General features: G+C 75.1%; 47 protein-coding genes (1 of these 47 running past the window's edge). 24 read left to right on the top strand and 23 right to left on the bottom strand.

Annotated features, from left to right (window positions below; all coding sequences use genetic code 11):
- Positions 1-149: 149 nt before the first annotated feature.
- Complete coding sequence (gene gyrA / locus ACI798_RS08175) at positions 150-2,618, bottom strand: DNA gyrase subunit A (RefSeq protein WP_456940434.1); 2,469 nt, start codon at positions 2,616-2,618, stop codon at positions 150-152.
- Positions 2,619-2,735: 117 nt separating this feature from the next.
- Positions 2,736-4,769 (bottom strand): DNA topoisomerase (ATP-hydrolyzing) subunit B, encoded by a 2,034-nt coding sequence (gyrB, locus tag ACI798_RS08170; protein WP_456940435.1) that lies wholly within the window; start codon positions 4,767-4,769, stop codon positions 2,736-2,738.
- A gap of 282 nt (positions 4,770-5,051) precedes the next feature.
- On the opposite strand from gyrB, the gene ACI798_RS08165 reads away from it, so the two are divergent.
- Entirely contained in the window at positions 5,052-6,566 is a 1,515-nt protein-coding gene (locus ACI798_RS08165; RefSeq protein WP_457047662.1) for an SDR family oxidoreductase, read from the top strand.
- A gap of 193 nt (positions 6,567-6,759) precedes the next feature.
- Here the strand turns inward: ACI798_RS08165 and ACI798_RS08160 are convergent, their stop codons facing one another.
- The 7 genes from ACI798_RS08160 to dnaA form a co-directional block, all read right to left on the bottom strand.
- A complete protein-coding gene (locus tag ACI798_RS08160) occupies positions 6,760-8,514 on the bottom strand; it encodes an ABC transporter ATP-binding protein (RefSeq protein ID WP_457047661.1) in 1,755 nt (584 codons plus the stop codon).
- Positions 8,515-8,531: 17 nt separating this feature from the next.
- Complete coding sequence (locus ACI798_RS08155) at positions 8,532-9,308, bottom strand: hypothetical protein (protein ID WP_456940438.1); 777 nt, start codon at positions 9,306-9,308, stop codon at positions 8,532-8,534.
- 13 nt (positions 9,309-9,321) lie between these two features.
- Entirely contained in the window at positions 9,322-9,822 is a 501-nt protein-coding gene (locus ACI798_RS08150) for a DUF721 domain-containing protein (protein ID WP_456940439.1), read from the bottom strand.
- A complete protein-coding gene (recF, locus tag ACI798_RS08145) occupies positions 9,815-10,993 on the bottom strand; it encodes a DNA replication/repair protein RecF (RefSeq protein WP_456940440.1) in 1,179 nt (392 codons plus the stop codon). The genes ACI798_RS08150 and recF overlap by 8 nt, the downstream gene beginning before the upstream one ends.
- Before the next feature lie 93 nt (positions 10,994-11,086).
- Complete coding sequence (gene gnd / locus ACI798_RS08140) at positions 11,087-12,019, bottom strand: phosphogluconate dehydrogenase (NAD(+)-dependent, decarboxylating) (RefSeq protein ID WP_456940441.1); 933 nt, start codon at positions 12,017-12,019, stop codon at positions 11,087-11,089.
- A 109-nt stretch (positions 12,020-12,128) separates the two neighbouring features.
- Positions 12,129-13,316, bottom strand: a complete 1,188-nt coding sequence (gene dnaN / locus ACI798_RS08135; RefSeq protein ID WP_456940442.1) for a DNA polymerase III subunit beta — start codon at positions 13,314-13,316, stop codon at positions 12,129-12,131.
- A gap of 817 nt (positions 13,317-14,133) precedes the next feature.
- Complete coding sequence (gene dnaA, locus ACI798_RS08130; protein WP_456940443.1) at positions 14,134-15,996, bottom strand: chromosomal replication initiator protein DnaA; 1,863 nt, start codon at positions 15,994-15,996, stop codon at positions 14,134-14,136.
- 726 nt (positions 15,997-16,722) lie between these two features.
- On the opposite strand from dnaA, the gene rpmH reads away from it, so the two are divergent.
- From rpmH to ACI798_RS08090, 8 genes are all read left to right on the top strand, one after another.
- On the top strand, positions 16,723-16,860 hold the full coding sequence (rpmH, locus tag ACI798_RS08125) for a 50S ribosomal protein L34 (RefSeq protein WP_040338882.1): 138 nt from the start codon (positions 16,723-16,725) through the stop codon (positions 16,858-16,860).
- 1 nt (position 16,861) lies between these two features.
- A complete protein-coding gene (gene rnpA / locus ACI798_RS08120; RefSeq protein ID WP_456940444.1) occupies positions 16,862-17,281 on the top strand; it encodes a ribonuclease P protein component in 420 nt (139 codons plus the stop codon).
- Positions 17,278-17,694, top strand: coding sequence for a membrane protein insertion efficiency factor YidD (gene yidD, locus ACI798_RS08115; protein WP_456940445.1), 417 nt, complete (start codon positions 17,278-17,280; stop codon positions 17,692-17,694). Before rnpA ends, yidD begins: the two co-directional genes overlap by 4 nt.
- Positions 17,687-18,883 (top strand): membrane protein insertase YidC, encoded by a 1,197-nt coding sequence (gene yidC, locus ACI798_RS08110; protein WP_457047660.1) that lies wholly within the window; start codon positions 17,687-17,689, stop codon positions 18,881-18,883. The genes yidD and yidC overlap by 8 nt, the downstream gene beginning before the upstream one ends.
- A gap of 132 nt (positions 18,884-19,015) precedes the next feature.
- The gene (locus tag ACI798_RS08105) at positions 19,016-19,618 is read left to right on the top strand and encodes a Jag family protein (RefSeq protein ID WP_456940447.1); all 603 of its coding nucleotides are present in this window, start codon (positions 19,016-19,018) and stop codon (positions 19,616-19,618) included.
- Positions 19,619-19,668: 50 nt separating this feature from the next.
- Positions 19,669-20,271, top strand: coding sequence for a 16S rRNA (guanine(527)-N(7))-methyltransferase RsmG (gene rsmG, locus ACI798_RS08100; protein ID WP_456940448.1), 603 nt, complete (start codon positions 19,669-19,671; stop codon positions 20,269-20,271).
- A gap of 91 nt (positions 20,272-20,362) precedes the next feature.
- Entirely contained in the window at positions 20,363-21,475 is a 1,113-nt protein-coding gene (locus ACI798_RS08095; protein ID WP_456940449.1) for a ParA family protein, read from the top strand.
- A complete protein-coding gene (locus ACI798_RS08090) occupies positions 21,472-22,533 on the top strand; it encodes a ParB/RepB/Spo0J family partition protein (RefSeq protein WP_457047659.1) in 1,062 nt (353 codons plus the stop codon). Before ACI798_RS08095 ends, ACI798_RS08090 begins: the two co-directional genes overlap by 4 nt.
- Positions 22,534-22,595: 62 nt before the next feature.
- On the opposite strand, the gene ACI798_RS08085 is transcribed toward ACI798_RS08090, so the two are convergent.
- From ACI798_RS08085 to ACI798_RS08045, 9 genes are all read right to left on the bottom strand, one after another.
- Positions 22,596-23,597: a D-alanine--D-alanine ligase family protein gene (locus ACI798_RS08085; RefSeq protein ID WP_456940451.1), complete on the bottom strand. Its 1,002-nt coding sequence runs from the start codon at positions 23,595-23,597 to the stop codon at positions 22,596-22,598.
- Between the two features lies 1 nt (position 23,598).
- Positions 23,599-25,002, bottom strand: a complete 1,404-nt coding sequence (locus ACI798_RS08080; RefSeq protein ID WP_457047658.1) for an aminotransferase-like domain-containing protein — start codon at positions 25,000-25,002, stop codon at positions 23,599-23,601.
- Between the two features lie 104 nt (positions 25,003-25,106).
- Entirely contained in the window at positions 25,107-26,249 is a 1,143-nt protein-coding gene (locus ACI798_RS08075; protein ID WP_457047657.1) for an N-acetylmuramoyl-L-alanine amidase, read from the bottom strand.
- 182 nt (positions 26,250-26,431) lie between these two features.
- Positions 26,432-26,758 carry a thioredoxin gene (trxA, locus tag ACI798_RS08070; RefSeq protein WP_387988625.1) on the bottom strand — a complete coding sequence of 109 codons (327 nt, stop codon included), beginning with the start codon at positions 26,756-26,758 and terminating at the stop codon, positions 26,432-26,434.
- 156 nt (positions 26,759-26,914) lie between these two features.
- Complete coding sequence (gene trxB, locus ACI798_RS08065; protein ID WP_457047656.1) at positions 26,915-27,934, bottom strand: thioredoxin-disulfide reductase; 1,020 nt, start codon at positions 27,932-27,934, stop codon at positions 26,915-26,917.
- Between the two features lie 51 nt (positions 27,935-27,985).
- On the bottom strand, positions 27,986-29,599 hold the full coding sequence (locus ACI798_RS08060; RefSeq protein ID WP_457047655.1) for a hypothetical protein: 1,614 nt from the start codon (positions 29,597-29,599) through the stop codon (positions 27,986-27,988).
- A gap of 79 nt (positions 29,600-29,678) precedes the next feature.
- Complete coding sequence (murJ, locus tag ACI798_RS08055; RefSeq protein ID WP_457047654.1) at positions 29,679-31,511, bottom strand: murein biosynthesis integral membrane protein MurJ; 1,833 nt, start codon at positions 31,509-31,511, stop codon at positions 29,679-29,681.
- A 293-nt stretch (positions 31,512-31,804) separates the two neighbouring features.
- Positions 31,805-34,051, bottom strand: a complete 2,247-nt coding sequence (locus ACI798_RS08050; RefSeq protein ID WP_457047653.1) for a DUF6049 family protein — start codon at positions 34,049-34,051, stop codon at positions 31,805-31,807.
- 67 nt (positions 34,052-34,118) lie between these two features.
- On the bottom strand, positions 34,119-34,595 hold the full coding sequence (locus tag ACI798_RS08045; protein ID WP_387988621.1) for an NUDIX hydrolase: 477 nt from the start codon (positions 34,593-34,595) through the stop codon (positions 34,119-34,121).
- A gap of 42 nt (positions 34,596-34,637) precedes the next feature.
- On the opposite strand from ACI798_RS08045, the gene ACI798_RS08040 reads away from it, so the two are divergent.
- Complete coding sequence (locus ACI798_RS08040) at positions 34,638-36,140, top strand: CCA tRNA nucleotidyltransferase (protein ID WP_457047652.1); 1,503 nt, start codon at positions 34,638-34,640, stop codon at positions 36,138-36,140.
- A 106-nt stretch (positions 36,141-36,246) separates the two neighbouring features.
- Positions 36,247-37,233 (top strand): matrixin family metalloprotease, encoded by a 987-nt coding sequence (locus ACI798_RS08035; RefSeq protein WP_457047651.1) that lies wholly within the window; start codon positions 36,247-36,249, stop codon positions 37,231-37,233.
- Here ACI798_RS08035 and ACI798_RS08030 read toward each other — a convergent pair.
- Entirely contained in the window at positions 37,230-38,516 is a 1,287-nt protein-coding gene (locus ACI798_RS08030) for an MFS transporter (RefSeq protein ID WP_457047650.1), read from the bottom strand. The genes ACI798_RS08035 and ACI798_RS08030 overlap by 4 nt on opposite strands.
- A 63-nt stretch (positions 38,517-38,579) precedes the next feature.
- On the opposite strand from ACI798_RS08030, the gene ACI798_RS08025 reads away from it, so the two are divergent.
- Positions 38,580-39,242, top strand: coding sequence for a YqgE/AlgH family protein (locus ACI798_RS08025; protein ID WP_456940461.1), 663 nt, complete (start codon positions 38,580-38,582; stop codon positions 39,240-39,242).
- A 207-nt stretch (positions 39,243-39,449) separates the two neighbouring features.
- Here the strand turns inward: ACI798_RS08025 and ACI798_RS08020 are convergent, their stop codons facing one another.
- The 3 genes from ACI798_RS08020 to ACI798_RS08010 form a co-directional block, all read right to left on the bottom strand.
- Positions 39,450-40,208, bottom strand: coding sequence for a hypothetical protein (locus ACI798_RS08020; RefSeq protein ID WP_457047649.1), 759 nt, complete (start codon positions 40,206-40,208; stop codon positions 39,450-39,452).
- Positions 40,209-40,314: 106 nt separating this feature from the next.
- Positions 40,315-41,394, bottom strand: a complete 1,080-nt coding sequence (locus ACI798_RS08015) for an inositol-3-phosphate synthase (protein ID WP_456940463.1) — start codon at positions 41,392-41,394, stop codon at positions 40,315-40,317.
- Between the two features lie 137 nt (positions 41,395-41,531).
- Positions 41,532-42,128, bottom strand: a complete 597-nt coding sequence (locus ACI798_RS08010) for a PadR family transcriptional regulator (RefSeq protein ID WP_456940464.1) — start codon at positions 42,126-42,128, stop codon at positions 41,532-41,534.
- Between the two features lie 155 nt (positions 42,129-42,283).
- On the opposite strand from ACI798_RS08010, the gene ACI798_RS08005 reads away from it, so the two are divergent.
- The 3 genes from ACI798_RS08005 to ACI798_RS07995 all read left to right on the top strand — a co-directional run bounded on the left by ACI798_RS08005 (position 42,284) and on the right by ACI798_RS07995 (position 46,825).
- On the top strand, positions 42,284-42,694 hold the full coding sequence (locus tag ACI798_RS08005; protein ID WP_456940465.1) for a DUF5318 family protein: 411 nt from the start codon (positions 42,284-42,286) through the stop codon (positions 42,692-42,694).
- A gap of 156 nt (positions 42,695-42,850) precedes the next feature.
- Positions 42,851-45,283: a transglycosylase domain-containing protein gene (locus ACI798_RS08000; RefSeq protein ID WP_457047648.1), complete on the top strand. Its 2,433-nt coding sequence runs from the start codon at positions 42,851-42,853 to the stop codon at positions 45,281-45,283.
- A gap of 138 nt (positions 45,284-45,421) precedes the next feature.
- Positions 45,422-46,825, top strand: a complete 1,404-nt coding sequence (locus tag ACI798_RS07995; protein WP_457047647.1) for a glycosyltransferase family 87 protein — start codon at positions 45,422-45,424, stop codon at positions 46,823-46,825.
- A gap of 45 nt (positions 46,826-46,870) precedes the next feature.
- Here the strand turns inward: ACI798_RS07995 and ACI798_RS07990 are convergent, their stop codons facing one another.
- On the bottom strand, positions 46,871-47,689 hold the full coding sequence (locus ACI798_RS07990) for a deoxyribonuclease IV (RefSeq protein WP_457047646.1): 819 nt from the start codon (positions 47,687-47,689) through the stop codon (positions 46,871-46,873).
- Positions 47,690-47,830: 141 nt separating this feature from the next.
- Between ACI798_RS07990 and ACI798_RS07985 the strand changes: the two genes are divergently transcribed.
- The 9 genes from ACI798_RS07985 to ACI798_RS07945 form a co-directional block, all read left to right on the top strand.
- The gene (locus ACI798_RS07985; RefSeq protein ID WP_457047645.1) at positions 47,831-48,919 is read left to right on the top strand and encodes a hypothetical protein; all 1,089 of its coding nucleotides are present in this window, start codon (positions 47,831-47,833) and stop codon (positions 48,917-48,919) included.
- Between the two features lie 147 nt (positions 48,920-49,066).
- Positions 49,067-49,354 (top strand): 30S ribosomal protein S6, encoded by a 288-nt coding sequence (gene rpsF, locus ACI798_RS07980; RefSeq protein WP_456940470.1) that lies wholly within the window; start codon positions 49,067-49,069, stop codon positions 49,352-49,354.
- A 2-nt stretch (positions 49,355-49,356) separates the two neighbouring features.
- On the top strand, positions 49,357-49,839 hold the full coding sequence (locus ACI798_RS07975; protein WP_456940471.1) for a single-stranded DNA-binding protein: 483 nt from the start codon (positions 49,357-49,359) through the stop codon (positions 49,837-49,839).
- Between the two features lie 102 nt (positions 49,840-49,941).
- A complete protein-coding gene (gene rpsR / locus ACI798_RS07970) occupies positions 49,942-50,178 on the top strand; it encodes a 30S ribosomal protein S18 (RefSeq protein WP_073422051.1) in 237 nt (78 codons plus the stop codon).
- An 11-nt stretch (positions 50,179-50,189) separates the two neighbouring features.
- Positions 50,190-50,636, top strand: coding sequence for a 50S ribosomal protein L9 (gene rplI / locus ACI798_RS07965; protein ID WP_456940472.1), 447 nt, complete (start codon positions 50,190-50,192; stop codon positions 50,634-50,636).
- A 589-nt stretch (positions 50,637-51,225) separates the two neighbouring features.
- Positions 51,226-52,590 (top strand): replicative DNA helicase, encoded by a 1,365-nt coding sequence (gene dnaB / locus ACI798_RS07960; protein ID WP_456940473.1) that lies wholly within the window; start codon positions 51,226-51,228, stop codon positions 52,588-52,590.
- A gap of 250 nt (positions 52,591-52,840) precedes the next feature.
- Complete coding sequence (locus tag ACI798_RS07955; protein ID WP_457047644.1) at positions 52,841-55,084, top strand: molybdopterin cofactor-binding domain-containing protein; 2,244 nt, start codon at positions 52,841-52,843, stop codon at positions 55,082-55,084.
- Between the two features lie 10 nt (positions 55,085-55,094).
- Positions 55,095-55,550, top strand: a complete 456-nt coding sequence (locus ACI798_RS07950) for a (2Fe-2S)-binding protein (RefSeq protein ID WP_456940475.1) — start codon at positions 55,095-55,097, stop codon at positions 55,548-55,550.
- A gap of 146 nt (positions 55,551-55,696) precedes the next feature.
- Positions 55,697-56,656 carry the 5' portion of an Ig-like domain-containing protein gene (locus ACI798_RS07945; protein WP_456940476.1) on the top strand. The gene runs 921 nt beyond the window's last position, so the window shows 960 of its 1,881 coding nt (coding positions 1-960); the start codon lies at positions 55,697-55,699; its stop codon lies off the right edge, out of view.

Below are 56,656 nucleotides of genomic sequence, written 5' to 3'. Positions count from 1 at the left end.
GCCGATGCCCGCCTCGCCGACGACGAGGAAGCCCGGGTCGACGGCCGCCCCGCCGTCCCGCCGCACCTCCTCCCACGCCGCGAGCAGCCGGGCGCGGGGGGGGGGGGGGGCGGCGCGCCCCCCCCCCCACGCCTGCTCCCGGTTCCACCCTAGGCGGCGGGCTCGTCGTTGTCCGTCGTGCGCGCGATCGCCACGATCGACACGTCCTCGGGCAAGTTCATGAGCTTGACACCCATGGTGGCCCGGTCCTTGTTGTGGCGCACGCCGTTGACCGGCGTCCGGATCACGCCGCCGCCGGAGGTGATGGCGTACAGCTCGTCGCCGAGCCGGACCGCCAGCGCCCCGACCAGGGCCCCCTTGCGCGCCTTCGGGTCGGCGGTGAGCACGCCCTTCCCACCGCGGCCCTGCGGCGGGTAGTTCTCGATGCCGGTCCGCTTGGCGAAGCCGCGCTCGGTGGCGACCAGGACGTCGACGCCCTCCTCCACGACCATCATCGACAGCAGCCGGTCACCGGGCGACAGCGAGATGCCGCGCACGCCCTCGGTGGCCCGCCCCATCGGCCGCAGCGTGGCGTCGTCGGCCTTGAACCGGATCGACATCGCGGAGCGGGTGACCAGGAGCAGGTCCTGCTCGGGGTCGATGAGCGCCGCACCGACCAGCTCGTCGCCCTCGCGCAGGTTGATCGCGATGACGCCGCCGCTGCGCGGGGAGTCGAAGTCCGACAGCCGGGTCTTCTTCACCTGCCCGTTGGCGGTGGCCAGGACCAGGTACGGCGCGACGCCGTAGTCCTTGATCTGCATGACCTGGGCGATCCGCTCGTCGGGCTGGAACGCCAGGAGGTTGGCCACGTGCTGGCCGCGGGCGGTCCGGTTGGCCTCGGGCAGCTCGTAGGCCTTGGCCCGGTAGACCCGGCCCTTGGTGGTGAAGAACAGGATCCAGTCGTGGGTGGAGCCCACGAAGAAGTGGTCGACGATGTCGTCCTGCTTGAGCTGGGCGCCCATCACGCCCTTGCCGCCCCGCCGCTGCGAGCGGTAGAGGTCGCTCTTGGTCCGCTTGGCGTAGCCGGTGCGGGTGATGGTGACGACGACCTCCTCCTCCGCGATGAGGTCCTCCATCGTCACGTCGCCGTCGTTGGCCACGAACTTGCTGCGGCGGTCGTCGCCGTACTTCTCGACGATCTCCTCCAGCTCGGAGCGGACCAGCTGCCGCTGCCGCTCCGGGGAGTCGAGGATCGCCTGCAGGTCGGCGATGCGGGCCTCGATCTCGGCCAGCTCGTCGAGGATCCGCTGCCGCTCCAGCGCCGCCAGCCGGCGCAGCTGCAGGTCGAGGATGGCGGTCGCCTGGACCTCGTCGACGTCGAGCAGCTGCATGAGGCCGGTGCGGGCGGCCTCGGCGGACTCGCTGTTGCGGATGAGCGCGATGACCGCGTCGAGCTGGTCGAGGGCCTTGGCGTAGCCGCGCAGGATGTGCGCGCGCTCCTCGGCCTTGCGCAGCCGGTAGCGGGTGCGCCGGACGATGACCTCGATCTGGTGGTGGACCCAGTTGCGGACCAGCTCGTCCAGACGCAGCGTCCGCGGGACGCCGTCGACGATCGAGAGCATGTTGCAGCCGAACGAGGTCTGCAGCTGCGTGTGCTTGTACAGGTTGTTCAGCACGACCTTGGCCACCGCGTCGCGGCGCAGGGTGATGACCAGCCGGCGGCCGACGCGGTCGCTGGACTCGTCGGCGATCTCGCTGATGCCCTGCAGCCGGCCGTCCTTGACCGCCTCGGCGATCGCCTCGGCCAGGTTGTCCGGGTTGACCTGGTACGGCAGCTCGGTGACGACGAGCTGCACGCGGCCGCGGCTGTCCTCCTCGACCGTGACGACGGCGCGCATCTTCACCGAGCCGCGGCCGGTGCGGTAGGCGTCCTCGATGCCCTCGCGCCCGACGATCAGGCCGTGGGTCGGGAAGTCGGGGCCCGGGATCGCCTTCATGCAGGCGTTCAGGGCCTCCTCCGGCTCCGCGTCCGGGTTGTCGAGCATCCAGTAGGCGGCCTCGGCGACCTCGCGCAGGTTGTGCGGCGGCATGTTGGTGGCCATGCCGACGGCGATCCCCGCCGAGCCGTTGATCAGCAGGTTGGGGATCCGCGAGGGCAGGACCAGCGGCTCCTGCGTGCGGCCGTCGTAGTTCGCCTGGAAGTCGACGGTCTCCTCGTCGATGCCGGCCAGCATCTCCATGGCCAGCGGCGTGAGGCGGCACTCGGTGTACCGCATGGCGGCCGGCGGGTCGTTGCCCGGCGAGCCGAAGTTGCCCTGGCCGTCGATGAGCGGGTAGCGCATCGACCACGGCTGGGCGAGCCGCACGAGGGCGTCGTAGATCGCCGAGTCACCGTGCGGGTGGTAGTTGCCCATGACCTCGGCGACCGGCCGGGCGCACTTGACGTAGCCGCGGTCGGGGCGGAAGCCCTGGTCGTACATGGCGAAGAGGACGCGGCGGTGCACCGGCTTGAGGCCGTCGCGCACCTCCGGCAGCGCGCGGCCCACGATGACGCTCATCGCGTAGTCGATGTAGCTGCGCTGCATCTCCTGCTGCAGGTCGACCGGCTCGACGCGGTCGCGGGCAGGGGTCTCGGTCACTGGTCAGTTCTCCACGGATCGGTGCACGGTGAGTGGACGCCACTGGTGTCGACGGGTGGCCCCCTCGCAGGGGCCCACTGCGAGCTCGCGAGCAGTGGGGGGCGAGGGGGTCCTTCCTCAGACGTCCAGGAAGCGGACGTCCTTGGCGTTGCGGGTGATGAAGCTGCGGCGGGCCTCGACGTCCTCGCCCATGAGCACGCTGAACAGCTCGTCGGCCGTCGCGGCGTCCTCGAGGGTGACCTGGCCCAGCAGGCGGGTCTCCGGGTTCATCGTGGTCTCCCACAGCTCGCTGGCGTTCATCTCGCCGAGGCCCTTGTACCGCTGGATCATCTCCTCGCGGACTTTGCGGCCCTCCTCCTTGCCGGCGGCGAGCAGGGCGTCGCGCTCCCGGTCGGAGTAGGCGTACTCGTCACCCCACTTGCCGCCCCACTTGATCTTGTACAGCGGCGGCCGGGCCAGGTAGACGTGCCCGGCCTCGACCAGCGGCCGCATGAAGCGGAACAGCAGGGTCAGCAGCAGGGTGCAGATGTGCTGGCCGTCGACGTCGGCGTCGGCCATCAGCACGATCTTGTGGTACCGGAGCTTCGACAGGTCGAACTCGTCGTGGATGCCGGTGCCGAAGGCGGTGATCATCGACTGGACCTCGGTGTTCTTGAGGACCCGGTCGATGCGCGCCTTCTCGACGTTGATGATCTTGCCGCGGATCGGCAGGATCGCCTGGAACATCGAGTCGCGGCCGGACTTGGCCGAGCCGCCGGCCGAGTCGCCCTCGACGATGTAGATCTCGGAGTTGCGCGGGTCGGTCGAGCGGCAGTCGGCGAGCTTGCCCGGGAGCGAGTTGTTGCTCAGCAGGTTCTTGCGGGCGAGCTTGCGGGCGTCCTGCGCGGCGCGGCGGGCGCGGGCGGCCGAGGCGGCTTTGGTGATGATGGTCTTGGCCTCGGTCGGGTTGGCCTCGAACCAGTGCGTGATCTGGTCGTTGCAGACCTTCTGCACGAAGCCCTTGACCTCGGTGTTGCCGAGCTTGGTCTTCGTCTGGCCCTCGAACTGCGGGTCGCCGATCTTGACCGAGACGATCGCGGCCAGACCCTCGCGGATGTCCTCGCCGGTGAGCTTCTCGTCCTTCTCCTTGAGCAGCTTCTTGTCGACGGCGTAGCGGTTGACGATCGAGGTCAGCGCCGCGCGGAAGCCCTCCTCGTGGGTGCCGCCCTCGTGCGTGTTGATGACGTTGGCGAAGGTGTAGACCGACTCGGAGTACGCGTCGGACCACTGCATCGCGACGTCGACCGACATGCGCATGTCGTTCTTGCCGGTGCCCTCGGCGCCGAAGCTGATGACCGAGCGGTGGATCGGCGTCCGCTTGGCGTTGATGTGGCCGACGTAGTCGATGAGGCCGCCCTCGTAGTGGTAGGTGACCTCGGTGGCCTCGAAGGCCTCCTCCTCGGCACCGGGCTGCAGGGCCGCCTCGGCCACCGACACCTCGTCGGCCACGCCGGTCTCGGCCTTGCCCTGGCCAGGCCGCTCGTCGCGCAGGACGATCTTCAGGCCCTTGTTGAGGAAGGCCATCTCCTGCAGCCGGCGGCTGATGGTGTCGAACGAGTAGGTCGTCGTCTCGAAGATGCCGCCGTCGGCCCAGAAGGTGATCTGGGTGCCCTGCTTGGAGGTCGGGCCGACCTCCTCCAGCTTGCCGGGCTTGGCGAACTCGTAGGCCTGGTGCCACTCGCGGCCGTCCCGCCAGATGCGGACGTCGAGCGCGGTGGACAGCGCGTTGACGACGGTGACGCCGACGCCGTGCAGACCGCCGGAGACGCCGTAGCTCTTGCCGTCGAACTTGCCGCCCGCGTGCAGGACGGTCATGACGACCTCGACGGTCGGCCGCTTCTCCACGGGGTGCACGTCCACCGGGATGCCGCGGCCGTTGTCCTCGACGCGGACGCCGCCGTCGGCCAGCAGGGTGACGCGGACGGTGTCGCAGAAGCCGGCCAGCGCCTCGTCCACGGCGTTGTCGACGACCTCCCACACCATGTGGTGGAGGCCGCGCTCACCGGTGGAGCCGATGTACATGCCGGGCCGCTTGCGGACCGCCTCGAGCCCCTCGAGGACGGTGATGGAGCTGCCGGAGTAGGAGTTCTCGGTCTTCGGTCGAGCGACCACGTGGGGCCCTTCTGTCGCGCTCCCGGCATGCGGGCACCTCTCCTCCGAGAGGGGCCCGGGGGCGCACAGCGCCGCTCAGCCGGATGCTGGGGATTCCTGTCCTCCATGTTACCGGGTCCACCGACAGAAACCGCGCCGCGCGGCCCCTGAGGCCGTCCCTGCGCCACTCGCGGCTCGCGGCGTACCACCGGTGTTGCCCCGGGGGTCGACACGCCCGCCCAGGGGCCGCTGGACGGGTCGATCGGACGGCACCGTCCGCCGGCGACTCCCAGACTGGTCGACATGCAGCCAGCAGCGCGCCCACTCACCTGCCTGGTCACCGGTGCGACCGGTTACGTCGGCGGCCGGCTCGTCCCGGAACTGCTGGCCGCCGGCCACCGGGTCCGGGTGCTCAGCCGCTCACCGCGCAAGCTGCGCGACCTCCCCTGGCGCGACCGCGTCGAGGTCGCCGAGGGGGACGCCGCCGACCCCGGTGCCGTCCGCCGCGCCTGCGAGGGCGCCGACGTCGCCTACTACCTGATCCACTCGCTGGCGATCGGCCGCGAGTTCGAGGAGCGCGACCGGCACACCGCGCAGGTCATGGCCGACGCGGTGCGGGAGGCCGGCGTCGGGCGGCTGGTGTACCTGGGCGGGCTCGAGCCGCAGGACGAGGAGCTGTCCCCGCACCTGCGCTCGCGCGCGGAGGTGGCCCGCATCCTGCTCGACTCCGGCGTGCCCACCGTCGTGCTGCGGGCCGCGGTCATCCTCGGCTCGGGCTCGGCGTCGTTCGAGATGCTGCGCTACCTCACCGAGCGGCTGCCGGTCATGGTCACGCCCCGCTGGGTGCACAGCCGCATCCAGCCGATCGCCATCCGCGACGTGCTGCGCTACCTGGTCGGCTGCGCCACGCTGTCGCCGGACGTGCACCGCTGCTTCGACATCGGCGGCCCCGACGTCATGGACTACGCGCACATGATGCAGCGGTACGCCGAGGTGGCCGGGCTGCCGCGGCGGCGGATCCTGCCGGTCCCGTTCTTCACGCCGTCGCTGTCGAGCCACTGGGTCGGGGTCATCACCCCGGTGCCGGCGTCCATCGCACGGCCGCTGGTGGAGTCGCTGCGCAACACCGTCGTCGTCACCGAGCACGACGTCGCCCGCTACGTGCCCGACCCGCCGGAGGGGCTGCTGCCCTTCGACGAGGCGGTGCGGCTGGCGATCCAGAAGGTGCGCAACCGCGCGGTCGACACCCGGTGGACCGGGGCCTCGGTGCCCGGTGCGCCGTCGGACCCGTTGCCCACCGACCCGGACTGGGCCGGCGGCAGCCTGTTCCTCGACGAGCGGACGCGGGAGACCGACGCCTCGCCGGAGGCGCTGTGGCGGGTGGTCGAGGGCATCGGCGGGGAGACCGGCTGGTACAGCTTCCCGCTGGCCTGGGAGGTCCGCGGCTGGCTGGACCGGGCGGTCGGTGGGGTGGGCCTGCGGCGCGGCCGGCGCGACCCGTCGGACCTCTACGTCGGGGACGCGCTGGACTGGTGGCGGGTCGAGGAGCTCGACGAGGGGTCGCTGCTGCGGCTGCGCGCGGAGATGCGGGTGCCCGGCCTCGCCTGGCTCGAGTTCCACGTGGAACGTGCCGACGACGGGCGCACCCGGCTGCGGCAGAAGGCGACCTTCCACCCGTTCGGCCTGCTCGGGCAGCTCTACTGGTGGGGCATCTCGCCGTTCCACGGCGTCGTCTTCGGCAGCATGATCCGCAACCTCTGCAAGGCCGCGGAGGCGCAGGACGGCAGGGGCGCGACGGCGGCCTCGCGCGCGGCCTGAGCTGTGCCATCGGTCGGCCTGCCGGCCGACACCGCGGCCAGGTGCCGTCCCCCAGCTGCGTCGAGCCCACCCCGGCGCTCGATCGCGGGACCCTCCGGGCCCCACTCCTCCCGCCGCCCCGCCTCGCGCTGCCGGGTGAGGTCGGGCACCGCCGGGTGAGGGCCGAGACGGAGCCCGGGGACCCGGCGGGTGGTCAGACCAGGAGCTGGGCGGAGGCGAGCTCGCGGTAGAGGGGGCTGGTCTCCACCAGCTCGGCGTGCGTGCCGCGGGCGACGACCCGGCCGCCGTCGAGGACGACGATCTGGTCGCTGTCGAGCACGGTGGACAGCCGGTGGGCGACGACGAGCAGCGCCCGGTCGGCGGCCGCGGCGGCCAGCGTCTCGCGCAGCAGGTTCTCGTTGCGGGCGTCGAGGCTGGCGGTCGGCTCGTCGAGCAGCAGCAGCGCCGGGCGGGCCAGCAGCGAGCGCGCGATCGCCAGCCGCTGGCGCTCGCCGCCGGACAGCAGCACGCCCTCGTCGCCGACCGGCACGTCCAGCCCGCGGGCCGAGCGCTGCACCACGCCGGTCAGGCCGACGTCGGCGAGCACCGCCCACAGCTCGTCGTCCCCGGCGTGCGGTGCGGCCAGCAGCAGGTTCTCCCGCACCGTCCCGGCCAGGACCGGCGCCTCCTGCTCCACGTAGCCCAGCTGCGCGCGCAGCGCCGCCCGCGGCAGCTCGCGGGCGTCGGTGCCGGCCCACCGGATCGCCCCGCCGGTCAGCGGGTAGAAGCCCTCGACCAGCGCGAGCACCGTGGACTTGCCCGCGCCCGACGGCCCGACCAGCGCCACCCGGCTCCCGGCCGGCACGGTGAGCGACACCCCGCGCAGCACCTCCGTGCCGTCGGGATAGGCGAACGAGACGTCGTCGAGCTCGAGCAGCGGGACGCCGGGAGCCGGCGCGCGCGGGGCGGCCGTCGCGCCGCCCACCTCGGCGACGGCGTCCCGCTCGGGCTCGAGGACCAGCACCTCCTGGATGCGGGCCAGTGCGCCGAGCCCGGTCTGCAGCTGGGTCCACGCCGAGACCGCCTGGCCCAGCGGCATGACCAGCAGGAACAGGTAGAGGATGAACGCGACCAGGTCGGCGACGGCGATCGAGCCGGTGGCCACCCGGTACCCGCCGAGCCCCAGGACGGCGAGGAACGCGCCCTGCACGGCGATCGACCCGGCCGGCGCGACCAGCGCCTGCACCCGCGCCACCGAGACCCCCGCCCGGTAGGCCCGCGCCGCGCTCTCCCCCACCGCGTCGACCTCCCGCGCGGTGGCGCCGCTGGCCCGGATGGTGCGCACCGCCGACAACGCCCGCTCGACGGCCGCCGTCATCGCGCCGACCTCCTCCTGCGCCCGGCGCGAGAGCCGGCGCACCCGCCGGCTGGAGCTCACGACCACCGCCATGCCGATCGCGACCGCGGCGAGGGTGACCAGCAGCAGCCAGACGTCGACCAGCGCCATGGCCACCAGCGCGCCGACCCCGACCACCGCGGACCCCGCCACCTCCACGACGCCGGAGGTGACGGTGGCGCGCAGCAGGGTGGTGTCGGCGCCCACCCGGGACATGAGGTCGCCGGTGCGGCGCCGGTCGTACTCGGCGACGGGCAGCCGCAGCAGCCGGTCGGCCACGGTGCGGCGGGTGGTGAGGACGACGCCCTCACCGGTGCGCTGCAGCAGGTACGACTGCCCCGCGTCGAGCACCGCCCCCGCGACCAGGACCAGGACCAGCGCGGCGACGGCGGGCAGCAGCGGCCGGCCGGCGCCGACGGCGGCGATCACGCGGCCGGTGAGCGCGGGCTGGGCCAGTGCCGCGGCCGCGCCGACCAGCGACAGCCCGGCGGCCAGCAGCAGCGGCCGCCGGTGCGGGCGGAGCAGGGGCAGCAGGTCCCGCAGCCCCGCCGTCGGTGCGGCCGCGGGGCCCACGGCGGCCTCGGCGTCGCTCAGGAGACGCCGGCCAGGGCGGAGACCATCGCGCCCAGCAGGCGGGCGTGGTGCTCGATCAGCTCGGGCCGCTGCCCGTCCGGGCGGACGGCGGCGAGGTGGCCGGCGGCCGACCAGAACTCGTCGCCGTCGTCGGAGCCCATCAGCAGCCCGCGCACGGTGTGGTCGCCGACCAGGCGGCGGACCGCCTCGCCGTCCTCGGCGGTGAGCAGCACCCAGCGGGCGTCGAAGGCCTCGTCGCCGCTGGGCACGTGCAGCAGGCCGCCGGTGCGGTGCCGCCAGAACCGGGCCGGGGACAGCCGCAGGCCGGGCAGCGGGAGCAGCACCGGCGCCGCGGTGACCGCCCACTCGGGCACGGTGTACCGCTTGTCGGTGAAGACGACGTCGAAGGCGACCAGCTCGAGGGTCCCGGCGCGCCCCCGCATCACCCCCGCCGGCCGGTGGTCCTTGGTGGCACGGACCGGGGCGGTGGCCACCAGTTCGGCGAGGACGGCGTCCTGGGGCGCGGTCCCGTCGGAGATCTCCCAGCCGTGCTGCAGCGCCCACCCCTGCGCCCCGACGGTGTCGCCCTGGTAGCGGAACACCTGCTCGACGACGCCGGGCGTGCGCTGCCGCGAGGCGGGCGGGGCCCAGGAGACGACCGGCCCGGGGCGGGCCGGCTCCGGCTCCCGGTCACCGTCGCCCGTCCCGCCCTCGCCGAGGTGGGCCGGCTCCTGCCAGCCGTCCCGGTCGCGCGGGTCGTCGTCGCGGGGCCTGTCGTCGTGCGGGCTGCTCATCGGGGCACCGTCCTCATCCGTACGTGTCGCGGGGCCCCCGCCCGCGGACCGACCGCGGGCCCTTCTTCCAGCTGGGGGCCGTCGGACCGACAACGCGCAGCCGGGTCACCACGTCCCCGCCGACCTGGGCGCGCAGCCTGGCGAGGATCGTCGGCGCGAGCAGCCGCAGCTGGGTGGCCCAGGCGGTGGACTCCGCGACGACGAGCAGCTCGCCCTCGGTCAGCGTCTCCGGGCGGCAGTGGGAGGCGATGTCGGGGCCGACCAGCGCCGACCAGCGGCCGAACACCGCGCCGACCCGGGTCTGCTCCGACCAGTCCTGGGTGCTGACGAGCGAGTCGACCAGCCGGGCGAGCGGCTGCGGGTCGTCGTCGCCGGGGCGCGGGCCGGTCCACCGCCGCCGCGGGCCGGCCACCCGGCGGCGGGTGGGCGCCGGGCGGGCCGCCGACGCCGCGCGGGCCGCCTCCAGCGCGGCGCGGGCGATGTCGCTGGGCCGGGCCGGCCGCTCGTCAGCCACCGTGGACCTCCTCGCCGCCGGCGGCCGCCTCGACCAGCGTCGCCGTCCCCTCGCCCACCTCGACCCGGGCGCCGCGGAGCTCGTCGGGCACGTCGTCGAGGACGGCGGCCGTGATGAGCGTCTGCTCGGCCCCGCGGGCGACCTCGGCCAGCGCCGCCCGGCGGCCGGCGTCCAGCGTGGCGAAGACGTCGTCGAGCACCAGGATCGGCTCCTCCCCGTCGGCGCGCAGCAGGCCGAAGCAGCCCAGCTTGAGCGCGAGCGCCAGCGACCAGGACTCGCCGTGGCTGGCGAAGCCCTTGGCCGGGGCGGGGCCCAGGTGCAGGACGAGGTCGTCGCGGTGCGGGCCGACCAGCGTCATCCCGCGGTCCACCTCGTCGCGGCGCCGCTCGGCGACCCGCTCGCGCAGCGCCCCCGACAGCTCGGCCGCCGACGGCGTCGCGGTCCCGGGGGGCAGCGGGGCGCCGTCGCCGGCCAGCGGGACGGTGCTCGCGTAGCCCAGGCCCGCGGCCGCGGCGCCCGCGCCGGCCACGGTGGCGTAGGCGCGGGCCACGTGGGGCGCGAGGTCGGCGACCAGCGCCAGGCGGGCGGCCAACAGCTGCCCGCCGAGCTCGACGAGGTGGGTGTCCCAGACGTCGAGGGTGGCCAGGGCGTCGCCGCGGGCCATCCGCGCGGTCTTGAGCAGGGCGTTGCGCTGCTTGAGCACCCGCTCGTAGTCGCTGCGCACCCCGGCCAGCCGCGGCGTGCGGCTGACCAGCAGGTCGTCGAGGAACCGGCGTCGCTCGGCCGGGTCGCCGCGCACCAGCGCGAGGTCCTCGGGGGCGAACAGCACGCTCTTCACCAGCCCGAGGAGCTCGCGCGGGCGCGGCAGCGCGGCCCGGTTCACCCGGACCCGGTTGGCCCGGCCCGGGTTGACCTCCACCTCGACGAGCAGCTCGCGGTCCTCCCGGCGCAGCGCCGCCCGGACCACGGCCTGCCCCGCGCCGTGGCGCACCAGCGGCGCGTCGGCGGACACCCGGTGGCTGCTCATGGTCGCGAGGTAGCCGACCGCCTCGACGAGGTTGGTCTTGCCCTCGCCGTTGCGGCCGACGAACACCGTCGGGCCGGGCCGCAGCGCCAGGTCGACCTTCTCCCAGCTGCGGAAGTCGACCAGCTGGAGGTGCCGGACGTACACCTCAGCGCACGCCCGCTGGTGAGGTGCTGGAACGGCCCCCCTGCAGGGCCCCGCCGCGAGCCTGCGAGTGGTGGGGGGCAGGGGGGTCCTTCCTCATGCGGGGCGCTCGACCTCCTGCGCCTTGACGGCGTGCACCGCGTGCCCGCCGAACTGCTGGCGCAGCGCGGCGACCGCCTTCATCGTGGGCGAGTCGTCCTGCCGCGAGACGAACCGGGCGAACAGCGACGCCGCGATCGTGGGCATGGGGACGGCGTGGTCGATGGCCTCCTGCACCGTCCACCGGCCCTCCCCGGAGTCCTCGGCGTAGCCGCTGATCTTCTCCAGCTGCGGGTCCTCCTGCAGCGCGCGGACCAGCAGGTCCAGCAGCCACGAGCGGATGACGGTGCCCTGGGTCCAGCTGGCGACGACGCCCGGCACGTCCTCGATCAGGTCGACGGCGGCCAGCAGCTCGTAGCCCTCGCCGTAGGCCTGCATCAGCGCGTACTCGATGCCGTTGTGGACCATCTTCGCGTAGTGGCCCGCCCCCACCGGGCCGGCGTGCACGAAGCCCGCGCCCGGGATCTCCTCCCCCGACGCGTCGGTCGGCGACGGCGGCTTCAGCGCGTCGAACACCGGCTGCACCTTGGCGACGTCGTCCTTCGACCCGCCGACCATCAGCGCGTAGCCGTTCTCCAGGCCCCAGACGCCGCCGGAGACGCCGACGTCGACGTAGCCGACGCCCTTCTCGCCGAGCATCTCGGCGTGCACCTTGTCGTCGGTGAACCGGGAGTTCCCGCCGTCGACGACGACGTCGCCCGGCTCGAGCAGCTCACCGAGCTGGCGCACCGTCTCCCGGGTCGGCTCGCCGGCCGGGACCATCACCCACACCACGCGCGGCGCCGACAGCGCGCCGACGAGCGCCTCGAGGCTGTCGACGTCGCGCTTGTCCGGGTGGTGGTCGAAGCCGACCACCTCGTGACCGGCGCGGCGCAGCCGCTCGGCCATGTTGCCGCCCATCTTGCCCAACCCGATCAGCCCCAGCTGCACGGCTCAGTCCTTCCCTCGCGGTCGTCATGGCACGGGCGCACGCGACGGTGCGGGTGCCCGCGGTGTGCGGTGCCCTCCCCGGCTGCCCGGGACACCTCGTCCGCCGACGTCAGCCCGGCAGACGCACCGGCATGATCAGGTAGCGGTAGCTGCCGGGACGCTCCACCGGGCGCTCGCCGCCGTCCTCGTCGTCGGTCGCCGGGTCCTCGACGCCGGAGAGCACCGCGGGCTTGAGCGGGCTGGTGAAGTCCATCCGCGCCCGGCCGGTGTGCACCGCGGCCAGCCCGTCGAGCAGGAACGTCGGGTTGAAGCCGATGGTCAGCGGGTCGCCCTCGAACTCGACGTCGCAGCGCTCCTCGGCCTGGCCCTCGTCGTCGCTGCCGCCGGCGCGCAGCGTGACCTGGCCCGGGGTGAACTCGCAGCGCAGCGGGGTGCCGCGCTCGGCGACCAGCGCGACGCGCTTGGCGGCGTCGGTGAACTGCACGACCGGCAGCGTGGCGTGCGCGGCGGACTCGCTCGGCATGATCGCGCGGTACTTGACGAACTCGGCGTCCAGCAGCCGGGTCGTGGTCTGCCGGTCCTTGCCCGACAGGCCCAGGATGCCCTCGCCCGACCCGCTGGAGGACAGCGAGATCACGATCTCGGGGCCGCTGGTCAGCGTCCGGGCGGCGTCGGCGAGCGTGCGCGCCGGGACCAGCACCGCGGCCGAGGTGCCCGGGGTCTCCGGGCGCCAGGCGAACTCGCGCACGGCCAGCCGGTAGCGGTCGGTGGCGGCGAGGGTCACCCGGTCGTCGTCGATCTCCAGCCGGACGCCGGTGAGCATGGGCAGCGTGTCGTCGCGGCCGGCGGCGACGGCGACCTGGCCGACCGCCTCGGCGAACACGTCGCTGTCGACCACGCCGGCCGACGACGGCATCGCCGGCAGCGACGGGTAGTCCTCGACCGGCAGCGTGGGCAGGCTGAACCGCGCGTTGCCGCAGGTGATCGCCAGCCGCGGGCCCTCGGCGCGGACGTCGACCGGCTGCGGCGGCAGCGCGCGGGTGATCTCGGCGAGCAACCGGCCGGGCACCAGCACGCGGCCGCTCTCCCCCGCCTGCACGTCGACCTCCGCGCGCGCGGAGACCTCGTAGTCGAAGCCGGAGACCGACAGCTGGCTGCCGTCGACCTCGAGCAGGATGCCGGCGAGGACCGGCACCGACGGCCGCGGCGGGAGGCTGCGTGCCGTCCACGCGACGGCATCCGCGAGCACCTCGCGTGTCACCCGGAACTCCATGACCGACCCACCCCAGCTCTGCACGGCCCACTGCTGTCGTCTGCGCACCCCGGTCCCCGGCGTCCGTGCGGACCGGGAACGGGGCTCGGTGTCTGTTGCGTCGTTCATCGTGCCCGTCGGGGTGTGGATGGGGGAACCCGGGACCCGATCAGGTGGCCGGCCCTGCTCCCTGCTGCTGTTCCGCTGCGGCCCCGGAGCCCCTCCGGGCCGCAGCGTCCCCACCCCTACTGGGGTTCGAGAAAACCTCGATCTATCTCCCTCATCTCCGTCATCACCGGTGTGGAAGCTGGGGATCGAGGCCCTTCCCGCAGGTCAGCGCCATTGTCGACATGTTGGCTCGCTGTGGGGAACTCACGTGTCGTTGTTGTCGACACGTGGACATCTCGACGGCGGTGCACAGGCACCGCCGTCTCTCCACGCCCCGTCCCCGCTGCACCCACGTCCTGTCCCCAGTCCGTGCCCAGGCCCCCGGCGGCCGCGCCGGCCGGCGACGGTCGGAGGTGGGGACGACGGGCCGCCGGCGGCGTGAACGCGCAGCTCACCACGGCGGAACGTCGCTGGATGCACACACTGGGGAACCACCTGGGGACGACACCCGGTGCCACGGCTCCCCGGGCGGTCCGGTCACGCCGGGATCACGATCTCCCCAGGGTGTGCACATCCCTGGGGACAACTCGTCGGGATGTCGACACCACGGGAGCCGGTGACCGCCCGGCAGCCGCGGGACGACGGGCGACGACCGGTCCCCGCCGGTGTCCCCCGGTTGTGGACAGCCGGCCCGGCGTCTCCACCGTCCGGGCGGAGGACGGCCGCCGAGGGGCCGCCCGGCGGGCCGCCGGGGCTACTGGCGGGCGCGGCTCTTGATGCGGGCGGTCAGCTCGGTGACCTGGGTGTAGGTCGCCCGGCGCTCGCTCATCAGGTTGGTGATCTTCTTGACCGCGTGCATGACCGTGGTGTGGTCCTTGCCGCCGAAGGACGCCCCGATCCGCGGCAGGGACAGCTCGGTGAGCTCCCGGCACAGGTACATGGCGATCTGGCGGGCGTTGACCAGCGTGCGGCTGCGGTTGGAGCCCTGCAGCTCCTCCATCGTCACGGAGAAGTACTCCGCGGTCGCGGCCATGATGATCGCCGCGGTGATCTGCGGGCCCTGCTCGTCGCTGATGAGGTCCTTGAGCACCAGCTCGGCCAGCGGCAGGTCCACCTGCTGCTTGTTGAGGCTGGCGAACGCGGTGACGCGGATGAGCGCGCCCTCGAGCTCGCGGATGTTGGTCTGCACCTTGCTGGCGATGAACTCCAGCACCGGGTCGGGCACCTGCAGCCGCTCGCCGTAGGCCTTCTTCCGCAGGATCGCGATGCGGGTCTCCAGGTCCGGCGCCTGGACGTCGGTGATGAGGCCCCACTCGAAGCGGGTCCGCAGCCGGTCCTCGAGCGTCGTCAGCTTCTTCGGCGCCCGGTCGGAGGTGATGACGATCTGCTTGCTCGCGTTGTGGAGCGTGTTGAAGGTGTGGAAGAACTCCTCCTGCGTCCGCTCGGCGCGCTCCAGGAACTGGATGTCGTCGATGAGCAGGAAGTCGATGTCCCGGTAGCGGCGGCGGAAGTCCTCGGCCCGGCCGGAGTGCACCAGGTTGATGAACTCGTTGGTGAACTCCTCGGTGCTGACGTAGCGCACCCGCACGTTGGGGAACATCCGCGCCGCGTAGTGCCCGATGGCGTGCAGCAGGTGCGTCTTGCCCAGCCCGGAGTCGCCGTAGACGAACAGCGGGTTGTAGGCCCGGGCCGGCGCCTCGGCGACGGCGACCGCCGCGGCGTGGGCGAACCGGTTGCTGTTGCCGATGACGAAGCTGTCGAAGACGTACTTGGGGTTCAGCCCCGGGTCCAGGCCGGCCGGCGGACGGCGGTCACCGAACAGCGGCACCGCGGTGCCGGAGGTGCGGCCGGGGGACCCGCCGCGCTGGGGCGCGGGCTCGTCGGCGCCGTCGGGCGCGGCGTCGCCGAGGTCGAAGGGCAGCACCTCGGCGCCCTCCCCGACGCGCGGGCCGCGGCGGCGGCCGGTGCGCCCGCGGCTCGCGGGGCTCCAGTCCGAGCCGCCCCACTCCCCCACGCCGTCACCGGGCGGCGCCGGCGCGTCGGCGGGGGACGACGCCTCGCGGCGCGCGGTGTCCCGGCGGGCCGCGTCGGGACGGCCGGCGTCGTAGGGCTCGAAGGGGCCGGCCTCGTACGGGGCCGGGTCGTAGGACGCCGGGTCGAACGGCGAGGGCTCGTAGGGGCCCGGCTCGAACGGCGAGGGCTCGAAGCCGCCGCGGTCGAGCGGACGCGCGTCGCTGCGCACCCCGAAGGCGCTGCGGCCGTCGTCGGCCCGCTCGCGGTCCTCGTCGGTGGGGCCGGTGTCGACCGGGGTCCACGGCCGGCGGGTCGGCTGCTCCTCGGGCGCCGGTGCCGAGGCGGGGGCGTCCTCGAGCTGGATGGCGACGCCGATGTCCCGGCCGAGCTGCTCGGACAGCGCCTCGGCCAGCACCCGGCGCATCCGCGACTCGAGCACGGTCTGGGTGAACTCGTTGGGCGCGGCGAGCACGGCGGTGCCGCCGACCAGGCCGACCGGCCGGGTCAGGTTGAGCATCGCGTTCTGCTGCCGGGTCAGGCTGGTGGCCAGCCGCTCGCGGACCGAGTCCCAGACCTCCGCCAGGTCCACCGCGGCATCGGCCATGACCGTGTCCTCCCCTTGCAGTTCGTCCCCGCTGTCCGACCTCCGGCGTCCCCGGGAGCCGGCGTCCCCGGTGCCGCGGCTGCCCGGGAAGTGGACATCCGGGACACCCGGGTTCCACACGAGTGTCCACAGGCTGTGCACGACCGGCGACAAGGCGCCGTGTCGACCTGTGGACGTCAGGTCGCAGCGGCGTCGTCGCTGGTCGGGAGGGAGGTCGTGATACGGCTCGAGACGGACTGCGGTCAGGTCGACCGGGTGGTCGGCCCCCGTGCCGGGCGGTCTGCCCGGACCGGAGCGACGGCGACGCTAACAGCCCCGTCCACAGCCCGGCAACGACGTCCGGGAACGCCTGGGACGGCCGGTGCGCGTGTCGTTCGGCGTGTCGTCCCCGGGCGGTCGGCGTGCCGACACCGACCGTCCGCCCGGAGGGTGCAGCCTGGCGGGTCGCCGTCCGGCGGGGGTCGCGTGACCGGGACCGCGGGAACGGCGTCCTCGGGCGCCGCCGTCCTCGGTTATGCTGGTCGGAGTCTGTGGACCGGCACCGGTGCGCGGACGCGGTCGTCCGCCGGTCCCCGGCGCCGGCCGTGTCCCGGGCCGCCGGGACCGGGGCCCACAGCGCCAGCCTCGCGGGGTCCCGCGGAGTGGCCCCGCCGCCTCTCCCGGAGCCCCGCCGCGCGCCTGCCCACCGGCCGGCCGCACCACCGATGTCCTGCCGTAGGAGTACCCGTGAGCAAGCGCACCTTCCAGCCGAACAACCGCCGCCGGTCCAAGACCCACGGCTTCCGGCTGCGGATGCGCACCCGCGCAGGCCGCGCGATCCTCGCCGGCCGCCGCCGCAAGGGTCGCGAGAAGCTCTCCGCCTGAGGTGCTGCCCGCGCAGGCCCGCCTGCGCCGGCGTCCGGAGTTCACCGCGGTCGTCCGGTCGGGCCGGCGTGCCGGTCGGCCGACCATGGTGCTCCACTACCTCCCCGTCCGACCCCCGGCCCGCACGGCCGGGGGTCTCGGTGTGCCCCGGGACGGGACGCCCGCCGGGCCCCGCGCCGGGTTCGTGGTCGGCAAGGCGGTCGGCAACTCCGTGGTCCGGCACCGCGTGACCCGGCAGCTGCGCGCCGCCGTGCGCGAGGAGCTCGGCCGGCTGCCCGCCGGCGCCGACCTGGTCGTCCGGGCCCGTCCCGACGCCGCGACGGCGACCTCCGCGCAGCTGCGCCGCGACCTGGCCGCCGGCCTGGACCGGGTGCTCGCCGAGCGGCCCCGGCCGGCGGGCGAGCGGACGCGGTCCTCGTGAGCGCCCCCGTGTCCCGGCGTCCCGGGCCCGTGGCGCGCGCGCTGCTGGCCGCCGTCGGCTTCTACTCCCGCGCCATCAGCCCCGCGCTGCCCCCGCGCTGCCGCTTCGCGCCCACCTGCAGCGCCTACGCCGCCGAGGCGGTCGCCGTCCACGGCGCCGCCCGCGGGTCGTGGCTGGCGCTGCGGCGGCTGCTCAAGTGCGCACCGTGGCACCCCGGCGGCTACGACCCGGTCCCCGCTCCGCGCGCGGGCCGGGTGAGCCCCGGAACCGGCGGCGACGGCCGCACGTCGATGACAGCGGCACCCGCGGCGCCCGCCGCCGGCGTGCCCGCCGCCGACGGTGCCCGTCGCCCCGCCCCCGAGACCCCGCCGGCGTCCCGCCGGGCCCCGCAGGAGGAGTCCTCCGTTGCTTGACTGGCTCTACACCGCCATCGCCTTCGTCATGAAGACGTGGCACTCGGTGTTCTCCACGTTCCTCGACCCGGCCGCCGGCCTCACCTGGGCGCTGTCGATCGTGTTCCTGGTCGTCACCGTCCGGCTCATCCTCTTCCCGCTGTTCGTCAAGCAGATCAAGAGCCAGCGGGCGATGCAGGAGATCCAGCCGGAGATCCAGAAGCTGCGCAAGCAGTACGGCGCGGACCGCCAGGGCTTCAGCCAGGCGATGATGGCGCTGCAGAAGGAGCGCGGGGTCAACCCGCTGGCCGGCTGTCTGCCGATCCTCCCGCAGATCCCGGTCTTCCTCGCGCTGTTCCACGTGCTGCGCCGCCTGCAGCCCGGCGCCCAGGGCCTCTACAGCTGGAGCTACGACCTCACCCAGCAGGCGGCCACGGCGAAGCTGTTCGGGATCGCGCCCATCTCCGCGTCGTTCACCATGTCGGGGCCCAAGGCCGAGGCCGTCCTGGCGCTGCCCGGCGTCACCCAGGGCGGCATCCGCACGGTCGCGCTGATCCTCATGGTGGTCATGTGCGTGACCACCTACGTCACGCAGAAGCAGATCATGAAGCGCTCCGGCCCGGTCGAGGGCCAGGCCGCGATGGTGCAGAAGCTGCTGCTCTACGGCATGCCGATCAGCCTCTTCGTCACCGGCTTCTTCTTCCCCATCGGCGTCCTCCTGTACTGGATGACGAACAACCTGTGGACCCTGGGCCAGCAGTTCTTCATCCTGCGCAAGATGCCCCCGCCCGGCAGCCCCGCCGCCAAGGCGAAGGCCGCGGCCGAGAAGCCCGCGATCGACCCGAAGACGCTCGCTCCCAAGCCCGGCGCCAAGCCGGTGCGCGGCAAGGGCGGCCGGCCCGCGGGCGCCGGCGTCGAGCTGACCAAGGGCGGTGCCGACGGCACCGCGGCGGACGGCACCCCCGCCGGCGGGAACGGTGCCGGCGCTCCGGGCACCGGCGCGAACACCGCCGGGAGCAATGCCGCCGGGAGTAATGCCGCCGGGAGTCATGCCGCCGGGAGCAACGGCTCCGGTACGTCCGGCACGGGCAGCGGGGCGACCGCCGCGGGCGGCAGCGCCTCCGGCGGCGGGAACCGCTCCTCCCGGCCCGCCAACCGCGGCCCGCACGGCCGGCCCGCCGGCACCGGCGGCAAGCGCAAGCGCCGCTAGACCCGGGTCCGCGGCGACGGCGTCCCCGACGCCGTTCGCCGCGGACCCGCCGGGAGGAGCAGCGACCCCGCGCCCTCCGGCCTCCGACCTCCGGGCCCGCCCCGGCTGCCCGCACCGACTGGAGGTACCTCCGTGAGCGTCCCGAACCACACCGCACCGGCCGAGACCCCCGACCTCCCCGACGCCGACGACGACAGCACCGACGCCGTCCTCGAGCCCGCCGACGAGGTCGCGCCCGCCCCCTCGGGGAACGGCCGCGCCGCCGCCACCGGCACCGACCTGCTCGTCCGCGAGGGCGACGTCGCCGGGGACTACCTCGAACGGCTGCTCGACATCCTCGACGTCGACGGGGACATCGACCTCGACGTCGAGGGCGACCGGGCCTCGGTCGCCATCGTCGGCGGCGACCTCGACGACCTCGTCGGCTCCGACGGCTCCGTGCTGGAGGCGCTGCAGGAGCTCACCCGGCTGGCCGTCGCCCAGGCGACCGGCGTCCGCAGCCGGCTGATGCTCGACATCGGCGGCTACCGGGCCCGGCGGCGCGCGGACCTCACCTCCATGGCCGCCGAGGCCGCCCGCCGGGTCGCCGGCAGCGGGCAGCCCGAGCGGCTGGCGCCGATGAACCCGTTCGAGCGCAAGGTCGTCCACGACGTCATCGCCGGCGTCAGCGGAGTGCGCAGCGAGTCGGAGGGCGAGGAGCCCCACCGCCGCGTCGTGGTCCTGCCGGAGCGGTGAGCGACACTCCCGTCCCGTCCGTCCCACCCGCCCCGGGAGTCGCCGCCTCCGTGTTCGGGGCGGGGCTGCCCGGGGCCGAGCGCTACGTCGCGCGGCTCGCCTCCGACGGCGTCACCCGCGGGCTGATCGGCCCGCGGGAGGTCCCGCGGCTGTGGGAGCGGCACGTGCTCAACAGTGCCGCCGTCGCCGAGGCGGTGCCCGAGGGGGCCCGGGTGGTCGACGTCGGCAGCGGCGCCGGCCTCCCGGGGATCCCGCTGGCGCTGGCCCGGCCGGACCTGCGGATGACCCTGGTGGAGCCGATGGCCCGCCGGGTGGAGTTCCTCGAGGAGGTCGTCGCCGAGCTCGGCGCCCCGTGGCGGGTGGTCCGCGGCCGCGCCGAGGAGCGCTCGGTGGTGTCCGCGGTCGGCCCGGTCGACGTCGTCACCGCCCGGGCGGTCGCCGCGCTGCCCCGGCTGGTGGGCTGGAGCCGCGGTCTGCTGCGGCCCGGCGCCCAGCTGGTGGCCCTCGTCGGCGCCCGCGCGGTGGAGGAACTGCCCACCCTCCTCCCCGAGCTGGAGGCCGCGGGCATGCGTGACGTCCACGTCCGGGCTGTCGGCGCCGGGCTGGGGGACGCTGCCACTACCGTGGTGGTGATGACGCGGGGCCGACGGTGAGGCCCCGCGGGACGACGACGGCGTTCCACGTGGAACGCGCCCAGGTACCCGTCCCGTTCCACGTGAAACGGGTCGGCAGGAAGGACCCGCGATGACCGACCCGGGCCAGCGACTGCGCAGCAGCCTCGCGGCCGACTCGGCGGCCCACTCCGGCGGGGACTTCGACAGTCCCATCGCGATGGAGGCGCTGCGGGCCACCCGGGTGCTGCACGCCGCCGACCAGGAACCGTTCCCGGCACCCGGGCGCATCCGGGTCATCACCGTCGCCAACCAGAAGGGCGGCGTCGGGAAGACCACCTCGACGGTCAACCTGGGCGTGGCACTGGCGCTCTACGGCCTGCGGGCGCTGGTCATCGACCTCGACCCGCAGGGCAACACCAGCACCGCCCTCGGCGTGGACCACACGGTGGGGACGCCGTCGATCTACGACGCGCTCGTCGGGGACAGCTCGCTGGCCGACGTCGTCCACCCGACGACGGCGAGCCCGAACCTGCGCTGCGTCCCGGCGACGATCGACCTGGCCGGCGCGGAGATCGAGCTGGTCTCCGTCGTCGCCCGCGAGTACCGGCTGCGCCGCGCGATCGAGGGCTACATCCACGGCCTGCCCGAGGACCAGCGCCCGCACTACGTGCTCATCGACTGCCCGCCGTCGCTGGGCCTGCTGACGCTCAACGCGCTCGTGGCCGGCGACGAGGTGCTCATCCCGATCCAGTGCGAGTACTACGCGCTGGAGGGCCTGGGGCAGCTGCTCAACAACATCGAGCTGGTGCGCGCGCACCTCAACCCGGGGATCGCCGTCCGCACCATCCTGCTGACGATGTACGACGGCCGGACCAAGCTCGCCGACCAGGTGGCCGAGGAGGTCCGCAGCCACTTCGGGGACCTGGTGCTGGCGACGGTCATCCCGCGCAACGTCCGGGTGTCCGAGGCGCCGGGGTACGGCCAGTCCGTGCTCACCTACGACCCGGGCTCGCGCGGCTCGACCAGCTACGTCGAGGCCGCCCGCGAGCTCGCCGAGCGCGGCGTGGGCCTGGCGCCGATCGACGTCCGGCCGATGGGTCCCCCGCCGCCGCCTCCCGCGCCGGCGACCGCGCCGATGCCTGCCGTCCGCCCGGGCGCCGCCCGGCACGCCGACCCCGCGTTCGCCGGCACCGACGCCGCCGTCCTGCCCGTTCCCGCCTCCGTCGACGAGGAGACCCGATGAGCAAGCGTGGCGGCCTCGGCCGGGGTCTCGCGGCGCTGATCCCCACCGCCCCGCCGGTCGAGCAGCCGACGCTGCCCGAGACCGACGGCCCGGTCCCCGCCGCCCCCGAGACGGCCGGGACGCCCGGGACGGGTGGGGCGCCGGCACCGGTCACCCTGCTGCCGCCGGCGGCGCAGGCGGCGGCCACGGTGGCCGCGCAGGCCGAGGCGGCGGTCGGCGTCCCCGGCGCGCAGCTGCGCGAGGTCGCCGTCAGCGACGTCCTCCCCAACCCCCGCCAGCCGCGGCAGGTCTTCGACGACGAGGCGCTCGAGGAGCTCACCCACTCGGTGCGCGAGTTCGGCCTGCTGCAGCCGATCGTCGTGCGCGAGCGCACCGACGGCGACGGCGGCGCGCCCTACGAGCTCATCATGGGCGAGCGCCGGCTGCGGGCCGCGCGCGCGGCCGAGCTGGAGACGGTGCCGGCCATCGTCCGGGACACCGAGGACGACGCCCTCCTCCGCGACGCCCTGCTGGAGAACATCCACCGCGTCCAGCTCAACCCGCTGGAGGAGGCGGCGGCCTACCAGCAGCTGCTGGAGGAGTTCGGCGCCACCCACGAGGAACTGGCGCAGCGGATCGGCCGCAGCCGCTCGCAGGTCACCAACACCATCCGGCTGCTCAAGCTGCCGGTGAAGGTGCAGACCCGGGTCGCCGCCGGCGTCATCTCCGCCGGGCACGCGCGGGCGCTGCTCGGGCTCGACGACGCCGAGGCGCAGGAGGCCCTGGCCGCCCGGATCGTCGCCGAGGGGCTGTCGGTGCGGGCCACCGAGGAGGCGGTCGCGCTCGCCGTGGCCGAGCAGCCGGCCTCCCGCCGCCGCGCCCGCCGGATCAGCGCGCCGGGCGTGGAGGACCTCGCCGGCCGGCTGTCCGACGTCTTCGAGACCAAGGTGAAGATCCAGATCGGCCGGGCCAAGGGCCGCATCGTCGTCGAGTTCGGCTCGGTCGACGACCTGCAGCGCATCATCGGCCAGATGGCGCCGGACCTGACCGGCCGCCGCGAGGAGCCGGAAGGCGCCTGATCAGCGAGAAGGCCGGGTTCCGTCACGGACGGAACCCGGCCTTCCTGCAGGGCGGTCCTCGCTCAGCGGGGGCTCTGGGCCCGGCGGGTGAGCAGCTGCGAGAGGACCTCGCCCAGGTCGTGCCCGGCGGCCTCGACCGCCATGGGGAACATCGACGTCTCGGTCAGCCCCGGGGAGACGTTCACCTCGAGGAAGTGCACCTCGCCGTCGGGCGAGACGATCGCGTCGGTGCGGGACAGGTCCGCGAGGCCCAGTGCCCGGTGCACCCGCACCGCGACGTCGGCCGCGTGGGCCGCGACGTCGTCGGAGACGCGGGCCGGCGCGTGGTACTCGGTGAGCCCGGGCGTGTAGCGGGCGGTGTAGTCGAAGACGCCGGACTCCGGGGCGATCTCCACCGCTGGCAGCGCCTGCGGCCCCTCCCCCAGGTCGACCACCGACAGGGCCAGCTCCACGCCGTCGACGAACCGCTCGACGAGCACGGTGTCGCCGTAGGCGAAGCAGCTGACCATCGCCGCGGGCAGGTCCTCGACGCGGGTGACCTTCTGCGCGCCCAGCGCCGAGCCGCCCGAGGCCGGCTTGACCATGAGCGGCAGCCCGAGCCGGGCGACGATGAGGTCGAGGACGGCGCCGGCGCCGAGCTCGCGGAACGTGCTGTGCGGCAGCGCCACCCAGTCCGGCGTCGTCACCCCCGCCGTGCGCACGACCGACTTGGCCGCGGGCTTGTCCCAGGCGAGCCGGCAGGCCGCGGCCGGGGAGCCGACGTAGGGGACGCCGGCCAGGTCGAGGACTGCGCGCAGGGCGCCGTCCTCGCCGGTGGCGCCGTGCAGGGCGATGAACACCGCGTCGGCGGGGGAGGCGGCCAGGCCGGGCAGCAGCTCGGCGTCGGCGTCGCGCAGCTCGGCGTCGACACCGACGCGGGCCAGCTCCTCCACCACCTGGGTGCCCGAGGACAGGCTGACCTCGCGCTCGAAGGTCAGGCCACCGGCCAGGACGACGGCGCGCAGCGGGGTCTCCTCCACGTCGGGGGCGGCCGGTGCGGCCGGGTCGGTCACGGGTTCGGTCACGTCAGTCCTCGATCCGGTCGCTGCTGGCGGGGCCGACGATGGTCTCGGCGGTGTCGGTCCCGGGCCGGCCGACGGCGCGGAAGGTGCCGGTGTCGACGGCGTCGAAGGTGGAGTGCAGGTCCAGCTCGGCCTCGATGACCCGGGCCAGCCGGCGCACGCCCTCCCGGATCTGGTCCGGCTCGGGGTAGCAGTAGGACAGCCGCATGTACTCGCGGCCCGACCCGTCGGCGTAGAAGCCGATGCCCGGGACGTAGGCGACGTGCGCGCCCACCGCCCGCGGCTGCATGAGCTTGGCGTCCAGGCCGTGGGGGAGCTTCAGCCACACGTAGAAGCCGCCGTCGGGACGGGTCCAGGTGGTGCCCGGGGGCATCAGCGCGTCGAGCGACTCCAGGGTGGCGTCCCGCCGCTCACGGTAGAGCTCGGTGAACAGCTTGATCTGCTCCCGCCAGGGCTGGGTGTCCAGGTACCGGGCGACGGCGTACTGGGTGAGCGAGGGCGGGCACAGCACCTGCGCCTCGGTGGCCAGCACCAGCTTCTCGCGGACGGCGAGCGGCGCGAGCACCCAGCCCACCCGCAGGCCCGGGGAGAAGGTCTTGGAGAACGAGCCGAGGTAGATGACCCGCTGCGCGTTGCGGGCCCGCAGCGCGCGCATCGGCTCGTGGTCGAAGCCGAGCAGGCCGTAGGGGTTGTCCTCGATGACCAGCAGGTCGTAGCGGTCGGCGATGTCGACGATCGCCTGGCGGCGCGGCTCCGACAGCGTCACGCCGGCCGGGTTGTGGAAGTTGGGCACCGTGTAGAGGAACTTGACCCGGTCGCCGTTGGCGCGGCACTCGAGCAGCGCCTGCTCCAGCGCCTCCGGGACCAGCCCGTCGTCGTCCATGGCGACGTGCTTCACGCGGGCCTCGGCGGCCTGGAAGACCCCGAGCGCGCCGACGTAGGAGGGGCCTTCGGCGAGGATGACGTCGCCCGGGTCGCAGAAGACGCGGGTCACGAGGTCCAGGGCCTGCTGCGAGCCGACGGTCACCACGACCTCGCTGGGCGAGGCGTCGGTGATGCCCTCGAGCGCCATGACGTCGCAGATGCGCTCGCGCAGCCGCGGGTCGCCCTGGCCGGAGCCGTACTGCAGGGTCTGCGCGCCCATCCCGCTGACCAGCTCGCCGATCATCGAGCCGACGGCGTCCAGCGGCAGCGCGGTGACGGCGGGCATGCCGCCGGCCAGCGAGACCACCTCGGGCCGGCTGACGACGGAGAAGAGTGCCCGGATCTCCGAGCTCTTCATGCCGTGCGTGCGGGCTGCGTACCGGTCGGCCAGCGGGTCCAGCCGCGGGTGGCGGGGCACCACGTGCCCGTGCTGCTGCGGCGGCGTGCGGTGCGGCTGGCCGTGCGACGGCGGGAGAGAGGCCACGGACCGAGTGTAGGGAGGCGGCCGGGAGCACCCGGCCGACACGGCGGGTGAGACGGACCCGTCACACCTGGGGCGCCAGGCGCCCCAGCCGTCACACCTCTCGATCAGACCCTCTGGGGCAGGACGAACGTGCCGGTGGGCGGGTCGGCCTCCGCGGGCAGGAACAGCCGCTGGACGGCGGCCAGCACGGCCGAGGCCACGGTGCCGCGGAGCCGGGCGTCGAGCAGCAGCAGCCGGTCGACCGGGTGCGACAGGTACCCGACGTCGAGCCGGACGGCGGGCATCCGGGTCATCCGCAGCAGGTCCCAGGTCTTGGGGTGCCCGCCGAGGTCGAGCATGCCGGTGCGGGCCACCACCTCGCGGCGGGCCAGGTCGGCGAAGCGCTCCCCCACCGTCGACGACGTCCCCGAGCCGGTGCCGTAGTAGAAGCTGGCCACCCCGCGCGCGTGCGGGGAGTCGTAGGCGTCCATGTGCAGGGAGACGAACAGGTCGGCGCGGGCGTCGTTGGCGAACGCGGTGCGCTCGGCCGGCGTCGGGTTCTGGTCGCGGCCGCGGGTGAGGTAGACGGTGGCGCCGGCCGCGGCCAGCCGGCCCTCGATCCGGCTGGCGAGGTCCAGCACGAGGTCGGCCTCGGTGGTCTCACCGGCGGCGAAGCCGGTGTCCTCGCCGCCGTGGCCGGGGTCGACGACGATGCGCCGGCCGATCAGGTGCGGCCCGCTCTCGACGAACTCGGCGCTCTGCCGCAGCAGCTGGGGGCGGCCGCCGGTCACCTTGCGGCCCAGCTGGCGCAGCGCCCGCAGCGTCGCGGGCCCGCAGGTGCCGTCGGCGGTCAGCCCGTAGTCGCGCTGGAAGGCCTGCAGGCCGGACTCGGTCTCGCGACCGAAGATGCCGTCGGCGCGGCCGGCGTCGTAGCCCAGCTCGAGCAGCCGCTCCTGCAGGTTGGTGACGTCGTCGCCGCGCACCGGCCGGACGGGGTCGTGGTGCAGCAGCCGGTCGCCCAGCGACCAGCGCGCCTCCGACAGCGCCCGGTAGGTCTCCTCGCCGACCCGGCCGTCCACCGACAGCCCGCGGACCTGCTGGAAGTGGCGGACGGCGAGCGCGGTCGCCTCGTCGTAGACGCCGTCGGAGGACCCGGCGCCCCCGGTGGGCTGGAGCAGACCCAGGCTGCGCAGTGCGGCCTGTACGTCTGCGACGGCGGCTCCGTGGCTGCCCGGACCCAGCGGCTGCATGTCGCTCTCGCTACCCATCGTGCCCACGATTGTCGCCTCCGCGACCCCTCCCGGCCCACCCGGGGGCCGGTTCCCCACCCCTGGGACGGCGAGGGCCCGCCCGTCCTGGTGGACGGGCGGGCCCTGGTGACGCGCTGGAACGGCCCTCCTGCAGGGGCCCGCCGCGAGCCTGCGCGCGGTGGGGGCAGGAGGGTCCTCCGTCAGATGTAGTCGGCGAGGTCCGAGAGGATCGCGCCCTTCGGCTTGGCGCCGATGATGCTCTTGACCGGCTTGCCGCCCTGGAACACGGTCATCGTCGGGATCGACATGACCTGGTAGTCGCGGGCGATCTGCGGGTTCTCGTCGATGTTGAGCTTGGCGATCGTCAGCTTCTCGCCGTGCTCCTTGGCGATCTCCTCGAGCACCGGGGCGACCATCTTGCACGGCCCGCACCACTCGGCCCAGAAGTCGACGAGGACGGGCTTGTCGCTGCCCAGCACCTCGTTGGCGAAGGTCGCGTCGGTCACCGTCACGGTGTTGCCTGCCATGGTCGTTCTCCTCTGTCGCGGTCGAGGTCTGTCGGCCTCCGCGGGGAGTAACCCGCGGAGGGGGTGCGGTATGCCCAGGGTGGTGACGTGCTGGAACGGCCCCTCGCAGGATCCCGCCGCGAGCCTGCGAGGGGCGGGGGGCGAGGGGGTCCTTCGTCAGCGCTCGTCGAAGGTCTCGGCCAGCCAGCGCTCGGCGTCGATGGCCGCGGCGGCGCCGGTGCCGGCCGAGGTGATCGCCTGCCGGTAGATGTGGTCCACGACGTCACCGCAGGCGAAGACGCCGTCGATGTTGGTGCGGGTGCTGGGGTGCTCCACCTGCACGTAACCCTCGTCGTCGAGCTTGAGCTGCCCGGCGAACATCTCGCTGCGCGGGTCGTGGCCGATGGCCACGAACACGCCGCTGACCGGGAGCTCCTCGGTGCTGCCGGTGGCGACGTCGGTCAGCTGCACGCCGGAGACGGTCTGGTCGCCGAGCACGTCGGTGACCTGCTTGCCCAGCGCCCAGCGGATCTTCTCGTTGTCCTGCGCGCGCTTCTGCATGATCTTCGAGGCGCGCAGCTCCTCGCGGCGGTGGACGACGGTCACCGTCTTGGCGAAGCGGGTGAGGAAGGTCGCCTCCTCCATCGCGGAGTCGCCGCCACCGACCACGACGATGTCCTGGTCGCGGAAGAAGAAGCCGTCACAGGTGGCACAGGCGGAGACGCCGTGGCCGAGCAGGCGCTGCTCGTTGTCGAGGCCCAGGTACCGGTACTTGGAGCCGGTGGCGACGATGACCGCGTGCGCGAGGGTCACCTCGTCACCGACCTTGACCACCTTGGGCGTGGCGGTGAGGTCGACCTCGGTGACGTCCCGGGCGACCAGCTCGGCGCCGAAGCGCTCGGCCTGCTGGCGCATGTCCATCATCAGCTGCGGGCCCTGGATGCCCTCGGCGAAGCCGGGGAAGTTCTCCACCTCGGTGGTGGTCATCAGCGCGCCGCCGAACTGGGAGCCCTCGAAGACCAGCGGGTGCAGGTTGGCCCGGGCGGCGTAGACGGCCGCCGTGTAACCGGCGGGACCCGAGCCGATGATGACCAGGTCACGGACGCCGTCGTGCTCCGCGGGCGGGATCACGGGCGAGGCGACCTCGGTGGTCGTCGCGGGGCCAGGAGTGGGCTGGGGGTCGATCACGGGGGGCACAACGCGGCATCGTAGGGCGGGATTCCCGCGTCCAGGCCGCTGACGTGCAGGTCACTCCCCCGCGGCGGGGATGACGGCGACCTCGGCCAGGTCCCCGGCGAAGCCGTCCCCGGCCGGCACCAGGCCGGTCACCCACACCAGGACGTACTGCGCGGTCACCGGCTCGTCGAAGGCGAGGTCGGTGGTCCCGTCGACGTTGCCGGCGGTGGCGACGGCGAAGGAGTCCAGGTCGCCGTCGGGGGCGGAGCCGGTGCGGACCTCGACGTTGATGCCCGGGGTGGTCGTCGTCAGCGTGACGCCGCCGATCGCCTGGGCCGAGCCGAGGTCGTAGACGACGCCGACGCCGGGCTTGAGGTTGCCGAAGTCGGCCGAGCCCCGGTAGGTGAGCGTCGACCAGGTGGTGGCCGGGTCGCCGTCGTGGCTGGCCGGCACCTCGTCGACGTTCTCCGGCTCGCCGTCGCCGAACGGGTCGAGGACGGTGGCGCCGCGGATCGCCAGGGGCGCGCCGGCCTCCGGCGCGGGGGCGCTGCTGTCCTCGGCGGGCGCGCTGCTGGCCGGCACCGACGGTGCGGCGGGCCGCGGGTCGACGTTCGTGGCGACCGAGAGCAGGTTCGTGCCCACCCACCAGGCGAGTAGCACGACGACGACCAGCGCGGCCAGCAGCAGGCCGGCGACCAGGAGCCGGCGGCGGCCGGGCGAGCCCTCGCCGTCCTCGTCCTCCTCGTCGACCGGCTCCCCGGCGGCGCCGGCGTCGTGGGGGTCCTCGGCCGGCACCGGCGGGAGGGGGCGGGCGGGACCGAGCGGCACCGGCGGCAGGGTGTCCGGTTCGACCCGCTGCGGCCGGTCGGTGTCCTGCGCCGGCGCGGCGGGGGCCTGCTCGGCGTCGCGGTGCTCGCGCAGGCGCCGCAGCCAGCCGCTGTCGCTCTCGTCGCGGCCGCGGACAGGCACGGCCGAGGACCGCGGGCGCTCGGCGAGCAGCGCGGCCATCGCCGCGGCGCTGGCCAGCCGGGCGCCGGGCTCGGTGGAGCGGGCGCGACGGACCAGGGCGGCCAGGTCCGGCTGGGTGACGACCGGGGCGGCGGCGGGGGCGCCGTCGGGTCCGGGGACGCCGGACTGCCGGCCGGTGAGGCAGTACTCGAGCAGCGCGCCCAGGGCGGCGATGTCCTCCTGGACGGTGCCCGTGGCCGCGGGGACGGCGCGCAGGCCGACCAGCCCGTTGGGCCGCAGGACGACGGTCTCCGGGCTCAGGCCGCCCACCGCGAGGCCGACCCGGTGCGCCTCGGCGACGCCCTCGGCCAGCCGCCGCAGGACCGTGCGGGCCTCCCGCTCGCCCATCGGCCCGGACCGCAGCCGCTCGGCGAGGGTCTGCCCCTCGATCCACTCGTTGACGACGTAGGCCACGCCCGTCTCGCCGCCGCTGCCCTCCGAGGCGTCGTAGACCATCGCCAGCGCCGGGGTGGCCAGGCCGCCGGCGGTGAGCGCGCGGGCGATCCAGGCACGCGCCGGCGGGCCGCCGGGGACGTGCACGCGGATGGCGACGTCGCGGTTGAGGATGCGGTCCTTGGCGCGCCAGCAGTGGATGACGCCGGTCCCGGTGCGTTCCTCGGGGCCGACCTCGTCCAGCGGTCGGTACCGGTCGGGGAGGCCGGTGATCGTCGCCGTCATGGACGTGTCCGACCCCCTGTCCGCTCTCCCCGGCTGCGCGGTGCCCCGGGGACGCCGCCCAGGCCTGCGGGTCCGCCGCTCACCCGCGGCCCAGCCGCGCGCGGACGGCGGCGAGGGGTTCCCGGAGCTCCGGGACGCGGGCGAGCACGAACCCGGCGAGGGCCGTGACGCCGACGACCACGGTACCGATCGACAGGGTGCCGAGCGAGCCTGTCACCGACGGGCCGAACGCGTCGTCGGTCACGCGGACGACCACCCAGCCGAGGCCGGCCGCCACGACCGCGGCCAGCACCATGCGCAGCACCGGACCCAGCGCCCCGCCCCGCTCGGCGCCGAGCTGCCGCTGCAGCGCGACGTGCCCGAGCACCCAGCCGGCGAGGTAGGTGACGCTGGTGGCCAGCATGAGCCCGGCGACGACGTGCTCGGGCTCGACCAGCGCCGGCACGAGCAGCAGCAGCGGCACCCGGACGAGGACCATGCCGACCTGGATCAGCGTCGGCGTCCGGGCGTCCTTCATGGCGTAGAAGACCCGCAGCTGCAGGAGCGTGACGGCCATCGGCAGCAGCCCGAAGGCCCCGACGGCCAGCGCCGCGCCGATGCCCTGCGCCTCGTCGACCGAGGTGTTGCCGCGGGCGAAGGCGACCGTGGCGAGCGCCGGGCCGACGACGGTCAGCGCGGCGGCCACCGGCAGCAGGCCGAGCGCCGACAGCCGGGTGCCCAGCGCGAGGTCCTGGACGACGCCGGGGACGTCGTGCCGGGCGGCGGCACGGCTCATCCGCGGCACCAGGGCGGTCAGCAGCGCGACGCCGATGATCCCGTAGGGCATCTGGAACAGCAGGCTGGCGATGGCGAAGGCGCTCGACCCCAGCCCGCCCTCGCGGGCGGCGGCGTTGGCCACCCGGGTGGCGACGACGACGCCGACCTGGCTGACCGCGACGTAGAGGACCACCCACAGGCCCAGGCCCCCGGCCTCGCGCAGGCCGGTCTGGCGGAGGTTCCACCGCGGCCGGATCGGGACGCCGGCCCGGCGCAGCAGCGGCACGAGCACCAGCGCCTGCACGGCGATGCCCAGCAGCGTGCCGCCGCCGAGCAGCCACACCTGGCCGGCGGTGATGGTGGCCGGGGTGAGGTCGCCCGGCCCGCTGGCCAGGACGAACAGCACGCCGGTGGCGATGACGACGACGTTGTTGAGCACCGGCGCCCACGCGGGCGGGCCGAAGACCCCGCGGCTGTTGAGGATCGCCTGCGCCAGGGCACCGATCCCGTAGAAGACGATCTCGATCAGCAGGATCCGGGCCAGCCAGTTGGCCAGCCGCACCTGTTCCTCGTCGCCGTGGATGCCGTAGAGCGAGGTGAGCAGCGGCGCGATCACGACGGCGACCGCGGTCACCACCACCAGCCCGGCGACGGCGAGGGTCGACAGCCGCTGCGCGTAGGCCACGCCGCCGTCGCGGTCGCGCTCCTGCGCGTGCACCAGCAGCGGCACGATCACCGAGGTCAGGACGCCGCCGAGCAGCAGCTCGTAGACGATGTTGGGCAGCGTGTTGGCGGTGTTGTAGGCGTCGTTGACCAGCCCGACGCCCAGCGCCGCGGCCAGCACCATCGTGCGCAGCAGCCCGGTCACCCGGGACACCAGCGTGGCCACCGCCATCGTCCCCGCGGCGCGCAGGATGCCGCGGCTGCCGCCGGGGGCGCCCTCCCGCTGCCGGGCCTCCTCCTCGGTCTCCCCCTCGGGGGCCGAGGGGACCGGCGGCAGCTGCAGGATCGGGATGACCTGCGTCTCGTCGGCCGGGATGAAGCGGCGCCGCACCGGCGGGGGCACCGGCGGCAGCGGCCGGGGCGCGGGCCGGACGACCGCGGGCGGGGGCGCCGCGGCCGCCGGGACCACCGGGCGCCGTCCGTCCGCCTGCACGCCGGGCCGGTCCCCGGTGCGGGGCGCGCCGGGCCCGCGGGGCCGGGACGGCGGCGGCACCGGGGGCATGGCGCGGCGGGCGGCCGGGGTGCCCGGCAGGCCTGAGCCCGGCGGCGGGGCGACCGGGTAGGGCGGTGGGGGCAGCGGCCGGGACCGGTCGCGCGCCGGCCGGGACTCCGCCGAGGGGGACCCCGCCTCGGGAGGCGGGGAGGACACGGCCGGGGGCACCGGCGGCAGCGGGCGCGCTCCCGGCTCCTGCACGGGGGTGTCCTCGTCGCTGCGGGGGTGACCGGTCACACCGGGCTCCGGCTGGGCGGCCACGCGGCGCCGGCGCCGTCGGGCAGCTCCTCCTCGGCCCGCCCGCGGCGGCGGAGGAAGAGGATCCCGCGGCGCAGGAACAGCAGCCCGAGCAGGACGGCGGCGCCGATGGTGATCGACAGCGAGATCGTCCCGTAGGCGGTGCTGCGGACCTGGATCGCGACGGCGTCGCCGAGCGGGCCGCCGTCGGGGGTGGTGAGGCTCGCGGTGACGGCGAAGCGGCCGGACTGGCGCACCTCGGTCGGGATCTCCAGCGTCGTGCGCTGCTCGGGGGCCAGTTCCTGCGGGCCGACGTCGCCGATGGTCAGGCCGACGTTGTCGCGGGTGCGCGCCTCGACCAGCACCCGCACGGCGAAGGGCAGGTCGTTCTGCACGGTGAGCACCAGCGGCGCGTCGCTGGAGGCCAGGCTGTAGGTGCCGTCGGCGGGGGCGACCAGCGTCACCCGCTCGCGCAGCCCGGCGAGGGTGTCGCGGACGTCCCCGGCGGCGGCGGTGAAGCCGGCCGGGTCGTCCCGCCAGGCCACCGAGGCGGCGCGGGCCAGCGCCGCGTCGTAGCCGGCGAGGACCGTGGCGGGCTCCCCGACGACGGCGCCGGCCAGGTCGTCGCGCAGCCCGGCCGCGGCGACCAGCCCGGCCACGCCGGCGGGGTCGAGGACCGCCGCGCCGGCCTGGTCCAGCGGCGTGCCGGCGTCGGCGACCGGGCCCGCGGACAGGTCGGTCAGCGACGCCGGGCGCAGCCCGGGCAGCGCGGTGCCGGTGATCATCGCGGCGACCGCTTCCGGGTCGGGGTCGACGTCGCGCGGCGGGGCGACCAGGACGCTCTGGCCCGCCGGGGTGGCCGGCGCCTGCTGCGAGACCAGCACCAGCTCGGCGACGTAGCGCTGCTCGGCCACCCGCGGCCCGCCCTCGGCGGTGTCGGCCGACCCGACGACGGACGACAGCCCGGCGTCGGCCACCAGCGCCTCGACCGGGCCGTCGGTGCCGGGCAGCGTGGTCCGCGCGGCCGCACCGCCTCCGGGGATGCCGAGCGCCGCGTCGCCGTCGCTCAGCGCGCTCGAGGCGACCACCACCTGCTCGATGCCGCCCTCCCGGAGGGTGGCGAGCGTGTCCGGGCGCAGCGCGCCACCGGCCGCCCAGGCCAGGTCGGTGCGCGGCGTCACCCCGAGGACGTCGGCCAGCAGCGCCGCCCCGGCCGGCCCGGGCGAGGCGTCGGCGACCACGCCGCCGGCCTCCGGGGTGTCGCCGTCGGCCCCCGGTGCGGCGCCGGGCAGCGCGCGGGTGAGCGTGGGCTCCAGGCCGGCGGCCTGCAGCGCGTCGGCGTCGACGTCGCCGTAGGGCAGCGCGACCACCGGGTGGTCGACGGCCACGGCGCGCAGCCGCTCCAGCCACGCGGCGGCGGCCTCGGTGCCGGTGCCGGCGTCCTCCTCGCCGTCGACGGCGTAGGGGCCCTCGGCCATGACGGAGAGCTCCTCCACCAGGGCGGGGTCCACCGCGAGGGTCACCGGGGCCAGCGGCGTGGCCTCGGGCGCACCGGGCGCGACGACGGCGGGCAGCCGCTCGACGACGGCCAGCGCGTGGTCGAGCCGGCCGCCGTCGGAGACCGCGTCGGCCAGCCCGTCGTCGACGAACCCGCCGGACGCGTCCCGGTGGCTGCGCTCGGCCAGCGGCCACAGCCAGGCGACGGCGGTGGTGGCGGCCGGCGGCGCGCTCTGCTGCACCACGTGGGTGCGGACCTCGCCCACGCGGCTCTGCTCGCCGTCGGGGGTGGTGCCGTTGACGTTGACCAGCAGGGGGAAGACGCCGTCGCGGTCCAGGGCCAGGTCGGCGGTGGTCGCGGTGACGGTGAACGGCACGGAGTCGCCGGGGGCGAGCGGGCCGGGCAGCGGCTGGAAGGGCGTGCTGGACGTGGTGGCCGGGTCCGGGTCGGCGTCGGCGGCCAGCAGGTCGGCGCGGGTGGTGACGGCCTGGCCGCGCTGCAGCCGGACGCCAAGGTCGGTCACCGTCTCGGTGCCCTCGTTGGTCAGCGTGCCGGCCAGGGTGACCGTCCCGCCGGGGGCGACGGTGCGCGGGTCGAGCCGGGTGAGGTCGACGGCCACCGGCCGCTCGGGGTCGGTCGCGGGCGCGGCCGGCGGCGCCGCGGCGGCCGGGGCCGCGTCCGGGACCAGGGCGGGGGCGGCGGCGAGCGGCAGGGCCAGCAGGGCGGCCGTCAGGACGCGGGTCACCGTCCTCCCGCGCCGGCCGGCCCCGGACCGGGGGGTGCTGTGCCTGGGGTGGACGTCGCGGTCCGGGTCACGCACTGTCGGCGAGCAGCGCGGGCGCCCGCTCGACCAGCGCCCGCTCGTCGGCGTAGGCCAGCCGGTCGGACAGCTCGTCGAGGGGGACCCAGGCGACCTCGGTCACCTCGACGTCGGCGTCGGACAGGGCGCCTCCGATGGCGCGCAGCAGGAAGTGGTGCACCGTCTTGTGCACGCGGCGGCCCTCGGCGACGAACCAGAAGTCGATGATCCCGAGCGGGGCGAGCACCTCGCCGATGATCCCGGTCTCCTCGGCGACCTCCCGGACGGCGGTGTCCTCGGGGGTCTCGCCCTCCTCGATGTGGCCCTTGGGCAGCGACCACAGCAGCCGGCCGCGGCGGTCGGTGCGGCCGATGAGCGCGGCGCGGGGGCCGGAGATGCCGTCGTCGGCGACCACGAGGCCCCCGGCGGAGGTCTCGTCGACCCGCCGCAGGCGGCGGCCGGGACGCCCGCGTCCGCCGGTGCCTGCCATGCCAGGAGGGTAGCGCGAGCCGCCGCACTACCCTGGCTCGTCGTGTCCGGGGAGCGTCAGAGTCGTCCGGCCGCGGTGGGGGTCCCGCCGGCGGTGCAGCAGGCCGTGCGCGAGCTGGTCGACGTCTCGCCCGTGCTGGTGGAGCTGGGGGAACGCTTCGCCGCGGCCGGGTTCGAGGCGCACCTCGTGGGCGGTTCGGTGCGCGACGCCCTGCTGGCCGCCGGCAGCGGCGCGCCGACGCCGCCCGGCGACCTCGACGTCACCACCGACGCCCGGCCCGAGCAGGTGCTGCGGCTGCTGCGCGGCTGGGCGGGTTCCACGTGGAACCAGGGCATCGCCTTCGGCACGCTGGGCGCCGAGGTCCGCGGCACCCGGCTGGAGATCACCACCTTCCGCGCCGACCGCTACGACCGGGAGTCCCGCAACCCCGAGGTGGCCTGGGGCGACTCGCTGGCCGACGACCTGGCCCGCCGCGACTTCACGGTCAACGCGATGGCGGTGTCCCTCGGCCCCGACCGCACGGTGACCGACCCGTTCGGCGGCCTCGGCGACCTGCTCGCCCGTCGGCTGCGCACCCCGGGCGCGGCGGCGGACTCCTTCGCCGACGACCCGCTGCGGATGCTGCGCGCGGTGCGCTTCGTCGCCCAGCTCGGGCTCACCCCGGACGACGACGTGGTCCGGGCGATGACCGACATGGCCGGCGAGCTGGCGCGGATCACCCCGGAGCGGGTGCAGGCGGAGCTGACCAAGACGCTGCTGCAGGACGCCCCCCGCGCGGCGCTGGAACTGTTCGTCTCCACCGGCCTGGCCGACGTCGTCCTGCCCGAGCTGCCCGCGCTGCGGATGGAGATCGACGAGCACCACCAGCACAAGGACGTCTACTCCCACTCGCTGACCGTGCTCGACCGGGCGATCGCGCTGGAGAAGGCCGACCCGGACGCGGGGTCGCCGGACCTGGTGCTGCGGCTGGCGGCGCTGCTGCACGACGTCGGCAAGCCCGCCACCCGCCGGCACGAGCCCCGCGGCCGGGTCTCCTTCCACCACCACGAGGTGGTCGGCGCGAAGCTGGTCCGCAAGCGGCTGACCGCGCTGCGCTACCCCAAGGACGTCGTCGAGGCGGTCGCCCGGCTGACCTTCCTGCACCTGCGGTTCCACGGCTACGGCCGCGGCGAGTGGACCGACTCCGCGGTGCGCCGCTACGTCACCGACGCCGGCGACCTGCTGTCCCGGCTGCACAAGCTGGTGCGCTCGGACTGCACCACCCGCAACCGGCGGCGGGCCGCCGCGCTCTCGGCCACCTACGACTCCCTCGAGCGGCGGATCGCCGAGCTGTCGGCGGCCGAGGACCTCGCGCGGGTGCGGCCCGACCTGGACGGCAACGCGATCATGGCGATCCTGGGCATCCCGCCGGGCCGCGAGGTCGGCGAGGCGTGGAAGCACCTCAAGGACCTCCGCCTGGAGCGCGGCCCGCTCGGGCCCGAGGAGGCCGAGGCCGAGCTGCGCGCCTGGTGGGCCGCCCGCTCCTGGACTCCCCCGCCCGGGTGACCGCTCCGCCCGCGCCCCTCCCCCCGCCCCGCGTCCGCCGGTAGGACGGACGGCCGGACCGCGGACGGGGGGACGGGTGCACGGGGGGACGCAGGACGGGCGCGCCGTGCGGGCGCCGTGGCCCCCGGAGTGGCCGTCGGAGTGGCCCCCGGAGCCGCCGCCGGGCGTCCCGGCGTCGCCCACCGGCCGCGTGCCGCGGTGGGTGCTGGACGAGGCGGCCGGCCGCCCCGTCGACCCGGCGCCGTGGCGCGCCCGGGAGGCCGGACCCCCGCCCCGGCGCCGCCGCTCCCCCGCCGTCCGCGGGGTGTTCGCCGTCGTGCTGGTGCTGGCGCTCGGCCTGGGCGCCGCGGTGCTCGCCGGGCCGCGCCCGTGGCCCTGGGAGTCCTCCCCCGACGCCGGCACGGCCGGGAGCCCCGGGGCCGCGGACCGGCCCACCCCCGGCCACGAGGCGGCGGGCTCCCCGCTCGGCACGCCGCCGCCGGCCCCGGCCGCCGGCACGTACGACTTCGTCGAGCACCAGGCCGACGGCGTCACGCCGGTCACCTGGGACCCGTGCCGCCCGGTCCACTGGGTCATGCGGCCCGACGGCGCACCGCCGGGCGCCGCCGGCCTGGTCGAGGAGGCGCTGACCCGGCTGTCGGCCGCCACCGGCCTCCGGTTCGTCGCCGACGGCACCACCGACGAGGGGTACACCGACGACCGGCCGGGCTTCCAGCCCGGCCGCTACGGCGACCGCTGGGCGCCGGTGCTGGTCAGCTGGGCCACCCCGGAGGAGGTGCCCGGCCTCGAGGGCACCGTGGCGGGCCTGGGCGGGAGCCAGGCGGTCGCCGCGCCCGGGGGGCCGTGGGTGTTCGTCACCGGCGCGGTGACCATCGACGCCGGCTGGGCCGGCGGCGCCGCGGGGTCCCCCGGGGGCCGGGCCGCGGTGCGCGCCGTCCTCGTGCACGAGTTCGGTCACGTGCTGGGCCTGGACCACGTCGACGACCCGGGCGAGCTGATGGCCCCGCGCAACGACGGGCAGGTGGAGCTCGGCCCCGGCGACCTCGCCGGCCTGGCGCAGCTGGGCCGCGGCCCCTGCGAGCCGGGCCTCTAGACCCGCTCCGGCGCCCCGCTGCGCCGCAGGAACGCGACGGCGGTCAGCCCGTAGACGGCCGCGACGGCGAGCAGCACCGGCACCGAGACGCCCGAGGGTGGCAGCACCAGCGCCGCGGCGACGAGCGCGGCGACGTAGGTGACGTTGACCAGGGTGTCGTAGACGGAGAACACCCGGCCGCGGACGTCGTCGTCGAGCACCTCCTGCAGCGTCGTGTCGACGCACACCTTCACGCCCTGGGCGACGAAGCCGAGCACGAACGCGCCTGCCACCACCCCCGGCGGCGCGAAGGTCAGCCCGAGCAGCGGCTGCAGCACCCCGCCGCCGACCAGGAGCAGCGCCGTCCACCGGCGGCGGCCCAGGCGGCGCACCGCGGCCGGGGTGACCAGCGCCGCGAGCAGCGTGCCCACCGCCCCGGCGCCGACCACCTGCCCCAGGCCGACCAGCCCGCCGGGGAACAGCGGTCCCGACCCCTCCGCCAGCGGGCCGCGGTAGAGCAGCAGCGACACCAGCGTCAGCACGCCGTAGCAGACCCGGTGCCCGGACACCGCCAGCAGCGCCGCCGTCGCCGGCGGGTGCGCGAGCACGTCCCGGACGCCGTCGGCCAGGCCGCACAGCACCTGCCTGGCCGAGAGCCGGGCCGAGCGGGTGGCGGTGTCGGGGCCGAGGTACGCCCGGCCGAAGCCCGCGACGGTCGCCGCGGCCGCGAGGTAGGGCAGCGCCGCGGACAGCGTCACGGCCGCGTAGCCGGCGTCCCCGGCCGGGGCCAGCTGCAGCAGGCCCACCGCGGCCGCCCCGCCGACGACGGTCGCCACCGCCCCCGAGGTCGTCGACAGCGCGTTGGCCGTCACCAGCACCCGCGCGTCGGCGGTGTGCGGCAGCCCGGCCGACAGCGCGGCCAGCACGAACCGGGTGAGGGAGAAGACGGCGAGCCCGGCGACGGCGAGGGGCAGGCCGGCCGCCCCGGTGACCACGAGGGCCGCGACGACGGCGACCAGGACCGCGCGCAGCACGCCGGCGTGCACCAGCACCTGCCGGCGGCTCCACCGGTCCAGCCAGACGCCGGCGAAGGGACCGAGCACCGAGTACGGCAGCAGCAGGACCGCGAACCCGGCCGCCACGGCGAGCGGGTCGGTGGCCCGCTGGGGGTTGAACAGCACGGTCCCGGCGAGCGAGGCCTGGAAGACGCCGTCACCGAACTGCGCGAGGAGCCGGGTGGCCAGCAGCCGCCGGAAGTCGTCCCGGCCGAGCAGGAGCCGCACGGTGGGAGCGGCCCGCGTCACCGGCTCACCCTACGGCGCGCTCTCGCCCTCCCCCGGGCGCGGGACTGTTGCACACTGGACGGGATGTCTCCGGCGCCCTCGTCACCCGAACCCGAGTCCGGCCCGCCCACCCGGCCGGCCACGGGCCGACGCCGCGCGGCCGTACCGCGGCTGTCCACCGGCACCCTCGACGACGTCGTCCCCGGTTCGCTGCTCGTGGCCATGCCCGGGCTCACCGACCCGAACTTCGCCGGCACCGTCGTCTACGTGCTCGACCACAACGACAGCGGCACCCTCGGCGTCGTCCTCGGCCGGCCCAGCCAGGTCGAGATCCGCGACGTGCTGCCCGGCTGGTGCGACCTCGCCGTCGAGCCGGGCGTCTTCCACGTCGGCGGCCCCTGCGAGACCGACACCGCGCTGTGCCTGGCCAACGCCCCCGGCGCGGCCGGCGGGGGCGAGGGGCTGCGGCGGGTGGCCGGGGACGTCCACCTCGTCGACCTCGACGCCGACCCCGGCACCCTCGCGGGCGGCCTGTCCGGCCTGCGGGTGTTCGCCGGCTACGCGGGCTGGTCGCCGGGCCAGCTGGCCGCCGAGATCGCCGAGGGCGCCTGGGCGTGCGTCCCCGGCACCCCGGGCGACGTGCTCAGCGAGCTGTCCGGGCCGCAGCTGTGGCGCGCGGTCCTCGCCCGGCAGACCGGCCGCCTGGCGGTCCTGTCGACGGCACCGGCCGACCCCTCCGCGAACTGACACGCCGCGGGGGAGCGGTCGGGGGCGCGCGCTCCGGCGAGGTCTGGTAGGAATGACCCCGGAGGGGGCGGTCTGGGGAAGAGGCCGCCCCCTCTTCCTGTGCCCGGGCCCGGGTGACCTCGCCCCGGGTGCGGTGCTGGAACGGCCTCCCTGCAGGGGCCCGCGCCGAGCTCGCGAGGCGTGGGGAGGGGGCAGGGAGGTCCTCCCTCAGATGCCGACCGCCGCCGCGACCTCCGGGTGCGCCGCCGCGTCCACCGTCCGCCCGTCCTCCGGCAGGGCGATCGTCCGCGGCCCGTGGTCCGACAGCGTCACCGTGATCTCGGTGTCCTGCCCGGGCAGCGGGGTCACGTACTGCAGCAGCAGGCCGGTGGAGTCCTCCACGGTGACCGTCCAGCCGGCCTCCCCCGCGTAGACGGTGGCCAGCCGGCGGTCGACCGAGCGCTGGCCCTCCCAGGTGTGCTCCCCGCCGCGGAAGGCGGCGGCGTCGTCGGCCTCGGGGGCGCCCAGGTTGAGCACCACGGCCACGAGGACGTCGGTCAGCGGTACCGCGTCGGGCCCGGTCGCCAGCGCGCGGCTGACGAACGGGACGTCGGGCCGGCCGGCGGCGGCGAGGGCGTCCGGCAGCCCGGGGACGTCGCCGAACCAGATCCGGTCCCGGGTGAAGAACAGCGTGCGCGTGTCGTCGGGGCGCCCGTCGCCGTAGGTGGTCACCGCCTGCGCCCGGCCGGCGGAGCCGGCGAAGTCGACCTCGCCGCTGAGGCGCAGCAGGCCGCCGTCGCCGAAGGGCGCGGCGACCTCGACGTCGGCGCCGCCCTCCTCCGAGTCCTGCGCCAGCAGGCCGGCGAGCACCCCGGCCTCCTCGGCGGTCACCGGGTCACCGGGCTGCCGGTCGGCGGGGTCGTCCGAGCAGCCGGACAGCAGGACCGCCAGCAGGACCAGCGCGGACGCGAGCAGGCGGCGCGGCATGGCGGTCAGCGTAGGCAGCCGGCCGGCACCGGGCCCCCGACAGGCCGCAGGCCCGCCCCCGGGTCGGGGACGGGCCTGCGGTGGGTGTGCTGGGTGCCGCCGCGGATCAGCGCTCGACGTCGCCGCGGATGAAGGCCTCCACGGCGTCGCGGGCCTCGCTGTCGCTGTACTGCACCGGCGGGGACTTCATGAAGTACGACGACGCCGACAGGATCGGGCCGCCGATCCCGCGGTCCTTGGCGATCTTCGCCGCGCGGACGGCGTCGATGATGATGCCGGCCGAGTTCGGGGAGTCCCAGACCTCGAGCTTGTACTCCAGGTTCAGCGGGACGTCGCCGAACGCGCGGCCCTCCAGGCGGACGTAGGCCCACTTGCGGTCCGACAGCCACGGCACGTGGTCCGACGGGCCGATGTGCACGTTGTCGGTGCCCATGTCGCGGTCGACCTGGCTGGTGACGGCCTGGGTCTTGGAGATCTTCTTGGACTCCAGGCGCTCGCGCTCGAGCATGTTCTTGAAGTCCATGTTGCCGCCGACGTTGAGCTGCATCGTGCGGTCGAGCTGCACGCCGCGGTCCTCGAACAGCTTGGCCAGCACCCGGTGGGTGATGGTCGCGCCGACCTGGCTCTTGATGTCGTCGCCGACGATCGGGACGCCGGCGGCGGTGAACTTGTCCGCCCACTCCTTCGTCCCGGCGATGAAGACCGGCAGGGCGTTGACGAACGCGACGCCGGCGTCGAGGGCGGCCTGCGCGTAGAACTCGGCGGCCTGCTGCGAGCCCACCGGCAGGTAGCAGACGAGGACGTCGGCGCCGGACTCCCGCAGCGCCGCGACGACGTCGACCGGCTCCTCGTCGGACTCCTCGATCGTGGCCCGGTAGTACTTGCCCAGGCCGTCGAGGGTGGTGCCGCGCTGCACGGTGACGCCCAGCGGCGGCACGTCGGTGATCTTGATGGTGTTGTTCTCGCTGGCGACGATGGCCTCGGAGAGGTCACGGCCGACCTTCTTGGCGTCGACGTCGAACGCCGCGACGAACTGCACGTCGGAGACGTGGTAGTCGCCGAAGCGGACGTGCATCAGGCCCGGGACCGAGGTGGTCTCGTCGGCGTCGCGGTAGTAGTGCACCCCCTGAACCAGCGAGGCGGCGCAGTTGCCGACGCCCACGATGGCGACCTTGACAGCTCCCATGGGTTTCCCTTCTCCCTGGACCGGGTGGTCCGTGTCGCGGGACCGTTCCGGTCCTGGCGGTGGCTGCCGGTCGAGCTGGACAGCCGTGGTGCCTGTTGTGCGGTGTCGCTGGGGTGGGGTCCCGCCCGGGGGCGGCCTCACCCCTCGCTGGGCGGCGGGCGCTCACCGCCGGGCCCCGGACCGGGCTGGCGCCGCTCGCTGTCGATGAGCTCCGACAGCCAGCGCACCTCCCGGTCGACCGAGTCCAGGCCGTGGCGCTGCAGTTCCAGCGTGTAGCGGTCGAGCCGTTCGCGGGTCCGCGCCAGTGAGGACCGCAGGCCGTCCCGCTGCCGTTCGACCGTGCGGCGGCGCCCCTCGAGGATGCGCAGCCGCACGTCGGCGGCGGTGTGCCGGAAGAAGGCGAGGTGGACGCCGAAGAGCCTGCCGTCGTCGTACGCCTCGGGGCCGGCCTGGCTGACCAGCTCCGCGAAGCGCTCCTTGCCCTCCGCGGTGATCGTGTAGACCACCTTCCCGCGCCGGCCGGTGAGCGGCGGTGCGTCGGCCGGGAGCGGGGAGCGCCGGTCGGGCTCGTCGGTGGAGACGAACCCGGCGGCGTGCAACCGCTTCAGTGCGGGATACAGCGAGCCGTAGGAGATGCTGCGCAGCCCCCCGAGCACCTCCGCGAGCCGTTTGCGCAGCTCGTAGCCGTGCATGGGGGACTGCTGCAGCAGTCCGAGGATGGCGAACTCGAGCATCTCGCCCCCCGTCGGCCCCTGCCGTTCGATGTATCGAGACGATACATCGAGGGGTGAACCGGTGGGCAACCCGAGACCCTCCCCCGACCGGGGAGGCCGCGCACACACGGTGACGACGGGCCCGCCCGGTGACGGACCTGCGTACATTGACGGCCGTGCCCGGACGTCGCTCCGTCGTCGACTACTCGCTGCAGAGGCGGGCCGTCCTGGCGGACGTGCAGGCCGGCCGCACCGGGCTGTTCGAGGTCTGTGACGCGAGCCCCTACCTCTCCCGCGCGGCGAGGTACCACGGCGAGCAGACCGACGACCCGTGCCCGGTCTGCCGCCGCGAGCGCCTGACGCTGGTCAACTACGTCTACGGTGAGGGACTGGGCCACGTGTCCGGGCAGGCGAAGACCGAGGCGGAACTCGCCCGGATGGACGCCGCGCAGGAGGAGTTCTCCGTGTACACCGTCGAGGTGTGCCGGGGGTGCGGGTGGAACCACCTGGACTGCTCCTACGTGCTCGGGACCGAGCCCGAGCCGGGGCGGCAGCCGCGCCGGCGCCGCCGCGCTGCCACGGACTAGGACCGCCGGGCGGACGGTTGCACACCGGCGGACCCGTCCGTCACACCCGCCCCGGGAGGGCGGCGCGCCTGCGCGTCCTCCCTGGTCCCCACAGGTAACGACGCCACGCTGGGCCGGACCCGATCCGCCCACCGACACCCGAGGAGGGGCTGCCTGGTGCCTCCCCACGACGAGACCACGCCGGTCGGGCCGTCCGGCGGCCCGCCGCGGCGCCCGCCGTCCGCCCGCGCGGCCGGTGGCTCCGGATCCGCCGGCCGCGGTCGCACGACGGCCGCGCGGTCAGGGGGCTCCGGCGGCTCGCGTCCCGGCGGCTCCCGGCCCACCGGCTCGCGTCCCGCGGGCGGCAAGCCCGGCGGCAAGAAGGCGCGCACCAAGAAGCAGCGGCGGCGCCGCCGGCTGAAGGTGGCGCTCGGCACCCTGCTCGGCCTGCTGGTGCTGCTCGGCGTCTTCGTCGGCGTCGTCTACGCCACCACCGAGGTGCCCGACCCGAGCTCGGTGCAGCGGTCGCAGACCACGGTCGTCTACTACGCCGACGGCACCACCGAGATGGCCCGCCTCGGCGACACCAACCGGCGGGACGTCACGCTCGAGCAGGTCTCGGAGCCCGCGCGCAACGCGGTGCTCGCCGCGGAGAACCGGAACTTCTACTCCGACCCGGGGATCTCCTTCACCGGCATCGTCCGGGCGGCGTGGAACAACCTGACCGGCGGCTCGACCCAGGGTGGCTCGACGATCACGCAGCAGTACGTGAAGAACGCCATCCTGCAGAACTCCGACCAGACGTTCAGCCGCAAGTTCCAGGAGCTGTTCCTGGCGATCAAGCTGGACAACAACTACTCGAAGGACGACATCCTCGAGAACTACCTCAACACCATCTACTTCGGGCGCGGTGCCTGGGGGATCGAGGCGGCGGCCAACACCTTCTTCGGCGTGCCGGCGGCCCAGCTGACCCCGCAGCAGGGCGCGGTGCTCGCCGTCCAGATCCGCAGCCCCAGCTCCTACGACCCGGAGTCCAACCCGGAGGGCGCGCAGGACCGCTGGAACCTGGTCCTCGACGCGATGGTCGACGAGGGCTGGATGACCCAGGCCGACCGCGACGCGTCGGTCTACCCGCCGGTCCTGCCCAAGCAGCAGTCCTCGTCCCTGGGCACCCCGACCGGGCCCGAGGGCCTGGTCGTGTCGCAGGCGGTCGCCGAGCTGGAGGCGCGCGGCTACACCGAGGAGCAGATCCAGGCCGGCGGCCTGCGGATCACCACGACCGTCGACAAGGCCACCCAGGACGCCGCGCTGGCCGCGGTCCGCGACGTCATGGACGGCCAGCCGGACAACCTGCGGCAGGCCCTGGTCGCCGTCGACCCGGACACCGGCGGGGTGCGCGCCTACTACGGCGGTGAGGTCGGCGCCGGCGTGGACGCGGTGGACTACGCGCAGGCCCGCCGCCAGCCCGGCTCGTCCATGAAGCCGTACGTGCTGGCCACCGCGCTCGACCAGGGCATCAGCGTCACCTCGCGCCGGGACGGCAGCTCCCCGCAGACCTTCCCCGACCGCGAGGCCCCGGTGCGCAACTCCGGCGGCGCCTCGTGCCCGGCCTGCACCCTCGTCGAGGCGATGACCCGCTCGCTGAACACGACCTTCTACGGGCTGGCCTACGAGGTGGGCCCGGAGAACGTCCGCGAGACGGCGCTGGCCGCGACCGGCATGCCGGAGACGTGGCCGGCCACCGGCGTCAGCCAGCTCGACGACAAGACGACGCTCGCCTCCCCCGAGTCGGGCGTCACCGGCTCCTCGATCGGCATCGGCGAGTACGAGATGCGCCCGATCGACCAGGCCGTCGGCTTCGCCACCCTCGCCAGCGGGGGCGTGCGGCACGACGCGCACTTCGTCAGCCGGGTCACCGACAGCGCGGGCGGCGTGCTGCTGGACAACGGCGCCCCGGCCGGTGAGCGGGTCATGGGCGAGGACGTCGCCAACGACACCACCTTCGCGCTCGAGGGCGTCGCCCAGCACTCGCGCCGGGCACTCGACGACGGCCGCGAGGTGGCCGCCAAGACCGGCACCCAGGGCATCGACGCCGACGACAACTCCGACGCCTGGATGGTCGGCTACACCCCGTCGCTGTCGACGGCGGTGTGGATGGGCACCGACGGCTACCAGCCGATCCGCAACGCCGACGGCGCGATCATCTACGGCTCCGGCCTGCCGGGCGCCATCTGGCAGGAGTTCATGGACACCGTGCTGGCCGGCACCCCGGAGGAGGACCTGCCGAACCGGCCGGTCATCCGCGGGGACACGGGCGAGGGCGTCCCGGCACCGGAGACCCAGGCGGCGCCGACGACGCAGTCCGCGCCGACGACGCAGTCCGCGCCGACGACGCAGCCGACGCCGACCACCCCGGCCACCCCCACGGAGACCGCGCCGACCGAGACCGTGCAGCCGCCGGACGACGGCACGACCGAGGAGGAGCCGAACGACCCGAACACGCCGGGGCCGGTCCTCCCGCCTCCCGCCGGGGGCAGCAACCCCGGGGCGCCGACGACCCAGCCCGGGCAGCCGGCACCCACCACCACCCAGCCGCAGCTGACCGGCTGACCCGCCCGGCAGACTGACCGGGTGAGCTCCTCCCCCACGGGCCCGTCCGCCCCGGCCGACCAGCCGGCGGACGGGCCCGCGGCGTCTCCGGCGTCTGCGCCCCCGACGGCGGTCCCCCCGGGGCGTCCCGACCGGGTGGTGCCCACGTGGTCGGACCCGGTCGCCGCGCAGGCGAGCGAGGCCGCCGGCGGGCCGTGGGGGCGGCACGCGGTCACCGGCCGGGCGCTGTTCTGGACGCCGCTGCGGATCTGCCTCCTCTACGCCACCGTGGTCCTGGCGGCCGCGTGGCTGAAGCAGGCGCCGTGCGCGGACGGCAACTGGGCCGGGTCGGTGCAGTACACCCACTTCTGCTACTCCGACACCGTCCCGCTGTTCACGCTGCACGGCCTGGACACCGGCGCGCTCCCCTACCTCGACTCGGCCGTCGAGTACCCGGTGCTCACCGGCGCGTTCACGGCACTGGCCGCGCTGCTCGGCCGGACCTACGGCGACCTCGCGACGGCGGCCGGCCTGCTGCCGCAGGTCCCGCCCGTGCAGGCCTACTACGTGGCGACCTGCCTGCTGCTCACGCTGTGCGCGTTCCTCCTCGTCCGGGAGGTGCTGGCGCTGGCCGGGCACCGGCCGTGGGACGCGGCGATGGTCGGCCTGTCCCCCCTGCTGTTCGTGCACGCCTTCACCAACTGGGACCTGTTCGCCGTCGCGCTGGCCACCGGCGGGCTGTGGGCGTGGGCACGGAACCGGCCGGCGCTCGCCGGCGTGCTGCTCGGCCTCGGCGTCGCCGCGAAGTTCTACCCCCTGCTGCTGCTCGGGGCGCTGTTCCTGCTGTGCCTGCGGGCCGGGCGGCTGCGCGAGTGGCTGCGCGCCGCCGTCGCCGCGGTGGCCGCCTGGCTGGCCGTCGACGTGCCGGTGGCGCTGCTCGCGCCGGAGAACTGGTCGCTGTTCTTCCGGCTCAACACCGCCCGCCCGGCCGACCCCGACAGCGTGTGGAACGTCCTGATCACCGCCTCCGACGGGCGGTTCCTCGACGGCCCGCTGCCCGAGGGGACGGCGCCGGTGGTGCTCAACACCGTCGTCGCGGGCTGCGTGCTGCTGGTCTGCGCCGGCCTGGGCTGGCTGGTGCTGCGCGCCCCGGTGCGGCCGCGCGTGGCCCAGGTCGCGTTCCTGCTGGTCGCGGCGTTCCTGCTGGTCACCAAGGTGTGGAGCCCGCAGTACTCGCTGTGGCTGCTGCCGCTGGCGGTCCTGGCCCGGCCGCGCTGGCGCTCGCTGCTGCTCTGGCAGGCGAGCGAGGCGGTGCTCTGGGTGGTGCGGATGCTCTGGTACCTCGGCACCGAGGACCGCGGCGTCGGCGTCGAGTGGTTCTTCCTCGCGGTGACCGCGCGCGACCTCGCCGTCGTCGTGCTCATGGGCCTGGTCGTGCGCGACGTGCTGCACCCCGACGCCGACGTCGTCCGCACCAGCTGGCCCGGTGTCGACGACCCGGCCGGCGGCCCGCTGGACGGCGCCCCCGACCGGCTCACCCTGCGCCGGCGGGTCGCGGCATAGGAGGTGATCCGCACGTCCCGGGCGTCCGGGCGTGCGGATCGCCTCCTACGCCCCCCGCAGCGCCGCGCGGACGAGCGCGACCTCCTCGGCGTGCGCGGCGGCGTCCCCGGGCGTCTCCAGGACGACGGGGCAGTCGGCGGCGCGCGCCACCTCGAGCAGGAGCTCCAGGGGGATCTCCCCGGCGGTCAGCGGCGCGTGCCGGTCGCGGCCGGAGCCGTGCGGGTCGCGGCTGTTGTTGAGGTGCACGAGGTCGAGCCGGCCGGTGACCGCGCGGACGTCGTCGACCGCGGTGGCGAGGTCCCAGCCGGCGGCCCAGGCGTGGCAGGTGTCGAGGACGAAGCCCGCGCCGAACTCCCCGACGGCGTCCCACAGCCGGGCCACCGCACCGAGCTCGCGGGCCATCGCGTTGTCCCCGCCGGCGGTGTTCTCGATGAGCAGCGGCAGCGGGAACCCGCCGTCCTCGGCCTGGCGGACGAAGGTCTTGCGCCAGTTGTCGAAGCCGGCGGCCGGGTCCTCCTTGGCCAGCACGTGCCCGCCGTGCACCACCATCCCGCGGGCGCCGATCGCCGCCGCCGCCCGCGCCTGCACCGTCAGGTTCTTGCGGCTCGGGATGCGGATGCGGTTGTTGGTCGAGGCCACGTTGAGCACGTACGGCGCGTGCACGAAGACGGCGACGTCGGAGGCCAGCAGGTCCTCGGCGTCCGGGCGCGGCGGCGGCGCCTTCCAGCCCTGCGGGTCGCCGAGGAAGACCTGCACGCCGTCGGCGTCCATCTCCGCGGCCCGGGCCAGCGGCCCGCCCGCGTCCAGCTCGTTGTCCTCGGTCAGGCCGGGGCCGACGTGTACGCCGATCGGGTGCTCTGCCACCCCGGCGACAGTAGTTCCGCCCCGGACGGGAACCCACCCGTATCGCGCAGGTCACGTGCTCGTTGGGGACCGTGACGGCGGACACGCGCCGGCGGTGGCGTGCGCCACGACACGGGCACGCAGACGGAGGGGACGCAGGGGATGACGACGGGGACGGCGACCACCGGCACGGTGCGGCGGGCCGCGCGGCGGTTCCTCGCCGCGCTCGCGCTCGTGGTGGCCGCCGTCCTGGGCGGTGCGGTCCTGCTGCCGCCCGCCGCGAGCGCCGCCCCGTCGGCCACCGTCGACATCCGCGACCTCACCCCGCCGCTGGTCTCGGTCGACCCCGGCGGCACGGTCACCTTCACCAACCGGATCGAGCCCAAGACGGTGCGGGTCGGCGGCGCCGGGCTGCTGCCCTCGCTGGTCACCGCGCAGGTGTTCACCGACGTCACGCTCGGCCTGCCCTCGGGTCCCAAGCCGCTGCCGAAGGACGCGAGCGTCACCGAGCGCTTCGCCAGCACGTGCCTGACCTGCACGATCACCTACACGTACCGGGTCGTCGTCCCGAACACCTCGATCGTCGGGAGCGTGCTGACCACCGTCACCACCCGGGCGCTGAGCACGCTGCCGCAGATCCAGCCGGTCACCTACGACGGCCGGCAGACGACGGTGCAGATCGGCGTCCCGACGCCGTTCCTCGTCAACACGCTGCTGCCGCTGCCGGACCTGCCCTCGGCGAACCTGCCGCAGCTGCCGACCGTCGACGTCCCGCTGCCCTCCCTGCCGTCGCTGCCCGCACCGGTGCCCACCACCCCGGAGGCGCCGCAGGCCCCGGCCACCGCCCCGGACGTCCCCGCGGCCGCGCAGGGGATCGACGGCGACGCCTACTCCTACGACCTCGGCGGCGGCGCGGCGCGGATGGCGCCCTCCGGCGGCGGGTCCGCGGCCTTCGACCCGTCGCGGCTGCCCGGGGCCGGCTCCCCCTCCGGTGCCGCGTCCGGCCCCGGCGGGGGCGGCACGGACGGCTCCGGCGGGGTCGCGGGCAGCTACGACGGCGCCGCGGTGCCGGTCTCCGGCGGGCTCGGCGGGCTCGACGGCGGCGCGCTGGAGGAGGAGAGCAGCACGGTGAGCGCCGACGGCGCCTCCCCCGGCCCGGCCCTGCCGTTCGCCGCGCTGGTCGCCGTCGTCGCGCTGGCCGGCAGCACCGCCGCGCTGGTCCGCACCTCCCGGGCGGCCCGCTCCCGCTGACCCCGGCGGGAGCCGGCGGGCGCGCTGGTACCCTCGGGGGGCGCGTCCCGCGTGCCGTCCGAGGCAGGCAGGGCGCGCGACGCGTGTACGACCCTCCTGCTGCAGACGTCCTGCAGCCGCCACAGACCAGAGGAGGTGGGGTTCTCCGTGCGTCACTACGAACTGATGGTCATCCTCGACCCCGACCTGGAGGAGCGCACGATCGCTCCCTCCCTCGACCGGTTCCTGACCGTCGTCACCAGCAGCGGTGGCACCGTCAAGACCGAGATCTGGGGCCGGCGCCGCCTGGCCTACGAGATCGAGAAGCACGTCGAGGGCATCTACGCCGTCGTCGACATCCAGGCCGAGCCCGCCGCGGTCGCCGAGCTCGACCGTCAGCTCAACCTGAACGAGTCGGTCCTGCGGACCAAGCTGATCCGGCCCGAGGTCCACTGACCATGGCCGGCGAGACCGTCATCACCGTCATCGGCAACCTGACCTCCGACCCGGAGCTGCGGTTCACGCCGTCGGGGGCCGCGGTCGCCAACTTCACGGTCGCCTCGACGCCGCGCACCTTCGACCGGCAGTCGCAGGAGTGGAAGGACGGCGAGGCGCTGTTCCTCCGCTGCAACGTCTGGCGGCAGGCGGCCGAGAACGTGGCCGAGTCCCTCACCCGCGGCTCGCGGGTCATCGTCTCGGGGCGCCTCAAGCAGCGCTCGTTCGAGACCAAGGAGGGCGAGAAGCGCACCGTCGTCGAGCTCGAGGTCGACGAGATCGGTCCCTCGCTGCGCTACGCCACCGCGAAGGTCACCCGGGCCTCGCGCGGTGAGGGTGGCGGCGGCGGTGGCGGTTTCGGCGGCGGCGGTGGCGGCGGTTTCGGCGGCGGCGCGAGCGACCCGTGGTCGACGCCCGCCGGCCCGTCCGACGAGCCGCCCTTCTGAGAAGGACCCCCTCGCCCCCACGCCTCGCTCCGCTCGGCGCGGGCCCCTGCGAGGGGGCCGGTCCACCACCTCACCACGCTCTAGCCGTACCTGGAGAACCCAGTGCCCAAGCCCCCTGTGCGCAAGCCCAAGAAGAAGGTCTGCCAGTTCTGCAAGGACAAGGCGACCTACATCGACTACAAGGACACGACGCTGCTGCGGAAGTTCATCTCCGACCGCGGCAAGATCCGTGCCCGCCGCGTGAGCGGCAACTGCAGCCAGCACCAGCGGGACGTCGCCACGGCCGTCAAGAACAGCCGTGAGATGGCCCTGCTGCCCTACACCTCGACGGCGCGCTGACCATGAGCACGATGAAGCTGATCCTGACGCAGGAGGTCACCGGTCTCGGGTCCTCCGGTGACACCGTCGAGGTCAAGGGCGGCTACGGCCGCAACTACCTCCTGCCCCGCGGCCTGGCCATCGTCGCCACCCGCGGTGCCGAGAAGCAGGTCGAGTCGCTGCGCCGGGCGCGTGCCGCCCGCGACGTGCGGTCGCTCGAGGAGGCCCAGGCCGTGGCCGGGCGCCTGTCCGGCCTGACCGTCCGGGTGCCCGCCCGCGCCGGCGACGGCGGCCGCCTGTTCGGCCGCGTCACCACCGCCGACGTCGCCGCGGCCGTCACGGCCGCCGGCGGCCCGGAGCTGGACCGCCGCCGCATCGAGCTGCCGAGCAGCATCAAGACCACCGGCAAGCACACCGTCACCGTGCGGGTGCACCCGGAGGTCACGACGACCCTCCCCATCGAGGTCGTCGCCGGCTGAGGACGCCGCAGCACCGCCCGCGGGGGGCGTCGGACAACCGTCCGGCGCCCCTCGCGGCGTCTCCGGGCCGTGCCCGCCCTCCCGGGACCCCGGGGTCCCGGACGGCGGCAGGGAGGCCGCGGACACCGCGGACGGCGGCCGTCGTGGCCGGGCCCCGGTGCCGGCGGGCGCCTGTGACGGCTGCGCCGGGCGGGACGACACGACACGCCCGGAGCCCCCGGCGCGCCGACTTTCTCGTGTCCACAGCCGGTGGGTGGCCGGGACGCAGGTGACGCCCGCGAGACCGCGGCACGACTGGCCGGTGTCCTCCCCGTCTCCACATGTCGACTCCGGCTGTCCACCGACTTGTCCACAAGTTGTGCAGAACGCGGCCCACACGGGTGTTGGACGGGTCCGTCCCCGCTTCCTAACGTCGTCTCCTGCGCCGGACCACCACGAACTGTCGGTGGCTCCGGGTAGTGATGTCCTCGAACGCGTGTTCGAGTGGCACGCGAGGCGTCCTGGTGCTTCCCCCACCGGGCCCCGGCCGGGCGGCCGGGGTCTGTACGCGCGCGCGTGCCCACGAGGAGAGGGAGGTACCCAGGTGGCGGTGGCCGACGACTTCAGCCGGCCGCAGGCGACGGCGCCGGAGTACGACCGGCAGCCGCCGCAGGACGTCGCGGCCGAGCAGTCGGTGCTGGGCGGCATGCTGATGAGCAAGGACGCCATCGCCGACGTCGTGGAGCAGCTGACCGGCAACGACTTCTACCGGCCGGCGCACCAGGTGATCTACGACTGCATCCTCGATCTCTACGGCCGGGGTGAGCCGGCCGACGCGATCACCGTCGCCGCGGAGCTCAACCGCACCGACCAGCTGTCCAAGATGGGCGGCGCGGTGTACCTGCACACGCTCATCGCCTCGACGCCGACGGCGGCCAACGCCGGCTACTACGCCCAGATCGTCGCCGAGCAGGCCACCCTGCGCCGCCTGGTGGAGGCCGGCACCCGCGTCGTGCAGCTGGGCTACGGCGCGGCCGGCGGGCGGGGCGACGTCGACGACATCGTCGACCGGGCGCAGCAGGAGATCTACGAGGTCACCGAGAAGCGGATGAGCGAGGACTACTCGCGCCTCGAGGACGTCCTGCAGCCCACGATGGACGAGCTCGACGCCATCGCCTCCCGTGGCGGCACCGCCCGCGGCGTGCCCACCGGCATCCGCGACCTCGACGAGCTGACCAACGGCCTGCAGGCCGGGCAGATGGTCGTCATCGCCGCCCGTCCCGGTGTGGGCAAGTCGACCCTCGGGCTGGACATCGCGCGGTCGGCCACGGTCAAGCACCACATGCCGGCCGTCATCTTCTCGCTCGAGATGAGCAAGCACGAGATCACCATGCGTCTGCTGTCGGCCGAGGCGAAGGTGCCGCTGCACCACATGCGCGCCGGCACGCTGTCCGACGAGGACTGGTCGAAGCTGGCCCGCCGGATGGGCGAGGTGGCCGACGCCCCGCTCTACATCGACGACTCGCCGAACATGACCATGATGGAGATCCGGGCCAAGGCGCGGCGGCTCAAGCAGCGCAACGACCTCAAGCTCGTGGTCATCGACTACCTCCAGCTCATGACGTCGGGCAAGCGCGTCGAGAGCCGCCAGCAGGAGGTCTCGGAGTTCTCCCGGGCGCTGAAGCTGCTGGCCAAGGAGCTCGAGGTCCCGGTCATCGCGATGTCGCAGCTCAACCGTGGGTCCGAGCAGCGTCAGGACAAGAAGCCGATGCTGTCGGACCTCCGCGAGTCCGGCTCGATCGAGCAGGACGCCGACATGGTCATGATGATCCACCGCGAGGACATGTACGAGAAGGAGAGCCCGCGGGCCGGCGAGGCCGACATCATGCTGGTCAAGCACCGCAACGGCCCGACGGCGAACGTCACCGTCGCCTTCCAGGGCCACTACAGCCGCTTCGTCGACATGGCCAACTGAGCATGGCCAACTGAGTCGGCACAGCCGACCGACCGGCCGCACCGACGCGCACGAGGGCCCGGGACCGTCACGGTCCCGGGCCCTCGTGCGTCCGCGGTGTTCCACGTGGATCACCGAGCGCGACGTTGCAACGACGCACCGTCGCACTGCAACGTCGTGACCCCGGTCGCGCCCGCTCGTTGGTCCGGGCCGAGCACCGCCGAGCCCGGCCGTGTCCTCGATCGACCGCTTCCCGTCGAGAGGCCATCGCGTGACGACCCTGCCCGAGCATCCCCGCACCGACGCGCCCGCGCCCACGCACAGCCGCCGCCGTTTCCTCACCTACCTCGTCGCCGCGCCGACGCTCGCCGTCGCGGCGCAGGTCGTCGCCGACGTGGCCGGCCCGGCCACCGCGCAGGCGCTGCCGTCGCTGCCCGCGCCGGCCGAGCTCCTCGACCTCGGTGACGTGCTGATCCTCGCCGGGAAGCCCACCGAGGACCTCATCGTCGTCACCGTCGACGAGCGGGGCCGGGTCGGCCTGGCCCTCCCCCGCGCCGAGGTCGGCCAGGGCATCACCACCGCCGTCGCCATGCTGCTGGCCGACGAGCTCGACGTGCCGCTGGACCGCGTCGACGTCACCCTCGCCGACGCCCGCCCCGAGCTCGTGTTCAACCAGCTCACCGGCGGCTCCAACACCATCCGCAGCGTCTACGGCCCGGTCCGGCGGGCGGCCGCGGTCGCCCGCGCCCGGCTGCTGGCCGCCGCGGCCCTCCGCTGGGGCACCACCCCGGCCTCGCTCACCGTCACCGACGGCGTGGTCAGCGGCCCCGGCGGGCGGACCGCCACGTACGGCGAGCTGTCCGCCGCCGCGGCCGACCGGACGCTCGCCGTCGCGCTCGCCGCGCCCAAGCCGGCCGCGGCCCAGCGGGTGGTCGGCACGCCCACCAGCCGCACCGACGCCCGCGCGATGGTGACCGGCCGGCAGCGCTACACCCTCGACCTCGACGTCGTCCCCGGCGCGCTGCCGACCATGCTGCGCCGCCCGCCCTCGATCAACGGCACCGTCCGGTCGCTGGACAACGAGGCCGAGGTCCGGGCCATGCCGGGCGTCGTCGACGTCGCCGTGGTGCAGACCGGGGTCGCCGTCCTCGCCGAGACCTTCGGCCAGGCCCGCGACGCCGTCGCGGCCGTGCGCGCCACCTGGGGGCCGGGCACGGTCGACGACGAGGACGACGAGTCGATCCGGCGGAAGCTGCGCGCGGTCACCCCGCCGCCACTGGCGCCCGGCCTGCTGGTGCGGACGGTGGACGCGGAGTTCGACTTCGCCTTCGTCAGCCACGCGCCGCTGGAGCCCAACTGCGCCATCGCCCACGTGACCGCGGACCGGGCGGAGATCTGGTCGCCGCTGAAGTCGCCGATCGTCGCGCAGGAGGCCATCGCCGCCGAGCTCGGCCTGCCGGTGTCCCGGGTGACCGTGCACGTCGTCCAGGGCGGCGGCTCGTTCGGCCGGCGCCTGTTCTCCGACGCCGCCCTGGAGGCCGCGCGGGTCTCGAAGGCCACCGGGCGGCCGGTCAAGCTGCTGTGGTCGCGGATCGACGACATGCGCCACGGCCGCGCCCGCGCCGCCAGCCACCACCGCATCCGGGCCACGCACGCCGCCGGGGACGTGCTCACCTTCGAGCACCGCGTGGCCAGCGTGGAGACCGACTTCGGGCACGGCCTCGGCGAGATCCTCACGTCGGTGGCCGCGGAGCTGCCGGTGGGCGGGAACCTCTCGTTCGCGCAGACGGTCTTCGCCACCACCGTGCACTCGCCGTACCACTTCGGCGTCACCACGCAGACGCTGGCCGAGGTGCCGCTGCGGATGCACACCGGCAGCTGGCGCTCGGTCTACTCGGCGAACACCCGCGGGGCCGAGGAGGTCGTCGTCGACGAGCTCGCCGCGGCCACCGGCCGGGACCCGGCCGAGTTCCGCCGCCGCTTCCTCAAGGAGGACCGCCACCGCACGGTGCTCGACACGGTCGTCCGGGAGGGCCAGTGGGGGCGCCGGATGCCGCGCGGCCGGGCGCAGGGCCTCGGCTTCCACGCCGAGTACAAGGGCTGCACCGCCTGCCTGGTCGAGATCGACGCGCGGGACCCGCAGCGCCCGCGGGTCACCCGGGCGACCATCGCCGTCGACGTCGGGAAGGCGGTCAACCCGCGCGGGCTCGAGGCGCAGATGCTCGGCGGCCTCACCGACGCCATCGGCACCACGCTGCGCGCCGGCCTGCACGTCGTCGACGGGCTGCCGCTCGAGGGCAGCTACAGCCAGTTCCACTACACCCGGCAGGCCGACTCACCGCCCGACGTCCGCGTGTTCGTCGTCGACAGCAGCGACGAGCCCGGCGGCGCCGGCGAGCTCGGCGTCCCGGCCGCGGTCGGCGCCGTCGCCAACGCCTACGCCCGCGCGACCGGGACGAAGCCGCGGTCGTTCCCCCTCGTCTTCCCCGTCGACTTCGAGCCCTTCCCCCGCTGAGGAGCGCCCCGTGCCCACCTACACCTTCCGGCTCAACGGCGAGACCGTCACCGTCGACGCCCCCGCCGACCTGCCCCTGCTCTGGGCGCTGCGCGACAGACTCGGCGTCACCGGGCCCAAGTACGGCTGCGGCATCGACGTCTGCAAGGCCTGCACCAGCCACCTCGACGGCGAGGCGATCCGCCCGTGCGTCACCCCGACGGCGGAGGCCGCCGGCCGCGAGGTCACCACCATCGAGGGCCTGGCCGACGGCGACCGGCTGCACCCGGTCCAGGAGGCGTGGCTCGAGCAGGACGTCGCGCAGTGCGGCTACTGCCAGCCCGGGCAGATCATGGCGGCGGTCGCGCTGCTGCGCCGGACCTCGGACCCCACCGACGAGGAGATCGACGAGATCCAGAACGTCTGCCGGTGCGGCACGTACGTCCGCATCCGCGAGGCGATCAAGGCCGCGGCCGCCCGCCTGTGATCGCTCCGTCCGGGGGCCGGGAGGGCGTCCTCCCGGCCCCCGGACGGGGCAGGACCGGCCTGACCTGCGGTTGTGGATGATCATCTTGTGATCCGAGTCACCGCAGACTAGGAAGAGGCGCCCCCTTCCCCCCACCTGGAGACGCCTTGCAGCAACGACGCTGGCACCGCGCGACGACGTCGATCGTCGGCGCGCTGGCCTTCACGGCCGCCCTCTCGGTCACCGCGACCCCCGCGCTGGCCGACCCGCAGAAGGCCGAGCCGGTCTCGGTCTTCCCCTCCGACACCCTCACCGTCCGCGACCCCGCCCAGTTGACCGGCCGGCGGGTGGACCTGCCGACGGCGGACTGCGGCGCCCCGATCAGCTGCGGCCTGGTCCAGCAGCTCAACCGGCTCGACGGCTTCGACCTCGACCCGCGGCTGGCGATCCGCTTCAGCAAGCCGGTCGACGCCGCGACGGCCGCCGCGCGGATCACGATCCAGGAGGACCGCGGCGGCTGGCGGACCGGCGTCGACCGCGTCGTCTGGGACCCGGCCACCAACACGCTGTACGCCCACCCGGCACAGCAGCTCGCGCCCGGCACGACCTACCGGGTCGAGGTGCAGGGCGGCCCGACCATCAAGGCCACCCGGGACACCTTCACCACCCTGTCGGCCACCGACGGCCTGCAGGACCTGCAGCGGCAGATCGACAGCGGCAGCGCCTTCACCGCGCTGGACATCACCCCGGGTCTGCACACCGACGGGGCCTTCCCCGTCGCCGGCACCCGGGTCGCCCTCGCCCAGGACACCGGTCCCACCAACTCGGCGGCGGTGACGCAGCCGGTGACCGCACTGCTGCCCGGCGGTGCCACGCTGGCGTTCGGCTCGTACCAGGCGCCCAACTGGCTGCGCCCGGACGTGACGATCGAGCAGACGCCCACGCGCGACGCGGGGCCGGCGCCGGTCAGCGCTGCGACGCTGCCCTTCGTCGCCGTGCTGCCCCCTGGCACCGCGCCGGCCGGCGGCTGGCCGGTGGCGGTCTTCGGGCACGGCTTCACCGGCTCGGACGCCAACGTCCTCGCCGCGGCGGTCACCAACGCCCAGCGCGGCATCGCCACCATCGGT

The organism is Geodermatophilus sp. SYSU D01045 (assembly GCF_054050295.1).
This window is presented reverse-complemented; position numbering and strand designations above follow the sequence as displayed.

Bases quoted from the DNA above. Each gene is read 5' to 3' on its own strand.
- ACI798_RS08165 (WP_457047662.1), top strand. From the start codon at position 5,052: ATGCAGCCAGCAGCGCGCCCACTCACCTGCCTGGTCACCGGTGCGACC.
- ACI798_RS08155 (WP_456940438.1), bottom strand. From the start codon at position 9,308: ATGAGCAGCCCGCACGACGACAGGCCCCGCGACGACGACCCGCGCGAC.
- dnaA (WP_456940443.1), bottom strand. From the start codon at position 15,996: ATGGCCGATGCCGCGGTGGACCTGGCGGAGGTCTGGGACTCGGTCCGC.
- ACI798_RS08095 (WP_456940449.1), top strand. From the start codon at position 20,363: ATGACCGACCCGGGCCAGCGACTGCGCAGCAGCCTCGCGGCCGACTCG.
- ACI798_RS08090 (WP_457047659.1), top strand. From the start codon at position 21,472: ATGAGCAAGCGTGGCGGCCTCGGCCGGGGTCTCGCGGCGCTGATCCCC.
- ACI798_RS08075 (WP_457047657.1), bottom strand. From the start codon at position 26,249: ATGGGTAGCGAGAGCGACATGCAGCCGCTGGGTCCGGGCAGCCACGGA.
- trxA (WP_387988625.1), bottom strand. From the start codon at position 26,758: ATGGCAGGCAACACCGTGACGGTGACCGACGCGACCTTCGCCAACGAG.
- ACI798_RS08060 (WP_457047655.1), bottom strand. From the start codon at position 29,599: ATGACGGCGACGATCACCGGCCTCCCCGACCGGTACCGACCGCTGGAC.
- ACI798_RS08045 (WP_387988621.1), bottom strand. From the start codon at position 34,595: ATGGCAGGCACCGGCGGACGCGGGCGTCCCGGCCGCCGCCTGCGGCGG.
- ACI798_RS08025 (WP_456940461.1), top strand. From the start codon at position 38,580: ATGTCTCCGGCGCCCTCGTCACCCGAACCCGAGTCCGGCCCGCCCACC.
- ACI798_RS08020 (WP_457047649.1), bottom strand. From the start codon at position 40,208: ATGCCGCGCCGCCTGCTCGCGTCCGCGCTGGTCCTGCTGGCGGTCCTG.
- ACI798_RS08015 (WP_456940463.1), bottom strand. From the start codon at position 41,394: ATGGGAGCTGTCAAGGTCGCCATCGTGGGCGTCGGCAACTGCGCCGCC.
- ACI798_RS08010 (WP_456940464.1), bottom strand. From the start codon at position 42,128: ATGCTCGAGTTCGCCATCCTCGGACTGCTGCAGCAGTCCCCCATGCAC.
- ACI798_RS07985 (WP_457047645.1), top strand. From the start codon at position 47,831: ATGACGACGGGGACGGCGACCACCGGCACGGTGCGGCGGGCCGCGCGG.
- ACI798_RS07975 (WP_456940471.1), top strand. From the start codon at position 49,357: ATGGCCGGCGAGACCGTCATCACCGTCATCGGCAACCTGACCTCCGAC.
- rplI (WP_456940472.1), top strand. From the start codon at position 50,190: ATGAAGCTGATCCTGACGCAGGAGGTCACCGGTCTCGGGTCCTCCGGT.